The organism is Wolbachia endosymbiont (group B) of Dolichovespula media (assembly GCF_947179505.1).
Taxonomy (GTDB): domain Bacteria; phylum Pseudomonadota; class Alphaproteobacteria; order Rickettsiales; family Anaplasmataceae; genus Wolbachia.
In genome coordinates, this window is sequence record NZ_CAMXBR010000003.1 from 1 (window position 1) to 57,671 (window position 57,671).

At 34.3% G+C, this 57,671-nt stretch carries 41 protein-coding genes and 6 pseudogenes (1 of these 47 running past the window's edge); 36 read left to right on the forward strand and 11 right to left on the reverse strand.

From position 1 onward, the window contains the following. The first annotated feature begins 154 nt into the window (after positions 1-154). The gene (locus tag OM967_RS02570) at positions 155-2,230 is read left to right on the forward strand and encodes an AAA family ATPase (protein WP_264337568.1); all 2,076 of its coding nucleotides are present in this window, start codon (positions 155-157) and stop codon (positions 2,228-2,230) included. A gap of 1,023 nt (positions 2,231-3,253) precedes the next feature. On the opposite strand, the gene ltrA (OM967_RS02575) is transcribed toward OM967_RS02570, so the two are convergent. The 3 genes from ltrA (OM967_RS02575) to OM967_RS02585 all read right to left on the reverse strand — a co-directional run bounded on the left by ltrA (OM967_RS02575) (position 3,254) and on the right by OM967_RS02585 (position 6,081). Next, entirely contained in the window at positions 3,254-4,567 is a 1,314-nt protein-coding gene (gene ltrA, locus OM967_RS02575) for a group II intron reverse transcriptase/maturase (protein ID WP_264337404.1), read from the reverse strand. A gap of 627 nt (positions 4,568-5,194) precedes the next feature. Continuing rightward, positions 5,195-5,317: a hypothetical protein gene (locus OM967_RS08215; protein ID WP_264337405.1), complete on the reverse strand. Its 123-nt coding sequence runs from the start codon at positions 5,315-5,317 to the stop codon at positions 5,195-5,197. A 62-nt stretch (positions 5,318-5,379) separates the two neighbouring features. After that, entirely contained in the window at positions 5,380-6,081 is a 702-nt protein-coding gene (locus OM967_RS02585; RefSeq protein ID WP_264337569.1) for a virulence RhuM family protein, read from the reverse strand. A 922-nt stretch (positions 6,082-7,003) separates the two neighbouring features. On the opposite strand from OM967_RS02585, the gene OM967_RS02590 reads away from it, so the two are divergent. The 27 genes and pseudogenes from OM967_RS02590 (at position 7,004) to OM967_RS02720 (ending at position 29,652) form a co-directional block, all read left to right on the forward strand. Beyond that, on the forward strand, positions 7,004-7,468 hold the full coding sequence (locus OM967_RS02590) for a crossover junction endodeoxyribonuclease RuvC (protein WP_264337408.1): 465 nt from the start codon (positions 7,004-7,006) through the stop codon (positions 7,466-7,468). 103 nt (positions 7,469-7,571) lie between these two features. Beyond that, complete coding sequence (locus tag OM967_RS02595; protein WP_264337420.1) at positions 7,572-8,783, forward strand: DNA modification methylase; 1,212 nt, start codon at positions 7,572-7,574, stop codon at positions 8,781-8,783. 7 nt (positions 8,784-8,790) lie between these two features. Next, a complete protein-coding gene (locus OM967_RS02600; protein WP_264337554.1) occupies positions 8,791-9,273 on the forward strand; it encodes a hypothetical protein in 483 nt (160 codons plus the stop codon). A 19-nt stretch (positions 9,274-9,292) separates the two neighbouring features. Then, a complete protein-coding gene (locus OM967_RS02605; protein WP_264337570.1) occupies positions 9,293-10,774 on the forward strand; it encodes an ankyrin repeat domain-containing protein in 1,482 nt (493 codons plus the stop codon). Continuing rightward, entirely contained in the window at positions 10,774-12,609 is a 1,836-nt protein-coding gene (locus OM967_RS02610; protein WP_264337555.1) for a phage terminase large subunit family protein, read from the forward strand. The genes OM967_RS02605 and OM967_RS02610 overlap by 1 nt, the downstream gene beginning before the upstream one ends. Next, positions 12,599-12,823 carry a gpW family head-tail joining protein gene (locus OM967_RS02615; protein ID WP_264337556.1) on the forward strand — a complete coding sequence of 75 codons (225 nt, stop codon included), beginning with the start codon at positions 12,599-12,601 and terminating at the stop codon, positions 12,821-12,823. Before OM967_RS02610 ends, OM967_RS02615 begins: the two co-directional genes overlap by 11 nt. Before the next feature lie 26 nt (positions 12,824-12,849). Then, a pseudogene (locus tag OM967_RS02620) lies at positions 12,850-13,880 on the forward strand (PDDEXK nuclease domain-containing protein). Then, positions 13,880-15,283, forward strand: a complete 1,404-nt coding sequence (locus OM967_RS02625; RefSeq protein ID WP_264337557.1) for a phage portal protein — start codon at positions 13,880-13,882, stop codon at positions 15,281-15,283. Before OM967_RS02620 ends, OM967_RS02625 begins: the two are co-directional and overlap by 1 nt. A 14-nt stretch (positions 15,284-15,297) precedes the next feature. Beyond that, positions 15,298-16,344, forward strand: coding sequence for a S49 family peptidase (locus OM967_RS02630; RefSeq protein WP_264337558.1), 1,047 nt, complete (start codon positions 15,298-15,300; stop codon positions 16,342-16,344). 67 nt (positions 16,345-16,411) lie between these two features. Further along, positions 16,412-16,786: a head decoration protein gene (locus tag OM967_RS02635; RefSeq protein WP_264337559.1), complete on the forward strand. Its 375-nt coding sequence runs from the start codon at positions 16,412-16,414 to the stop codon at positions 16,784-16,786. A gap of 43 nt (positions 16,787-16,829) precedes the next feature. Further along, positions 16,830-17,834: a major capsid protein gene (locus tag OM967_RS02640; protein ID WP_264337560.1), complete on the forward strand. Its 1,005-nt coding sequence runs from the start codon at positions 16,830-16,832 to the stop codon at positions 17,832-17,834. Between the two features lie 85 nt (positions 17,835-17,919). Next, positions 17,920-18,225: a head-tail joining protein gene (locus OM967_RS02645; protein ID WP_143688821.1), complete on the forward strand. Its 306-nt coding sequence runs from the start codon at positions 17,920-17,922 to the stop codon at positions 18,223-18,225. Positions 18,226-18,723: 498 nt separating this feature from the next. Continuing rightward, complete coding sequence (gene ltrA, locus OM967_RS02650) at positions 18,724-20,037, forward strand: group II intron reverse transcriptase/maturase (RefSeq protein WP_264337348.1); 1,314 nt, start codon at positions 18,724-18,726, stop codon at positions 20,035-20,037. A gap of 112 nt (positions 20,038-20,149) precedes the next feature. Continuing rightward, positions 20,150-20,653: a phage tail protein gene (locus OM967_RS02655; protein WP_405197049.1), complete on the forward strand. Its 504-nt coding sequence runs from the start codon at positions 20,150-20,152 to the stop codon at positions 20,651-20,653. Then, positions 20,650-21,126 (forward strand): hypothetical protein, encoded by a 477-nt coding sequence (locus OM967_RS02660; protein WP_264337571.1) that lies wholly within the window; start codon positions 20,650-20,652, stop codon positions 21,124-21,126. The genes OM967_RS02655 and OM967_RS02660 overlap by 4 nt, the downstream gene beginning before the upstream one ends. Continuing rightward, complete coding sequence (locus tag OM967_RS02665; protein WP_264337562.1) at positions 21,113-21,577, forward strand: phage baseplate assembly protein V; 465 nt, start codon at positions 21,113-21,115, stop codon at positions 21,575-21,577. Before OM967_RS02660 ends, OM967_RS02665 begins: the two co-directional genes overlap by 14 nt. A gap of 3 nt (positions 21,578-21,580) precedes the next feature. Beyond that, positions 21,581-21,835, forward strand: a complete 255-nt coding sequence (locus OM967_RS02670) for a PAAR domain-containing protein (protein WP_264337563.1) — start codon at positions 21,581-21,583, stop codon at positions 21,833-21,835. After that, entirely contained in the window at positions 21,832-22,167 is a 336-nt protein-coding gene (locus OM967_RS02675; RefSeq protein WP_264337572.1) for a GPW/gp25 family protein, read from the forward strand. The genes OM967_RS02670 and OM967_RS02675 overlap by 4 nt, the downstream gene beginning before the upstream one ends. Positions 22,168-22,169: 2 nt before the next feature. Continuing rightward, positions 22,170-22,349, forward strand: a pseudogene (locus OM967_RS02680) (baseplate assembly protein); the annotation flags it as partial. Between the two features lie 270 nt (positions 22,350-22,619). Next, entirely contained in the window at positions 22,620-23,963 is a 1,344-nt protein-coding gene (locus tag OM967_RS02685) for an IS110 family RNA-guided transposase (protein WP_262986668.1), read from the forward strand. A 2-nt stretch (positions 23,964-23,965) separates the two neighbouring features. Then, a pseudogene (locus OM967_RS02690) lies at positions 23,966-24,577 on the forward strand (baseplate J/gp47 family protein); the annotation flags it as partial. Continuing rightward, a complete protein-coding gene (locus tag OM967_RS02695) occupies positions 24,562-25,716 on the forward strand; it encodes a phage tail protein (protein ID WP_264337573.1) in 1,155 nt (384 codons plus the stop codon). The pseudogene OM967_RS02690 and the gene OM967_RS02695, both read left to right, overlap by 16 nt. 168 nt (positions 25,717-25,884) lie before the next feature. Then, a complete protein-coding gene (locus OM967_RS02700; RefSeq protein WP_264337574.1) occupies positions 25,885-26,595 on the forward strand; it encodes an ankyrin repeat domain-containing protein in 711 nt (236 codons plus the stop codon). 38 nt (positions 26,596-26,633) lie between these two features. Beyond that, positions 26,634-27,107: an ankyrin repeat domain-containing protein gene (locus OM967_RS02705; protein WP_264337575.1), complete on the forward strand. Its 474-nt coding sequence runs from the start codon at positions 26,634-26,636 to the stop codon at positions 27,105-27,107. 4 nt (positions 27,108-27,111) lie between these two features. Continuing rightward, entirely contained in the window at positions 27,112-27,543 is a 432-nt protein-coding gene (locus OM967_RS02710) for a DUF2924 domain-containing protein (RefSeq protein ID WP_264337576.1), read from the forward strand. Positions 27,544-27,545: 2 nt separating this feature from the next. Next, complete coding sequence (locus OM967_RS02715) at positions 27,546-29,033, forward strand: recombinase family protein (RefSeq protein WP_264337577.1); 1,488 nt, start codon at positions 27,546-27,548, stop codon at positions 29,031-29,033. A 31-nt stretch (positions 29,034-29,064) separates the two neighbouring features. Beyond that, complete coding sequence (locus tag OM967_RS02720) at positions 29,065-29,652, forward strand: hypothetical protein (protein ID WP_264337578.1); 588 nt, start codon at positions 29,065-29,067, stop codon at positions 29,650-29,652. Between the two features lie 606 nt (positions 29,653-30,258). Here OM967_RS02720 and OM967_RS02725 read toward each other — a convergent pair. The 5 genes from OM967_RS02725 to OM967_RS02745 form a co-directional block, all read right to left on the reverse strand. After that, positions 30,259-30,987, reverse strand: coding sequence for an ATP-binding cassette domain-containing protein (locus tag OM967_RS02725; RefSeq protein WP_208571703.1), 729 nt, complete (start codon positions 30,985-30,987; stop codon positions 30,259-30,261). A gap of 9 nt (positions 30,988-30,996) precedes the next feature. Continuing rightward, entirely contained in the window at positions 30,997-31,836 is an 840-nt protein-coding gene (locus OM967_RS02730) for an ABC transporter permease (protein WP_208571534.1), read from the reverse strand. 6 nt (positions 31,837-31,842) lie between these two features. After that, entirely contained in the window at positions 31,843-32,769 is a 927-nt protein-coding gene (locus OM967_RS02735; RefSeq protein WP_208571533.1) for an ABC transporter substrate binding protein, read from the reverse strand. An 837-nt stretch (positions 32,770-33,606) separates the two neighbouring features. Beyond that, on the reverse strand, positions 33,607-35,283 hold the full coding sequence (locus tag OM967_RS02740; protein WP_264337579.1) for an NACHT domain-containing protein: 1,677 nt from the start codon (positions 35,281-35,283) through the stop codon (positions 33,607-33,609). Positions 35,284-35,324: 41 nt separating this feature from the next. Next, the gene (locus tag OM967_RS02745; RefSeq protein WP_264337580.1) at positions 35,325-36,341 is read right to left on the reverse strand and encodes a hypothetical protein; all 1,017 of its coding nucleotides are present in this window, start codon (positions 36,339-36,341) and stop codon (positions 35,325-35,327) included. A gap of 378 nt (positions 36,342-36,719) precedes the next feature. On the opposite strand from OM967_RS02745, the gene OM967_RS02750 reads away from it, so the two are divergent. The 3 genes from OM967_RS02750 (at position 36,720) to OM967_RS02760 (ending at position 46,084) form a co-directional block, all read left to right on the forward strand. Then, positions 36,720-44,318 (forward strand): tetratricopeptide repeat protein, encoded by a 7,599-nt coding sequence (locus tag OM967_RS02750; RefSeq protein ID WP_264337581.1) that lies wholly within the window; start codon positions 36,720-36,722, stop codon positions 44,316-44,318. 123 nt (positions 44,319-44,441) lie between these two features. Further along, positions 44,442-45,785, forward strand: coding sequence for an IS110 family RNA-guided transposase (locus OM967_RS02755; RefSeq protein WP_262986668.1), 1,344 nt, complete (start codon positions 44,442-44,444; stop codon positions 45,783-45,785). A 2-nt stretch (positions 45,786-45,787) separates the two neighbouring features. Further along, entirely contained in the window at positions 45,788-46,084 is a 297-nt protein-coding gene (locus tag OM967_RS02760; protein ID WP_234301808.1) for a hypothetical protein, read from the forward strand. Here OM967_RS02760 and OM967_RS02765 read toward each other — a convergent pair. From OM967_RS02765 to OM967_RS08220, 3 genes and pseudogenes are all read right to left on the reverse strand, one after another. Beyond that, positions 46,078-46,556, reverse strand: a pseudogene (locus OM967_RS02765) (IS982 family transposase); the annotation flags it as partial. The gene OM967_RS02760 and the pseudogene OM967_RS02765 overlap by 7 nt on opposite strands. Before the next feature lie 195 nt (positions 46,557-46,751). Continuing rightward, positions 46,752-47,021: a hypothetical protein gene (locus tag OM967_RS02770; RefSeq protein ID WP_211908070.1), complete on the reverse strand. Its 270-nt coding sequence runs from the start codon at positions 47,019-47,021 to the stop codon at positions 46,752-46,754. A 271-nt stretch (positions 47,022-47,292) separates the two neighbouring features. Next, positions 47,293-48,202 (reverse strand): annotated as a pseudogene (locus tag OM967_RS08220) (IS5 family transposase). A gap of 243 nt (positions 48,203-48,445) precedes the next feature. On the opposite strand from OM967_RS08220, the pseudogene OM967_RS02785 reads away from it, so the two are divergent. From OM967_RS02785 to OM967_RS02805, 5 genes and pseudogenes are all read left to right on the forward strand, one after another. After that, a pseudogene (locus tag OM967_RS02785) lies at positions 48,446-48,912 on the forward strand (ankyrin repeat domain-containing protein). 69 nt (positions 48,913-48,981) lie between these two features. Then, positions 48,982-51,543, forward strand: coding sequence for an ATP-dependent chaperone ClpB (clpB, locus tag OM967_RS02790; RefSeq protein ID WP_250119972.1), 2,562 nt, complete (start codon positions 48,982-48,984; stop codon positions 51,541-51,543). 27 nt (positions 51,544-51,570) lie between these two features. Beyond that, the gene (locus OM967_RS02795) at positions 51,571-56,241 is read left to right on the forward strand and encodes an NAD-glutamate dehydrogenase (RefSeq protein ID WP_264337582.1); all 4,671 of its coding nucleotides are present in this window, start codon (positions 51,571-51,573) and stop codon (positions 56,239-56,241) included. Between the two features lie 5 nt (positions 56,242-56,246). After that, positions 56,247-56,537 carry a Sec-independent protein translocase subunit TatB gene (gene tatB / locus OM967_RS02800; RefSeq protein ID WP_211908077.1) on the forward strand — a complete coding sequence of 97 codons (291 nt, stop codon included), beginning with the start codon at positions 56,247-56,249 and terminating at the stop codon, positions 56,535-56,537. Next, a protein-coding gene (locus OM967_RS02805; RefSeq protein WP_007302914.1) for a PleD family two-component system response regulator crosses the window boundary here: on the forward strand, positions 56,509-57,671 show its 5' portion. The gene runs 214 nt beyond the window's last position; only the first 1,163 of its 1,377 coding nucleotides appear in the window; it begins with the start codon at positions 56,509-56,511; its stop codon lies off the right edge, out of view. The genes tatB and OM967_RS02805 overlap by 29 nt, the downstream gene beginning before the upstream one ends.

Genomic DNA, 57,671 nt, shown 5'->3' on the forward strand with positions numbered 1-57,671 from the left:
CAGACAATCGTGAGTTTTTTACCCTCTGAAAGTCTAGAATCTTTTCTAAATCTCAGACACTCAAAACTTTGATCAGACAACGCACCTACGAACTGAACAGTTTTTGTAAATCCGGTGAATATATAGAACAAGACTCCGAATTTAAAGGTTAATTATGAGTGTTTCATACAATGTTCCAGAGATTAAAGCACAACTATTGTTGGATTTAAGATCTTGTCTTTCTTACCTTTTCCCCAATGGTACCTTCCATGGTGATGAATTTCGAATAGGTGATGTGCATGGTAACAAAGGAAAAAGTTTAAGAGTAGAACTAAGTGGCAGTAGAGCTGGGTTATGGAATGATTTTGCAGCTGGAGAAGGTGGTGACATTATCGACCTTTGGGCATCTGTACATAGAAAGAATGCAAGGACAGAGTTTCCTGAGGTAATGGCTTCTATAGCTGAGTGGCTCGGAAATAATAAAAAATACATCGAGAAACAGTATGTTGATGAAGACTTCGAGAAATTTATTACCCACAGTTGGAATTATTATGATGAAAATGGTCAGGTGATTGTAAAAGTTTACCGTTCTGACCCTCCCGGAAAGAAAAAAGTATACAAGCCTTTTGATGTTAAGCGAGGCAGATATGGTTCACCAGGAATAAGGCCAATCTACAACATTCCAGAAATCTTAAAGTCTGATAAAATTGTTCTGGTGGAAGGGGAAAAATGTGCAGAAGCGCTGATAGAGAAGGGAATAACTGCAACAACAGCGATGTCTGGAGCAAATGCACCTATTGAGAAAACTGATTGGACTCCGCTAAAAGGTAAACACATTATTATATGGCCAGATAATGATGAAGCAGGTAAGAAATATGCTAAAAATGCTGAAAAAAAGCTTTTAGAAATCGGAGTTGAATCACTTGTTGTTCTTAATATTCCACAAAATAAAACAAAAGGCTGGGATGCTGCAGATTGTGTAGAGGAAGGAATAAATGTTAAAGAATTTTTAGCTTCAACTGCACTTACTACTAATACTCTAAGTACAAAAAGTTTGATTTCATTTTCTGCAAGGCAATACTTTAACGATAAATCACCGATGCCAGAAGATATAGTTGCTCCTCGAATTTTAACTCCAAGTGGACTTTTAGTGTTTGCTGGAGCACCTAAAGTAGGAAAAAGTGACTTTTTAATTTCTTGGCTAATTTACATGGCAGCAGGAGCTCAATTTCTTGATATGGTACCTAAAAGGCCTTTAAGAATCTTTTATCTTCAAACTGAAATTGGCTACCACTATATGCGTGAACGTCTACAGCAACTAAAAATCAATGAAGAACTGCTTGAGATTGCTTTGGATAACTTAGTCATTACACCTCAAACAAAGCTACTCTTAAATGATAATAGTATAGATGAAGTTCTTGGTGAAATAAAAAAATCATTTGGTTCAAATACAGTTGATATTATAGCTATTGATCCACTACGTAACGTTTTTGATGCTGGCGAGAACAGTAGTGAAAATGATAATAATGCTATGCTATTTTTCCTGCAAGAAAGAGTTGAAAAATTGAGAGAGTTAGTTAATCCGAATGCAGGAGTCATTTTAGTACATCACACGAAGAAGATGCAAAAGAAATCATTAGAAGAAGATCCTTTTCAGAGTTTCAGTGGTGCTGGTTCATTAAGAAGCTTTTATACTACGGGAATGATAATGTTTAAGCCAGATGAACGGCAGAGTAGTCGTCAACTGATGTTTGAATTACGTAATGGTCATGCTATTCCATCAAAATGTGTTGATAAAATCGATAACTGCTGGCAAATACTTGATTATGAGTCACAGAGACTGATACATAAAGATTATGGACAAAAATTAGATGCAGAGCGTTCTCGTAGATATGATATTATACTGCAATTAATTTACGACGAGGCGAGAAATAGAGGGAAAGTATATACAATCAATACATTCTGTGAGGTATTTGAAAATAAAGCAGGTCTTGGTAGTAAAAACTCCATTCGTGAACGCATTGATGTTCTTGCTGCAAAAGGTTACATTAAGTTTAACAGGAATGATAAAAATGCTGAAAGAAGTAAATATGGGATACTTTGTGTTGAAGATATGGAAAAGAAAGTTACAAACCAACTAAATAAGGATATTACAGTATATGAGAAGATTTTACCAACCGATTATAAATCGCCAGAATATGGCAGTATTATGCCAGTTGAAGATTCAAACATTTGGCTTTACTATAATTAGATCTCTTCTATATCATCTACAGTAATAAGGTTACTTACGAAGTATATTGATTATTTCAGACTCCAGAACTCTTCAGTCTTGGCAGAATCTGGTGCAGTTTATGAGATCTGGTACTTTCTGGTAGTAAAAAAATGCCAGATTTTCAATGGTTTAATGGTTGACAGATTTCTGAGCTGTAATCTGGTTTAGGTGGCAAAAAGCTTAGGAGTATTGCGGGGTTTTGACCAGTCTCCAGTTTCCAAAATTTCCTATTATTATATAATAATAATATAGTAGTATGACTTTAAAACATACTACTCTGTTCGGTTACTAACCAGTCTACAATAATAAGCTATGGATACGTGTAAAGCTCTCTTTCAAAATTATCTGATAAAAGAAATGAAAGACAATGCTCAGAAAAAACAAATGAACCGTAATTGGGTTTTAAAGCAATTCTACAACCTCAGGGTATAATTCCACCAAGACCTAAGTTACTCACCTAGGGTAGCTTAAAACTTGATTATGAGGCATCTCTAAATTATCTCTTGCTTTAAAGTTTTACTTGTTATAAAAAAAAACCATTGTACCCTATCACGCTTTTTATTCGTTGTAAAACATTTTTTTCAAAAAAGTGAAAAGTTTTTGTAATTTAGGTGAAACAAGAGCTGGTTTTGGAGGTCTTATTGAGATATAACGACTTTTATCTAAAATTCTTAAGTTGAGTCTTTAGGTAATCTCTATAAATAATTTGTAGATGAAGCTAAAGGAAAAAAGTTGCTGCCATAAACATAAGCTACTGAGCTCGTAAACTGCTTAAAATGGAGACAAAGATCTAAATTTATTTATTTACGTCTCCAATTTTATCGCGTATAATGGAGACAAAGATTTGTGTTTTCACTATTTATTGGTAGATAGGGCTTTCTAAAGGGTGGGGGTCTGGTAGAGACTTATGACCTTGAAATCAGCGATTTGGTCTCATAACCATAGTCTCCCCAAAAGAACCGTGCTTGCGGATTTCCCGCACACGGCTCCACAATACAGCGTTCACACTAGTGCTCCTGTGTATAAAGAAACATATACCTTTGGTTTTGGTAATGGATTTACTTTTAAATAGTGTATAAATTGTTCCCAATCGATACTTTTCTTTTGACTACGTCGGTTTATCCACTTAAATGCTAACTTTGTTGCCAGTCGATTGAATTGAATCAAACACCGATAATTTCCGCTAACTCCGAAGTAGCTATAGTGTCCTGTTAGTTTGGCTTTAAGTTTCTGCCACCAATCTTTGAGACAGATACGACTTCGTACCATCTTCAACCACTCTTTGATTTCTTTAATCTTTCTAGCTAGGCTTATTTTTGAAGTTTTCTGCTTCATCATAAGTTTACCATTACGACTTTTTCCACAATAATGTGTAAATCCTAGAAAGTTGAAGCTAGCCGTCCTACGTTTCTCTCTTTCTGCTTGATACCATTCTTTCTTACCAAACTTTACTATTTTTGTTTTATTTTCAGCTATTTCCAATCCAAATTTACTTAGTCTTTGTTTCAGTAATTCTAGAAATTCTTTTGCGTCTTCTTCCCTCTCGCAGCCAACTACAAAATCGTCGCAAAACCTTATTAGCTGTATATATCCTCTGGCTTTTGGCTTAAATTTCTTTTCAAACCATAAGTCCAGCACATAGTGTAAGTATATATTAGCTAATACAGGGCTTACTATACCACCTTGTGGTGTGCCTTGATCGGTTGCTTTGTAACATCCAACTTCGACTATTCCTGCCTTTAGAAATCGTTTTATTAACCACAATAAATTTGGGTCAGCTATTCGTTCCCTTAGACGATTCATTAGCCATTTATGTTGAACATTATCAAAGAACTTCTTGATATCCACTTCTACAATATAGTTAATTGGTTTGTGCATAACTGCTTTATCTAGAGCGTTTATCGCCTGATGACAATTTCTTCCTGGTCGAAATCCATACGAGCTGTCCATAAAGTTTGCTTCATAAATATTTTCTAATATCTTCTTTAGCATTACCTGTACCAACTTTTCTTCTGTTGATGGTACTCCGAGACCGCGTTTTTCCTTGCTTCCAATTTTGGGTATGTATACCCTTTTCACTGGTTGCGGTCGGTATTGCTTTCTCTTCATACTATCCACTAGCGTTCTAAGTTTCTCTTCTAGATTTTCTCCATAAGCTTCCACTGTCACACGATCTATACCGCAAGCCTTGTTGCGTTTTAGTTCCTTGTAACACTCTGCAAGATTCTCTTCATTAATCAAATGAACTAGCGATGTAAATTTTACTCGCTTATCTTGCTTAGCCCTTACTGCTATCTGGTTTAGTTTTCCTTGCATACTCCTCCAATCTCTGTTGTATTGGTATAGCAATCCCTATACCAGTCACTATATTGCTAACCGCTTCCCCTTGTATGTGGCTTTCCCACACTCCGAGTACTATCAGTTAGTCCGACTTCCTTTGCATCTTCCTCCAGTCCTTGCCTTTATTGACTTGTTCCAGAGTACCCTTACAGGAATACAAAGGATCTCCCAAGTTCACGTAAGGTCCATCTCAACACATGACGCGGCCTTCGATCCCGATGGGGTGAGTAATATCTTTCCTTAGCGTTATTACCCATGTTGCCTTCCACCAAATGTAAAGTGTCGGCCCCCATGACGCGTGAATTACGGGACTCAATACCTTCACTTTCGTTGCACCCTATGTTGTCCATTCCATTAGCTTTACTACGCTCGTTACCTTACGCAGCATAATGGTTTGTTCCAGGTTGCTGGCTAAGCTTTACCCGTGTTGGATTTTCACCAACTGTTCCTTACGCACTTCTTGGCGCACACAATTTTTCACCCCCCTTGAAATTAAAATAAAAGCAAGATGTCAAACACAGATAGCTCAACTACAAGCTGGTTTTTGTTGTAGTTATTTTCTCACTTTCTTTACTTGCTTTAATTAATTCATCAAAATCAGATTCATGTCTGTACAACTCTGTACTTTTCGTATTCTCCTTCAGCTAGAGCTTTTGCAACTTCAGCACTAACTTTACCAGCATCTTTAAGCACTTCATAATCATTGAACAATAAAAATGCATCCAACTTTTCAACCCAATTCTACATTTTCATTAGCCGATGCTTTCTTGCTTGAAGTTCCGCATAATCTAGGAAACAATATGATTTAGTTCACTCAACTCTTTTTCAGTCAAGTAGTTTTTTGCAGTACTCACATCACTCTTATGAATTTTGTTGCCAGGACCATCTTTCCATGTAGTTAGCCCCATATTTGGTTTTTTGTGGTCAACTCGAGAATATATTAGCTCTGCTGCAGTCAGGCCATAAATCGCCCAATATAATTTATTCTGTACTTTTGCATAAAATTGTTTTGTTATTTCTGAATTTGGATCATAGTCTGCAGAGCATTCAGCATAAATGTCGGTAATCTTCTGGTAAAACCTACGTTCCGATGCTCGTATTTCCCTGATTTTTTCAAGTAATTCATTGAAGTAGTCTTTGCCAAACTTTGGGCCGTTTTTTAGCCGTTCGCTATCTAATGCAAATCCTTTGATGATGAAATCTCTCAAAATTTTTGTAGCCCATACTCTGAAAGATGTAGCCTTTTTAGAATTAACTCGATAACCAATAGCTATAATTGCATCCAAATTATAAAATTGTGTAGGGTACTGTTTACCATCTTCAGCAGTATTCCGGAAAATCCGGATAACTGAATCTTTATCTAACTCTTGACTAGCAAATATGTTCTGTAAATGCTCACTAATTGTTCTAATATTAACATCAAACAACTCCGCCATTCTTTTTTGTGTAAGCCAAACGTTTTCATCTCGATACAAAACATCAATTCTCACGTCTCCATCTGGAGCTTACTATTACCCACAAATATAAATGTTTGTTGCATAGCTCTTAATGGCATAACTTTTGCTTGAAATAACTGTTTATATGGTGCAATTTACAGCTTTTAGTTGCTAAAATTATAACTCTTAGTTTAATAATTTCAATCTAATAAGCTTTCAAGTTAATAAAATTAAATTATTTGAGTAAATACAATACTATGTTTTTATTTGTGGGTAATAGTAAGCATCTGGAGTTGTATATAATAAAATTTCGTTTTCATTTATTATCATATCTACTCTACCTTACTTCAAGTAGCATATAGGTTATTTGTAAAAAAGACAAGCAACTGTAAAACTCTAAAAATAGGGAACTATCTACTTTATTCTTTAGCTGGTAAGCAGTTTTGAAATTATTTTAACTTTTTTTTTAGAAAATCCCGGAAAAAGTAGAAGAAATCCGGTATATATTAGTATAGGGGCATTGAGTGTAGATGTGCTTCAAACAGAAAAGTTGAAAACAGAAAGCAAAAGAAATTTAGGCTTTTGGTAAGTTACGTAATTGAGAATTTATATTTTTTTAAATAAGGCAAAAACTGTGTTTTAAAGCTAGATGTGACTTTAGGGAAAAAACTATCACTGCTCACCAAAGAACGTCTATAATAGCCTTTAAACTCAAATAAAAGCTATCCTTAGTAATTCTACTGTTACAAAACAAACCTGCAGACAAGTTTAACAAGGTTTTTATCCTTTGCAAAAAAAAGTGAACAGTTTTCGTAATTTTGGTGAATATATATAACAAGAAAACAACTTTCTGCAGTAGCACATAATTCTCGAATTTCCGTTGTTGGACTACAAAAACCTATGAATTTCTAGTGTATTTTGCAGAAACCAGACGATATTTTGGAGTAAGTGCTACTTGTAATTTTAATAATAGCAAATGTCAACCCTAACACTCGATCTCGGCAAGCAAACCGGCTGGGCAATTTTAACAGATGGAGTAATTGAAAGTGGAAGCAAAAGCTTTCATGGTAGCCGTTTTAGCGGAGGTGGCATGTGCTTCTTGAATTTTCGTAATTGGCTTAATTCTTTGAAGGACATTTCTGCAGTGTATTTTGAGGAAGTAAGAAGACATCTAGGAACTGATGCAGCGCATTGCTATGGCGGTTTTCTCGCAGTTCTGTCTGCTTGGTGTGAAGAACATCATGTGCCGTACAAAGGTGTTAATGTTAAAACTATAAAACGCTTTATAACAGGCAAAGGCAATGCAAGTAAGAGTGAAGTTATTGAAGCTGTAAAGGGAAAAGGGTTTTCACCTAAAGATGATAATGAATCTGATGCTTTGGCATTAATGTTCTACGTTATGAATTTCAGTAAAGATATTAATAAGACGAAAAATCCATAAAAAGTGGGTCCTTTCGGCCATATTGGTGGGTTTGGTGGGTCAGACCCCAGGCCTTCTTTAGCGTCAGAGATATTTTGAATATTAACTTTTTAATTATTAAGATATGAATTTAGCAATCCACTACTATCCTGTTGAAAATCTAGTCGAATATGAGCGTAATCCACGTAAGAATGATGACGTAGTAAATAGAATGTGTGCTTCAATCAGGGAATTCGGTTTTCGTATTCCAATAGTTGCAAAAAGCGATGGAACTGTGGTTGATGGTCATTTAAGACTTAAAGCAGCAAGAAAACTTGGTATGGAGAGTATTCCAGTTGTTTTAAGTGATAATTTAAATGAACCACAAACCAAAGCTTTTCGATTACTGGCAAATCAATCAGCTAATTGGGCAAAGTGGGATGATGATCTTTTAAAGGTAGAAATTCAAGAGTTAGAAGATTTGCAGTTTGATCTTAAAATGACTGGATTTGAATTAGAAAAAGTTCAAAACTTTCTTGATGATTTAGATGGTGAAAAAGAAGATCTTTCTGACTTAGTTGTTGATGACAAAAAGGTAGAAATAACAAAGCCAGGTGATCTTTGGATTTTAGGTGATCATCGAATCTATTGTGGTGATAGCTCTGTAGTTGAATCATATAAAGCGCTGTTAGATGATAAAATGGCAGACATTACTGTTTGTGATCCTCCATATAACGTTGATTATGGTAATAGCCAAGACAAAAAGATATTAAATGATAATCAAGGTGAAAAGTATGAGCTTTTTCTCTATGACATCTGTTCCCATATTTTAGCATATACGAAAGGAGCAATTTACATCTGTGCATCATCATCAGAGTTTTCAACGTTGCAAAAAGCATTTGAGGAAGCGGGAGGAAAATGGTCAACATTTATCATTTGGGCAAAGAATCATTTTACGCTAGGCAGGTCTGATTATCAAAGACAATACGAAGCAATGCTCTATGGATGGAAAAGCGGCAATAAACGTGAGTGGCATGGAGGTAGAAATCAAAGTGATCTGTGGTTTTATGATAAGCCAACACACAATACACTACATCCAACGATGAAGCCAGTAGAGCTAATGGAAAGAGCAATAGTTAATAGCAGTAGATCAGGAGATATCGTACTTGATCCATTTAGCGGCTCTGGAAGTACACTGATTGCATGCGAGAGAACAGGAAGAATTTGTAGGACAATAGAGCTAGATTCAAAATTTGTAGATGTAACTATAAAACGTTGGCAAATATATACCGGAAGAGATGCCATTTTAGCCGGTACTGGTAAAACTTTTGCAGAAATTCAAGGAGAAAAACAGTAGGAAAAAAGTGAAAATTACACAAACAGAATGGGCAAGAGAGATAGGAGTATCAAAGCAATATGTCTGTTATTTAGTAAAAAAAGGAATAGTTGAGTTGGAGGATGGTTTGATCAATAGAGAACAAGCAAATGAAGCAGTAGCGGCAATAAGAGATCCAAGTCAGCCACTTAGGAGGAAAAATCCAGAAAACGAAAATACAAGTAACCTTTCCACGATGTTGCTAAAAACTCGAATAAAAAATGAAATGGAACGAGGTAAACTTCTTGAGGCAAAAGCTAGGGCTGAGATAGGAGAACTTGTAGCAGTAGAAGAAGTAAAGCGCGATGCATTTAATGTAGCAAGAGTTGTCCGTAATAATTTACTTAATATTCCAAATAGAGTTTCAGCATTGCTTGCATCACTGAGTGACACTGAAAAGATTCATATGGCGCTAACTGAAGAGATTACAAACTCATTACAAGAATTATCTAATACTAAATTTCAAATATAAGAAAGATTTTGAATATAAAATGGCTGATAACTTAAGTTTAGAGTTAATAAAGTGTCTCATTAATCAACCTGGATTAGATGTAAATATTAGAGGATTAAACGGAAAAACCCCACTACATTGCGCTATAGAGTTTGATGAATTAAGTATGGTAGATCTGTTACTCACGAAAAAGAACATTAATCCTTTTATAGAAGATAATGATGGTAAAACATCTCTTGATTACGCCAAAGAAGGGAAAAAAGCAGAAATATTACAAGCGCTAATCAACAATAAATATGGATCAGAGCAAGATAGTTTACTTCATTTAGCTGCAATGATAGGTGAAGTTAATGCAGTTAGATATTTGATAGGAAAAGGTGTTGACGTTAATGTACGAAATGCTCTGCATCATACGCCATTACATCTAGCAGCAGGCATAGGACATGCAGAAGTTGTAAAGATTTTGATAAGAGAAGGAAACGCTGAAATAGATGTCTTTGATGTACGAAATCAGACACCAATGCACTATGCAGTTAATAATAAAAAGTTGGAGATAGTAAAGTTACTGCTAAAGCTAGGAGCGGATGTAAATAGTGCACGCATGGGACAAAACTCAATGAAATTGTCACCTGTGCATATAGCTGTAAGTAATACTAATTATGATGAAAGAGATTTATGTTTGGATATCCTCAAATGCTTAATAAAGGAGCCTAATGCTCAAGTTAATTTACAAGACTACGAAAATAAAACACCACTACATTACGCTGAAAGACTTAAAACAATAGAAGTTTTACTAACGCGAGAAGATATAGATCCATTGGTAAAAGACGATAGCGGTAAGACACCATTTGATTACGCTAAACCTGAGATAAAGAAGGCTTTGATGAGTAATAAATACGGTTCTGAAAAGAATAGTCTACTCCATTTAGCTGCACAAAGAGGAGAAATTGAGCTTGTAGATGCAATCTTAAAGGAAGAAATTGATATTGATATTTCAAATAATAAAAATCTACCGCCGGTTTACCTTGCTGCAGAAAAAGGGCATTTACATGTAGTAAAGTTATTGCTGAAAAAAGGAGCAAATTATAAACCTGTTTTGCATTTAGCAATCAAGTCAAATAATTTAGAATTACTTAAAGTTTTATTTAATGAAAAAAATGGAGCGTTACTCTGCAGAGATACCGTTGTTAATTTTCCAACCCTTCATAATAAATATATAGCACAGAGAGAAATAGCAGATAAAAGGATGAAAAAACATAATAATATTATCTGCATCTGTATTACAGTTAGCGCAGTAGCAATGGCAGCATATATAGGTTTAACAGCAGCAACAATAAGCAGTGCAATCATTTTTGCAACAATAACAGGGATATTTGCGCTTGTTATAGCAATAATGATAAGTGAGATGAACAAAAGATATATAGAAAACGAATTTCAGAAAAAGATGTTTATGGAATTGGAAGAGTGTAGTTCTACTGTTAATGATGTTGAGATAGAACCAGTTATGAGTAGATGCAGATAATGATATACGCCACATCTTTTTCTGAAGGTTTAAAACCAGATCCAGAGCTTAAAGTATCAGAGTGGGCGAATGAGTATCGAGTTTTAGCGCCAACTGCAGCATCAGAGCCAGGTAAATGGAGAACAGAAAGAACTCCTTATTTAAAAGAAATTATGGATTCACTTTCTCCGTCCTCACCAGCAGAAAAAGTAGTATTCATGAAAGGAGCGCAGATTGGAGGAACAGAAGCTGGCAACAATTGGATTGGCTATATCATAGACCAGATACCAGGTCCAATGCTGGTAGTACAGCCAACAGTTGAAATGCGAAAGCGTTGGTCGAAGGGAAGATTTGCACCATTAATAGAGAGTACACCATGTTTAAAGAGTAAAGTAAAAGACCCAAGATCAAGAGACTCAGGCAATACTGTACAAAGTAAGGAATTTCCAGGTGGAATAGTAGTAATAACTGGAGCAAACAGCAGTGTAGGCCTCCGATCTATGCCAGTAAAGTATCTCTTTCTTGATGAGATTGATGCGTATCCAGGAGATTCAGGAGGAGAAGGAGATCCAGTACTGCTTAGTATTGCTCGAACTAACACTTTTGCACGGCGAAAGATTTTTTTAGTATCAACACCAACGATTCATGGAATAAGTAGAATTGAGAAGGAATTTGAAGCAACAGATAAGAGATATTTTTTTGTTCCATGTCCTTATTGTAATTATTACCAAATATTAAAATGGTCACAAATAAAATGGGAAGATAAAAATCCAAATACAGCACACTATATATGTATAGAATGTGGTAAAAAGATAGAAAATCATCAAAAGACAGAGATGCTTGAACGTGGAGAATGGAGGCCTACTAATAGAGTAAAAGGTGAGAAAAAAGGATTTCATCTTTCAAGTCTTTATAGTCCAGTAGGCTGGTATAGTTGGCAACAAGCAGTAGAAGATTTTCTGCATGCAAAAGAAAGTGAACAATTACTGAAAGTTTGGATAAATACCACACTTGGAGAAACTTGGGTAGATAAAGGAGAAGTACCAGACTGGAAGCAATTATTTAACCGAAGAGAATTTTTTCAGATTGGCACAGTACCAAGGAGAGAAGTGGTACTTACTGCAGGAGTAGATGTCCAAAAAGATCGTTTAGAAGTAGAAGTTGTAGCATGGGGAAAAAGTCGTGAAAATTGGTCAATAGACTACCGAGTATTTGAAGGAGATACAGGAGGTGGAGAAGTATGGAAAAAGCTTTCGGAGCTCCTCAATCATCATTTTATCGGTGAAAATGGGCTTGAATATATGATAAGTATGATGGCAGTTGATGCAGGATATGCAACACAGGAAGTATACAATTGGGTAAGAGGTCATCAGTGCTTTGGGAAAGTAATGGCAGTGAAAGGTGTAAATAAAGCCTTAGTACCACTTAGCAGCCCAAGTAGAGTAGATATAACAGTTGGTGGTCAAAAGCTGAAAAGAGGAATAAAGCTCTGGCCAGTAGGAGTATCGATATTAAAGTCAGAGCTTTTTCAATTACTTAATGTTTTAAAAGAAGGTGAAGAAGCTCCAGCAGGATATTGTCATTTTCCCGAATATGCACCTGAATATTTTAAGCAGCTAACGGCAGAGCAATTAGTCAGCAAGGTAGTAAAAGGATACACTAAACAAGAGTGGCAAAAGGTAAGAGAAAGAAATGAAGTATTAGATTGCCGAATTTACGCAAGAGCAGCATCTATTGCGCTTGGAATCGATCGTTGGCCAGAGAGTAAATGGAATGGTTTGAGTGGAAAAATGGAAAGCAAAAAGCCTAAAAAAGTAAGACAGAGTAAGTGGCTTGGTAATCAAAATGTACAGTGAAGAATATTTAACTCAAGTTGAGAAAGCAATTCAAAAACTGCAAAGCGGAGAAAGAGTTGTCTCAATTGCATATGGTGAACATGTTGTGCGGTACGGGGAAGTTCAAATAAAGGATTTATTGGAGCTCAGGCAACGAATAAAAGCGGGGTTAAAAGTTGCAGGCATGAGGCCAAAGAGGAAAATTGTTTTTTCAACGAGCAAGGGGATCATATAATGATGAAAATCGTTGAAAGGAATCGTATGACAAAAATTATAGCAAAAGAATATACAGAATTTTTAGAGCAGTTGAAAGAACAGATTGCTACTAGTCGTTATAAAGCAGCACTAGCAGTAAATAGCAAGCTTATTATGCTTTACCACTATATTGGTGCAGAGATCTTAAAGCGTCAAAAAGAATATGGCTGGGGAGCCAAAGTAATTGAGCAGTTAAGTAGAGACTTAAAGGCTGAGTTTCCAGAAATGAAAGGTTTTAGTCCTAGAAATTTGAAGTATATGCGTAAGTTTGCTGAGGAGTATTCTGATATTGAATTTGTGCAGGAGCCTCTTGCACAATTAACTTGGTACCATAATGTTACTCTTTTAGAAAAGATAGAGAGTCGAGAAACAAGGTTGTTTTATATAAAAGAAGCAATTGAACATGGCTGGTCAAGAAACATTATGGTAATGCAGATTGAACTTGGGTTGCATAAGCGTCAGGGAAAGGCTATCACTAATTTTAAAGAGAAGCTGCCTTCGCCTCAATCAGATTTAGCGCATTACACATTAAAGGATCCATATATTTTTGATTTTTTAAGTATAGGAAAGGATGCTCATGAAAGAGAAGTAGAAAAAGGGCTTGTAGGGCACATGGAGAAGTTTTTGCTAGAGCTTGGTGAAGGATTTGCATTTGTTGGTAGGCAGTTTCACTTAGATGTTGGAAATAAAGACTTCTATATTGATTTATTGTTTTACCATTTAAAGTTACGTTGCTTTGTAGTAATTGAGCTAAAAGACAAAGATTTCAAGCCAGAATATGCAGGTAAAATGAATTTTTATCTTTCAGCCGTTGATGATTTACTAAAGCATGAGACAGATCAACCATCTATAGGATTAATTTATGCAAGTCAAAGGATAATGTACTAGCTAAGTATACACTTAAAGACATAAATAAACCGATAGGGTTGGCAGAATATAAAATTACTGAAAATCTACCAGAGAATATAAAAACAGCTTTGCCAACAATAGAGGAATTAGAAGCTGAGTTATCTAAAGTTTCAGATCAGGAAAAGTAATGCTATTAAAATCGTTCAAGCAATTATTTAACAAACCAAAGATAAAAAGCTCAGCGTGGGATGCAGCAGGTTCAGGAAGAAGATTTTTTCACTTTCAACCAGAGTCAGGAAGTATAAACAATTTGCTGTCTCAAAGCCTTGAAACTTTACGTAGTAGATCACGTGATATGGTGAGAAAAAATCCATATGCAGCAAATATCATTGATACAATAGTAAGTAACTCTATTGGAACAGGAATAAAACCGCAATCAAAAGCAAGAGATGGAGAATTTCGAAAGAAGGTGCAAGAATTATGGCTAAAATGGACAGATGAAGCAGACAGTAACGGAGTAAGTGATTTTTATGGATTACAAGCTCTAGTATGCAGAAGTATGATAGAGGGAGGAGAATGTTTTATACGTTTAAGAACGAGAAAGCTGGAAGATAGATTTTCTGTACCACTACAACTGCAAGTACTTGAGTCTGAACATTTAGACAATAAAACAAATCAAACTTTAGCAAATGGTAATGTAATAAGAAACGGGATTGAGTTTAACAAGCTTGGGCAAAGAGAGGCATATTACTTATTTAGAGAGCATCCAGGTGAAGGTTCATTTGGAGAATCATTTAGAGTACCGGCAAATGATGTTTTACATATCTACAAACCTTTAAGACCTGGACAAATTAGAGGGGAACCTTGGCTTTCTAATATACTGCTGAAGCTTTATGAACTTGATCAATACGATGATGCAGAATTAGTGAGAAAAAAGACAGCAGCGATGTTTGCAGGGTTTATTACGAGACTTGATCCTGAAGCAAATATCATGGGGGAAGGTGAAAGTAATGAGCAAGGAGTAGCATTATCCGGTTTAGAGCCAGGAACAATGCAGCTTTTAGACCCAGGAGAAGACATAAAATTTTCAGAGCCATCTGATGTTGGAGGAAGTTATGAAGCATTCATGAGACAGCAACTCAGGGCAATAGCGATTGGTACAGGGATAACATATGAACAGCTAACAGGAGATTTAACAGGTGTTAATTACTCATCAATCAGAGCAGGATTAATAGAGTTTCGTCGTCGATGCGCTATGCTGCAACATAACATTATAGTATTCCAATTTTGCAGACCAGTATGGAGTAGATGGCTAGAACTTGCCACTTTATCTGGAGAGCTTTCTACAACAGATAATCAAATATTTAAAGATGTAAAATGGATACCACAGGGATTTGATTGGGTAGATCCACTGAAAGACCAGCAAGCACAGCAAATGGCAGTAAGGAATGGATTTAAGAGTCGATCGGAAGTAGTATCAGAAATGGGTTACGATGTAGAAGAAATTGATCAAGAAATAGCAGAAGATCAAAAGCGTGCTGATTCTCTCAACCTTTTCTTTGATTCTGATGTCAGGACACAAACAAAATAAATCTCGTTTACTTTATGGAAATTTTACAAACCAACTGGCTATGTAGGCCGATGATGATAGAGCAAAAAAGCTTTGACCTGTTGTCACTATATAACGGAAAACAACCTATCTTTAAAAATATAAAACATGCAGTAAATCAGAATATAGAAAAAACAGCAGTAATAGCAATACATGGAATTTTGACCAAAAAACCAGGAGCTTTTGACGATTTTCTGGGAATGACATCATATGAGAAAATTCAAGAAGAAATAGAAGAAGCATTATCAAACAAAGATATAGAAACTATTCTGCTTGATATAGATAGTCCAGGAGGAGAGGTAAATGGAGTATTTGACTTAGCTGATTTTATTTATGAATCAAGAACAAAAAAGAGAATTATTGCAATAGCAAATGATGATGCATATTCTGCTGCGTACGCTATAGCCTCTAGCACTGAGAAGGTATTTGTGAGCAGAACTTCTGGTGTGGGCAGTATTGGAGTAATAGCAAGTCATATAGATCAAAGTAGGTTTGATGAAAAATGTGGAATAAAATATACCACAGTATTTGCAGGAAGTAGAAAAAATGATTTAAACCCACATGAGCCAATAACGTCTGAAAGTCTGGAAAGCTTACAAAAAGAAGTAGACCGACTATATGAAATGTTTGTGCAGCTAATAGCGAGGAACAGAGGTCTTTCAATTGAAAAGATTCGATCAACGGAGGCAGGGCTATATTTTGGCGAGAGAGCAGTAGAAATAGGTGTTGCAGATGGAGTTACAACATTTTTTGAATTTATCAATAATCATAGGAGTGTTAGTATGACAACTAATGAGTTAACTGATGAAGGCTACGAAAACTGTCGTAGAGAAATTTTAGAGATAATAAGATTATGTAATATGTCAAAGATGCCAGAAAAGATAGGAGAATTTATTGAGCAAAGCGTAAGTGTTGAACAAGCCAGGGAAGTTTTAATGGAACTGCTAGCAGAGCGAACGAAGAAGACAGAAATACTGAGTGCAATACCACAGAATTCAGGAGAAGATTTAATGATACAGGTAGCAAGAAGTCGTAGGAGTTAAAGTATTTTTATAACCACCGTATATAGCATTGATAAAAGCGGCGGTAAGAAGTTAAGGAGAGAAATTTATGAGTTGTATAAGCGAACAAAATAATCTAGGTGACTTATTAAAGTATGAAGCATCAAGTCTATATTCAAGAGACCAAATAACTGTAGCGAAAGATCAAAATATTAAACTTGGTACAGTAGTTGCCAAGAAGACAGATGATGGTTTTATTAGAGTGCTGAACCCCACTGGAACAGACGGCACACAAACAGCAGTAGGAGTAATTACAACCGATATACATAGCAAAGATTCTGATATGAAAGGAGTAATTATTACTCGTGGTGCAATACTAGCAGATCATGCAGTGGTGTGGCCAGCAAATATCACTGAAGAGCAAAAAAATGCAGCAATAAAGCAACTTGAAGGACGAGGGATCATTATCCGTAAAGCAGTCTAAGGCTATATTAAACAATAAAAAACACAAAGGGGGAAAATAAAAAATGCAAAATCCATTTACAAACACAGCATTTAGCATGACGGCACTAACAAATGCGATAAATATATTGCCGATAAATTATGGACGAATTGAAAATTTAAATTTGTTTCCAAGTAGATCAGTAAGATTTAGACATATTACCATAGAAGAACACAACGGAGTATTAAGTTTATTACCAACACAAATACCAGGAGCACCAGCAACAGTAGGAAAAAGAGGAAAAAGAAAAGTAAGAACATTTACGATTCCACATATTCCTCACGATGATGTAGTGTTACCAGAGGAAGTACAGGGAATAAGAGCATTTGGGTCAGAAAGTGAACTGAAAGCGCTGGCAGATGTAATAACTGACCATTTGCAGCTAATGAGAAATAAACATGCAATAACGTTGGAGCATTTGCGTATGGGAGCGCTGAAGGGAATAATTTTAGATGCTGATGGGTCGGAATTATTAAATCTGTACAACGAATTTGAAATAACACCAAAAGTAGTAAATTTTGCCCTTGGAACAGCAACAACTGATGTAAAGCGTAAGTGCTTGGAGGTATTGCGACATATTGAGGATAACTTAAGTGGTGAATATATGACGGGAATTCATGCACTGGTAAGCCCTGAGTTTTTTGATGCATTAACTTCCCATAGTAAGGTGAAAGAGGCATATGAGAGATGGCAAGAAGGAGCAGCGCTAAGGAATGATATGAGGTCAGGATTTACATTCTGCGGAATCACATTTGAGGAATATAGAGGGCAAGCAACTGATCCTGAGGGAAATGTAAGAAGGTTTATTGAGAAAGATACAGGGCACTGTTTTCCAGTAGGAACAGCAAGCACATTTACAACATATTTTGCACCAGCAGATTTTAATGAAACAGTGAATACTCTTGGACAGCCACTCTATGCAAAACAAGAGCCAAGAAGATTTGATAGAGGGACTGATTTGCATACACAGTCGAACCCTCTGCCAATGTGCCACCGCCCGGCCGTTTTGGTCAAGGTCGTTGCAACATAAAAATACTGATAGAGCAACAAAAAGGCAGTTAGTATTCTATCAGCATATAGCGTACTGATGAAAACTTAATGAATAAAATAGAAGAATGCAAGAGAGTATTAAGCGATTATTTAAAGATTGTCTTATCCATTTAGGGGAGTTAGCTTTATATGAGTCAAAGAATAAGTCATATATGGTACAGGTATTAAAGCAACAGCCAGATAAATTATACGAGATTGGTGAAGGACAATTTGTGGGAGAGATGCTTTTTCTTGAGGTAAGCATTTTTGATATACTGAGGCCAATTGTAGGAGATATTTTTGTTATAGGTGATTGCAAATACAAAATACACACACCACCACTTAGAGATAAATCTGGAATGGTCTGGCGAATCGAAGCGTATGGGGTGTAAAATGTGTGCGCCAAGAAGTGCGTAAGGAACAGTTGGTGAAAATCCAACACGGGTAAAGCTTAGCCAGCAACCTGGAACAAACCATTATGCTGCGTAAGGTAACGAGCGTAGTAAAGCTAATGGAATGGACAACATAGGGTGCAACGAAAGTGAAGGTATTGAGTCCCGTAATTCACGCGTCATGGGGGCCGACACTTTACATTTGGTGGAAGGCAACATGGGTAATAACGCTAAGGAAAGATATTACTCACCCCATCGGGATCGAAGGCCGCGTCATGTGTTGAGATGGACCTTACGTGAACTTGGGAGATCCTTTGTATTCCTGTAAGGGTACTCTGGAACAAGTCAATAAAGGCAAGGACTGGAGGAAGATGCAAAGGAAGTCGGACTAACTGATAGTACTCGGAGTGTGGGAAAGCCACATACAAGGGGAAGCGGTTAGCAATATAGTGACTGGTATAGGGATTGCTATACCAATACAACAGAGATTGGAGGAGTATGCAAGGAAAACTAAACCAGATAGCAGTAAGGGCTAAGCAAGATAAGCGAGTAAAATTTACATCGCTAGTTCATTTGATTAATGAAGAGAATCTTGCAGAGTGTTACAAGGAACTAAAACGCAACAAGGCTTGCGGTATAGATCGTGTGACAGTGGAAGCTTATGGAGAAAATCTAGAAGAGAAACTTAGAACGCTAGTGGATAGTATGAAGAGAAAGCAATACCGACCGCAACCAGTGAAAAGGGTATACATACCCAAAATTGGAAGCAAGGAAAAACGCGGTCTCGGAATACCATCAACAGAAGAAAAGTTGGTACAGGTAATGCTAAAGAAGATATTAGAAAATATTTATGAAGCAAACTTTATGGACAGCTCGTATGGATTTCGACCAGGAAGAAATTGTCATCAGGCGATAAACGCTCTAGATAAAGCAGTTATGCACAAACCAATTAACTATATTGTAGAAGTGGATATCAAGAAGTTCTTTGATAATGTTCAACATAAATGGCTAATGAATTGTCTAAGGGAACGAATAGCTGACCCAAATTTATTGTGGTTAATAAAACGATTTCTAAAGGCAGGAATAGTCGAAGTTGGATGTTACAAAGCAACCGATCAAGGCACACCACAAGGTGGTATAGTAAGCCCTGTATTAGCTAATATATACTTACACTATGTGCTGGACTTATGGTTTGAAAAGAAATTTAAGCCAAAAGCCAGAGGATATATACAGCTAATAAGGTTTTGCGACGATTTTGTAGTTGGCTGCGAGAGGGAAGAAGACGCAAAAGAATTTCTAGAATTACTGAAACAAAGACTAAGTAAATTTGGATTGGAAATAGCTGAAAATAAAACAAAAATAGTAAAGTTTGGTAAGAAAGAATGGTATCAAGCAGAAAGAGAGAAACGTAGGACGGCTAGCTTCAACTTTCTAGGATTTACACATTATTGTGGAAAAAGTCGTAATGGTAAACTTATGATGAAGCAGAAAACTTCAAAAATAAGCCTAGCTAGAAAGATTAAAGAAATCAAAGAGTGGTTGAAGATGGTACGAAGTCGTATCTGTCTCAAAGATTGGTGGCAGAAACTTAAAGCCAAACTAACAGGACACTATAGCTACTTCGGAGTTAGCGGAAATTATCGGTGTTTGATTCAATTCAATCGACTGGCAACAAAGTTAGCATTTAAGTGGATAAACCGACGTAGTCAAAAGAAAAGTATCGATTGGGAACAATTTATACACTATTTAAAAGTAAATCCATTACCAAAACCAAAGGTATATGTTTCTTTATACACAGGAGCACTAGTGTGAACGCTGTATTGTGGAGCCGTGTGCGGGAAATCCGCAAGCACGGTTCTTTTGGGGAGACTATGGTTATGAGACCAAATCGCTGATTTCAAGGTCATAAGTCTCTACCAGACCTGTGCATATAGAAGTTAATAGTAATGAGGTAATAGAAAGTGTAAATGCTAAAAGAAAAAAAATAGAATTAGCAATAGTGAGAGCGTTAAACAGAACAGCACTATGGCTAAAATTGAAGACAGCAAAAGAAATTAGTGAGGAAAAGAAGATAAAATTAAGTTTGATAAGAAAGAGATTAAGAATTTTTAAAGCAAAAACAAGCAGATTAGAAGTGTTAATTAGAGCAAATCTCTACGACATTAGAGCATCGATAATTGGTAAAATACAAAAAACAAGAAGAGGATCGAAAGTAGGAAAGCATGAGTTTATAGGAGGATTTGCAGCAGTTATGCCAAAAGGAAATAGCGGTATTTTTAAGCGTGAAGGAAGAACAGCCCTGCCAATAAAGGAAATTAAGTTGCCACTAGAACCTGAGGCTTCAAGGATAATAGGAAATCTTGTTAATTATGAGGTTGAGGAAGTATTTACAAAATTTTTTGAACGTGAATTGAGCTATAAAGGATGAATTTGAAAGATTTACATCAAGCAATTTGTACTAAGTTAAAGGAAGAAATACCGGCTATACAGACATGTGAAATTTATCCAGCAATAAGAAAAGAATTAGTAGCGCCAGCGGTGTTTGTGGAACTAGCAAGTTTAAAACCAGGTAAAGATCCAGGTACTGAAGAATTAGCTCTGAAAGCAAGATTTGAAGCACGAATTGTGATTGATAGCACAATAGAAAATGCCCCTATTATTGTCAGAACATTAGCTGCTGAGGTTGCAAGAGTAGTAAATAAAAATACTTGGAACGTGAAGAATGTTTCGCCAGGAGAATTTATCTCTGCGGAAATTGACGGATTTAGGCCGGAGTTAGATGCGTATTTAGTGTGGATGGTGGATTGGGTGCATAGAATACACGTAGGGCGATCTATTTGGAAAGAAGGAAAATTTATCCCACACAAAATAGAAATCGGTGAAATAAATGTTAGAAAGTAATTTTGCAATTTCGGAATTACAGAGAAAACTGGCCAACATTGTTCGTATAGGAGTTGTAAAAGAAATAGATTATGAAAAAGCAAAAGTAAGAGTGAAAATAGGAGAACTTTTAACAGATTATTTACCGTGGATAACGAGCAAAGCAGGAAAAGATAGAGATTGGTCTCCGCCAGATATCAATGAACAAGTTGTGGTATTTTCTCCTCTTGGCGAATTATCGTTAGGAGTGGTGTTAGGAGGGATATACCAGGAAAAATACCCTGCATCAGAGAATAAAAAAGAGGTGAGTAGCTTAACATTTCAAGATGGAACAAAGTTGTCATACGATAAAGATAAACATCATTTAGAGATTGAAGTAGTAGATAAAATAACACTGAAAGCTGGAGAATCGAGTATAGAAATGACAAAAGAAAGAATAAAACTTAAGGGAAGGAGAATAGATCTAAACTAGCATATGGGTAAAGCAATCGTTTGTGTAGGGGATAATTGTACAGGAATACCGGTTCATGTTTGTATGAGTGGAAGTGAAGACGTATTTGTAAATAGTAGATCTGTGTGTCGTAGGGGTGATATCTTGACTATAGGGGAGACACTAACGCAAGGGTCAAACAGCGTATTTGTGAACGGTATGGAAGTAACAAGAACAGGAGACTTGGTATCGTGTAGTTTTAAAGTGATAGGTGTTAGCAAAAATGTATTTGCAGAATGAGAGGCATGAATGCTAGCACGGGAAAGGAATTGGAAGGAATAGAACATTTAAAACAATCAATTACTGATATTTTAACCACTCCTATTGGATCACGTATTATGAGAAGAGAGTATGGTTCTCGATTATTTGAATTAGTAGATAAGCCAATAAATAGAGATTCAACTTTGGAAATCTATGCAGCAACAGCAGAAGCACTGGGGAAATTTGAGAAGAGATTTAAGTTAGAAAAAGTAAAGATTGCTGAAGCTAAAGAAGGAAAAATGACTCTTGTACTTGAAGGTATGTATCTTTCAGAAGGCAAATTCATAGGTATTAGTGGAGTAGTTGTTTAGAAATGCAGACATCTAATATTATTGAAAAACTAAGCTATGAGGAAATCTTTTCCAGAATGAAGGAGGAGTTAGTGTGTAGAGATGAAACCTTTTCAGCGTTAGTAGAAAGTGACCCAGCGATGAAGGTATTAGAAGTAGCAGCATGGAGGGAATTGTTACTAAGACAAAGAATAAATGAATCAGCACCGGAACAGACAAAATCTGTTAAACCAGAAAGAAACGTCCTAATGCACATTGCAGTAATTTTTGGATATAATTTTATGAAGAAGTGCTTCTGCAGTTATAATCGAGTTCGCAATGGTGCAATAAATGCCCGTGGATCAGTATGATTTTGGAAGGGACGGTCAAACCATTGATGGAGCTTCTTAGCTACCTCGTTTAGAAGATTGTGTAATATAACCGCCCCAAGCTAAAGCACTTCTTCATTATAAGGTATATATAAGGGATTTTATATGGCAAAAGCAAAAAGTAAATTAGAAGTAGTGAATCCTAATGCAGCAGGAATTGATATTGGTTCATCTGTACATTATGCATGCGTACCAGAAGGGAGAGATAAACAACGCGTTCAAAAATTTGGGTGCTTTACAGTAGATCTTCATAACCTAGCAAAGTGGTTGAAAAAGTGTGAAGTTAGAACGATAGCCATGGAATCAACAGGAGTATATTGGATTCCTTTGTTTCAAATACTTGAATCATATGGATTCGAAGTTAAACTGGTAAATGCACGACATGTAAAAAATGTACCTGGAAGAAAATCAGACGTTCAAGATTGCCAGTGGTTACAGCAATTACATAGCTATGGGTTACTTCAAGGATCATTTAGGCCTGATAACCAAATTTGTGTACTACGTGGTTATAATAGACAACATGACAACCTGATAAAAAGTGCAGCTGTACACACTCAACGTATGCAAAAAGCATTAATTCAAATGAACATTCAATTACACAAGGTTATTAGTGATATTACAGGTGTAACTGGTATGCGAATCATTAAAGCAATAATTGCGGGTGAAAGAAACTCTAATAGATTGGCTGAATTGAGTGATAGACGAATAAAAAATGACAGATCAACCATAGCAAAAGCACTAACAGGTGACTATAGAGAAGAGCATTTGTTTACATTAAAGCAAGAATACGAAGCATATACTTTTTTTCAAGAGCAAATAAAAGAATGTGATAAAAGTATGGAAAACTATTATAAAACACTTGAAACAAGATCAAATGAAAATAAGCAATGCAGTAAAGTAAAGAGGTCTGCAGGAAACAAACCAAACTTTGCTGCACACGAAGAATTGTATCGAATAACTGGCATGGATTTCACCAAAGTTCCAGGGCTTAATACATCAAATATACAGACCATCCTCTCAGAAGTTGGTCTTAATGCTAATAAATGGCCATCAGAAAAACATTTTACTTCTTGGTTGGGATTATGTCCATTTAATAGGATTACAGGAGAAAGAGTGATTAGAAGTGGAACTCGTAAAGTAATTAACCGTGCTGCAAATGCTTTTCGACTTGCTGGTTATTCTATGTTGCACAGTAAAAGTGCATTAGGTGCGTACTGTAGAAGATTGAAAAATCGATTGGGAGCACCAAAAGCAATAACTGCTACAGCAAGAAAATTAGCATGTATTTTTTATCAAATGCTGAAATGTGGACAAGAATATGTAGAAAAAGGAATGGATTATTATGAAAAGTTATATAAGGAAAGAGTAGTAAAGAATCTGGGTAAAAAAGCCAATGAATTTGGTTATATCCTGATAAAAAAAGATGAGCTGATAGGGGAAGTTTCTTAGAAGTAAAGAGCAATTTACTAAAATTTGCGAAAGGAGAAGATCTTGATAATTTAGCTGAATTTTATGGAGTAGAGAGAGAAAAAGAAGAAGAGGACGAACGATTTAGAAAGAGGGTAAAAGCAAAAATAGCAGGTTGGTCAACAGGAGGAAGTAAGGAATATTATAAATATCATGCACTGTCAGCAGATAGTAGAGTAAAAGATGCACTAGTAGAATCACCTATACCAGGGAAAGTACAAATTTCAATCTTATCAACACAAACTGGCATAGTGTCAGAAGAGCTACTAGAAATTGTAAAAAAGCAGGTTACTAGAGATGATATAAGGGTTTTAACTGATACAGTAACAGTAATAGGTTGCAATATTATGGAAATAGATATCCACAGTAGAATGAGCATAAGTCCTATAATATCAGAGGAAGAAATCAAGAAGCAGTTCATCAAGAAGTTTGAAGCAAGTAGAAGGCTAGGATGGAATGTTACAAGATCATGGATAATAGCAAATCTATTTGTAGAGGGTGTAGAAAATGTGGAATTAATCGAGCCAAGAGAGGATGTTGTGGTTCTGGGGAATGAGTGTGCAAATTTGCGAAATTTAAAATGCTATTGCCACTAAACGCAACAAAACAAGAAAAAGTATTGGTAGATGCGATAGATTATAAAGTAGATCCAAACTGTATCAGAGGATTTAAGTTTAGTCTTAAAGAAGAAACATTGCCGTGGATAATAGAAGAATATGGTTTAGAAGAGATACTGCGTTGGGTAAAAGATAGAAGAAAAGCCGTAGTAGAAGGAGTAAAATTTCAAAGACTACGTGGAACCCCAGCATCACTCAAAATAGCACTAAAGTGGGCAAATATAGAAGATATTACAATTATTGAAGAGCCACCCGGTAAACACTTTTTTGAGTTGCAAGTAGGGATAAAAGAGGTACCAAATGACTTCTTCGTAGATGCAGTAGTAGAGCTGGCAAAACTATCACTGCCTGTAAGATCCAGATTAATGAGGATTTTTAACGATTATTATAATGTGCAGAGATTTATATTGGATGAGAGTTTATTTGGAGATCTTCTTTCTGATTATTCAGGGGTAAAAATAGAAAAAGATGGACCAGTGTTATCGTTTGGAAGAGTAAATTTTTTCAGGTCTAGTGGTCCAGTTATTAGGATTATAGAAAACTATCTACGCGATCATTATGAACGAGCTTTAAGCAATGATATATATCGCCTAGATGTAGCAATCCTTGGAGAAACCGAGCCTCACACAAGGGATTATAAAGGCATCTATGAAAGAGATCATTTGTGGTACAACTTAAAAGCACTATATCCATTACCACAGAGTTTATTACCATCGATTAAATTTGCAAAAGCGCAGATTGTACTGTCAGATAGCTGGAAATTAGGAGAAATAAATAGCTGTTTTCCGGTTGGTAGAATAGAAGAAGAAGGAAATAAATTTGTATTGGGAAACGATAAACTTTCAGGGCAACATTGGAGTTTAAAACACAAGCCAATTTTAGAAAGGTTTAGCGTTACTCACCACTACAAAATAGAAAACTATACAGATCAGAAGATTACAAAATATGGTTTAGCAGAACACAACGTTTACTATAAAAATGATTTAGAGCAAAAAGACTCAATACACGAGTTAGAAAAGCACATTTTAGTATTTTACCCAGGAGTACTGAAGTGGCACGAACATCGACATTTGCACAGAAATTGGAAAAATAGTCAAGTAATATGTGTAATAAGTTAAATACTTATATTTAGATTCTCATATATTATATTAATAATAGGTAAAAGTGTATGAAATAAAAAGAAAAGGACTTGCTTTCTCATGCTAAAAAGGACATGACTTGAATAGCAGCAGGTAAATATAAGAAATTTGTCTGGCGCTAGAAAAGCTAATTTTGTGAGGTATGAAATGAGTTTTAGCAAGAGTAAGTTTTTTAAAGAAGTATCAAGTAACGATATTAATAAAAGAAATGAAGAAGGAGAGACGATCTTGCATCAAGCAGTAGAAATCTCTGATTATAAAACAGTGAGGTTATTAATAAAAAAAGGAGCAGATGTTAATGCAAGAGATAAAAATGGTTATACACCTCTGCACTGTGCAGTATTTGCAAAAAGTTTAGAAAATGTAAAAGTGCTGCTAAGAGAAGGAGCAGAAGTAAATGCCACTCAATATGTCACTGGATGTACGCCACTGCACTCTGCGTGCAAAATAGGAGGAGCAGGAGTTGAAATAATAAAAGAGCTGGTAAAGGCCGGAGCTGAAGTTAATCAACTGAATAAGTACGGTGCAACACCAATGTACTATATCTGGGAAAGTGAAAAGTATCGTCTATGTGATAGCAAAGAGAGTGAAAAGGCGAGTAAATTTTTGAGAGAAAAAGGAGGAATAACAAAAAGTAGAGAACTGACGTGCTATGGAATAGAGGGGCTAGTGGGAGAAATAGCAGACATGTTGAATGGAAGCTACATGCCGGAGCTAAAAATAATAGAGATAGGAGAAATAAGGAAGAGAGACAAATCGCTAATAAAGAAAGAATGTCAAAATTTAGCAAGCAAGATAATCAGCCAAGTGAATGCAATGATAGATGAGGTAGAAAATGTAGTAGGAAGAAAGGCTTAAAAAGGGGACTTGATTTTAAAGAAAAGGTGAGGTGGATTATGTTAAAGCTTGGTAACAAAGAATCATTTAATAAATCGCTATTAGAGAACTCATATAAAAATATTTATGCAAGAGACAAGAATGGAAGAACAGCTCTACATTATGCAGTAGAGGTAAAAACAGTGGAGTTATTAGTCGAAAAAGGAGCGAATGTGAATGCTAAAGATATAGAAGGATATACAGCACTGCACCTAGCGGTAACGGAGAAACGTCTAGAAACCGTGAGAGAATTGATAAAATCAGGAGGGAATGTAAATGCTGAAGAGTATGGCAATAAATGCACTCCATTGCACCTTGCATGTATGGTGGGGAAAGTAGAAATAGTAAAAGAGTTAGTGGAAGCAGGAGCAGAAATAGAGCAAGAAGATAAGTTCGGAATGACAGCAATCGATTATGCGAAAAATAGTAAAGAGATAACCGAGGTATTAAAGAAAGAAACAGACAGAATTGAAAAGCTATTTATGAAGGGCTAAAAATATGGAGAAAGAAATAGAAAAGAAAGTAATGAATTTAGAAAGAAAACCTTTGGATGAGCTGAGAAAAATATGGAAGAAGGTATATGGGGAAGAGGCGCCTAGATACTCAAAGAAATATCTGATACCAAGATTAGCTTATAGAATGCAGGCAAAAGCGTATGGAGAAATGTCAAGAAAGGGGACAAAAAGACTAGAGTATCTGGCAGATCGGATAGAGAAGGGAAAAAGAATAAGTAGCGATAAATTACCAGTAGAAGGTACAGAATTAATACTAGAGAGAGGTGAGGAAACGCATGCGGTAATGGTAACAGATAAGGGTTTAATCTACAGAGAAGAATTTTACACATCATTATCAGCAGTAGCCGGAAAAATAATGGGAATGAGCTACAACGGACCTTTATTATTTGGGATGCGTGATAAAAATGGAAGTTGAAAATGCTAAAAGAAGTAAGATGTGCGATATATACGAGAAAATCAAATGAAGACGGACTAGAACAAAAGTTTAACAGTCTTGATGCCCAGCGAGTAGCATGTGAAAAGTACATAAAGAGCAGAGAAGGCTGGGTAGCATTGGCGAAAAGGTACGATGATGGAGGCTATTCAGGAAAGAACTTAGAAAGACCAGCGATAAAGGAGTTGTTTGAAGATGTAAAGACAGGAGAAGTTGACTGTGTAGTAGTATATACATTAGATAGGCTATCAAGAGAAACAAAAGACAGCATTGAAGTAACGTCATTTTTTAGAAGACATCGAGTAAATTTTGTAGCAGTAACGCAGATATTTGATAATAATACGCCAATGGGAAAGTTTGTACAAACAGTGTTATCAGGAGGAGCACAGCTAGAAAGAGAAATGATAGTGGAGAGAGTAAAAAACAAAATAGCAACATCAAAGGAGCAGGGATTGTGGATGGGTGGAACTTTGCCGCTAGGGTATGATGTGAAAGATAAAGAATTAATAATAAATGAAAAAGAAGCAAAAATAGTAAGGCACATATTTGAAAGATATTTGGAGCTAAAATCAATGGCAGAACTGGCAAGGGAGCTAAATAGTCAAGGTTACAGAACGAAAGCAGATACCTTTAAAAAAGCGACGGTGAGAAGAATAATAACAAATCCAATATATGTAGGAAAGATAAGACATTATGATAAACAATATGACGGAAAGCATGAAGCAATAATAGAGGAAGAAAAATGGCAAAAAGCACAGGAATTGATAAAGAATCAACCATATAGAAAAGCAAAATATGAGGAAGCGCTACTTAGGGGAATAATTAAGTGCAAGAGCTGTGGTATAAATATGACGCTGACGTATGCAAAAAAAGAGAATAAGAGATATCGATATTACGTGTGCAATAACCATTTAAGGGGAAAAGGTTGTGAATCAATAAACAGAACTATAGTAGCAGGAGAGGTGGAAAAAGAAGTAATGAGGAAAACAGAGCAGCTATATGAAAATTGGAAAGACAAGACCGAAGAAAAATGGGAAAATTTAAGTTTTAGAAAGCAGAAAGAAGTAGTGAAAAAGTTAATAAAAGGAGTAATGGTGAGAGAGAATGGAATAGAGGTGAGTTCTGAATCAGAGGAAAAATTTATACCAATAAAGAAGAAAGGAAATAAATGCACGGTAGTAGAACCAGAAGGTAAAACAAACAATGCATTACTGAAAGCAGTGGTAAGAGCCCATCTGTGGAAACGGCAACTAGAAGAGGGAAAATACGAAAGTGTGAAGGAACTGAGTGCCAAAATTAATATAGGTACAAGACGTATACAGCAAGTTTTAAGGTTGAATTATTTAGCACCAAAGATTAAAGAAGATATAGTAAATGGGAGACAGCGAAGGGGTTTAAAGTTAGCTGACTTGAGGGAAATACCGATGCTGTGGAGTGAGCAGGTAGAAAAATTTTATGGATTAGCGATGTAACGTTTATAAAAGTAACAAGGAGAAAAACATCATGAGAACACCGAAGAAAATATGGAGAGGTATTACCAGAAAGTCAAAAAATAGAAAAGATACCACTACTGCAAAAGAAGCTGTCATAGAGGAATCAAGGAACTCTAATATTCCAGAAGAAGTTGAGGTAAAAGAGATCGCTAATGCTGATAAAGCTGCAGAAATTGACACTCAGCTATGTAAAAATATCAATAAAAATAGTGATAATATTAATATATCTCAGCCTACATGTGAAACCAGCGAAAAGACTCAAGATGCTCCAATAGAGACGTCCAATGTACCCAATGACTTTCCTTCAAATGAAATAAAGCCATGTGATGCTGTGGAAGAGAAATCATCAACAAAAACAACGCAGCAAAGACAAGCAATCCTGGCTGGTGTTGTTGGTGCGGTATTATTGGTAAGTTGTGTTGCATCTTATCTACTGATTGAATATTCCAAAGTACACGTTATAGCGGTAATTGGCGGGATTATTGGGTTGGTTTGTATGGGTTTTGCCCTGTATAATGCTATAAAGCCCAATACCCAGCTCGAGAAAGTGGAAGATATTCAGTCTTCTTTAAATCCAGCGTATACTCAAAAACCATAAGTGCCAAGATAACTTCTCTAAAAAATCTCTTAAATTATTAACCTAATATCACTTACCTTAGCCCCACTGTCATTTTTTCTTAATTTGAGCTTATGGAGCCTTTAACATTCTACTCCATTTATTAAGAGTCTAACAAATTAGAGAAGATAACAATAAAAAGTACACCAAATATTATATAGACAAACACCATAACAAAGCCCCATTCTTAGCCCACCGCATTAAAACTATTACTCTTCTCTGGCTTTTTTGATTGTTTACTTCTGCCTTACCATAACCATGCTCAAGTTTTAAAATACCTTCACTTAATACGCTTTCCCCAGCTTATAGAAATATTATGTATAGTAGATAGAAAACCAATGCAAGCATAATTTTTCTAACTTTTGTATTTTTTAAACTTCACTGACATTGATGCTTCTACTTTTAATTAGCTACACCTGCCAGTAACAACATTGTGCCTATTTACCGCCATCAAATGCAAAGAGATGATACTCTACTTAAAAGCATTTGCCCCTTTTTATCAGCTACTTTTCCTTAACTTGACGCGTATGCTTTTTTGAATATTCCAAAAGTAAAGCTACAACCATACTTACTAATAAATCAATTTTGTTATAGAGAGTTCAAAATTTCTTTTAACTCTTTTAAGTAAAAATTAAAAGATTTTACTTTATCTATTACTATTCGCCCATTATCCAATACTATAATCCTTTTGCCATAATTTACAGCATCCTCTAAATTATGAGTTATCATTACTGAAGTGATGTTATGTTCTTCTATTACTTTAGCTGTTATCGCAATAATTTCTTTAGAAGCTTTCGGATCTAAACTTGCTGTATGTTCATCCAGAAATAAAATTTGAGGTGGATGACTAATTGCAAGGGCTAATAAAATAGCTTGTTTCTCTCCTCCAGAAAAATTATTTATCGGTTGATTTAAAAGAGATAAAAATTTTTTAGGGGCATAGGTTTTAGAAATTACTTCTTTACTTGTAAAACGCTCATTCTTTGGGAACCTACTTTCCCATAGAAGAATATTTTCTTCCAGAGTTAATTCAGTAAATAATCTATCTTCAGCTTTTTGGGTTAAAGTAACAACCATAAAAGCCTTTTGGATAGGTAAGATTTTATCAATAGGTAATTGATTTAAAAATACTTCTCCTTTCGTTGGTGCAAGATAGCCGGCTAGTATTTTAGCTAAGGTAGATTTACCGCTTCCATTGGCCCCAAGTAACACTACAAATTCACCTTTGTCAATATTAAGGGTAGTATCATAAATTATTGGTTTATCACGGTTCGTTACTTTAAACTCAATTTCTTTAGCATATAAATAAGATTCCATATTTTTTCTTTATCCATAATTCCTATTGCGTTGCAAGGATATAAATAATATTACCCCTAAAACAAGCTTCAAATTTACAGGATCAATTCCTATATGCAATATGCTGCTAAGGCTTACAAAGTAAAAAAATATTCCGACAAAACATGCAATTACTTGCATAAAAATATGAAAATACTGAGGATTACCTCTAAAAATATGTAATCCGATGACAATAGCTCCAACACTAGTAAGCGCAAGTCCTATTCCCATATTAATATCCGCAAATCCATTTACTTGAGCAGCAAGCGCACCTGTTAGAGCCGCGAATCCATTACTTAATGCAAGACCTATAGTTCGATAAACTTCCGGTCTTTTCCCTAAAATACCCAATAAATTTTTATTATAGCCAAATGCTCGAAGTAATAATCCTAACCTTCCATTTAGTAAAAATACTAGTGATATAATGATAATACAATTGATTATAGTTAGTGGAATCAACCAATTTTCTAAATTAAATAATGATAAGATCGTTGGCGTTCCTAATATTGATATATTATGGCGTCTAAGTATTCGCAGATTAACCGAATATAGCATAAAGCTTGCAAGTATTCCGGCTATTAAACTATCAATACGGTCATTTTTTTGCATAAAACTAACTATGCTTCCAACTATCATACCTGCAAGCATACTAAATATTAATGCTGGAAATAGCCCAAAATCAATGGTACGGGCAAATATACCGGCCCCTAAAACATAAGTACCATCAACAGTTAAATCTGTAATTTTCATAATTTCATAACTTATATACATCCCCAAAATAAGAGGTAGTATTAAAAAGGACTGTTCTAACGCTATAAATAGTATGTCCATTATTTGTTACTCAATTTCTATACGCTGAAATGGTAAAGAAGATATTTCAAGTTTAGTTAGAATCTTTTGTCTAGAAAATGATTTAGAATTAATAAAGAGCATTAAACTATCCATAAGCTTAAAAGGAATATTTTTAGGGAGAATGCCGTTTAAAACATCTTTGGCAATTAATCCACTATTAACTCCAATTTCCTTTTCTCGTACCCCTATTGCTATAGTTGCACCGTCAATTACTGACCCTTCATCTGAAGCAATTATAGGAATTGATCTATTATCCGCTTCTTGTTTTAAGATATTTATGCCACTTGCTAGTAAATGATCCTTTAAGATTAGAAAAGCTTGCGTATTTTTAGGGCTATTTTTTACCGCTAGCGGGAGATCAGTCAAGTTATTTATCATCATTTTATGGAGAACAATATTATTTTTTTCTGCATATAATTTTAATTCTTTTACTGCAGGTGCTACTTTTTCACTACTACTATATAATAATGTTATATCATACAACGATGGTAGTTTATCAACTAACTTTATTATCGATATTTCATCATTAACCCCGGTCACCAAGGGATGATTTTTGTTATTTATTGCTGCAGCTACACAAACGATAGGTTTATTTTTTATATGAGAAATAGTCATTAGAGAGGTAGAAGAACCAATAGGCATGAGTATGTCTTGCTGCTGCATTTGCTTAATTATTGTGAGTAAAACATTAGGATCCCCATGAGCATTTTTAACTGTAATTTTAACACTCTGGTCTTGCAACGATTCTTTAATTCCATTAACAATCTGAGTCATTGCTTCATGTTCAAGAGGTACAATAATACCAATATTTTTATGATTAGCATAAACTGCAACAGTAAAAAACAGGACAGATAGAAACGCTAAAAGATACTTCTTATAATAGAAAGCTTTAAAAATGACGGAAAACAACATCGTGATACCCTATAAAAACTACAATTCAAACAAAGCCTAAAATTGATGTAAAATTATTTACGCCAACGCCATCCTTGATTTAAATTATTAATTTCTACAGATATCATATATATAAATTCTATTATTATATAACTAAGTCTAATATGTTTTAAATATAATGTCAATTATATTTGAAGCAGTGAAAATAGCATTAGAAACATACTGCGAATTAGCGTCGTAAAGGATTTAATTATTTACTTTCCCCAAAAACACAAAAATAGTACGTATATTTACGAGAACGCGTTGCGTAAAAATAGGGTTGTAAAAATAAAAGCTTGAAATTGTTACAACAAAATTAGGCAAACCAGTTCGTCGTAGATTTAGCGAAAGTGATCCAATATAGCTGGTTTTAGCTTACAGTGAAATTACCATATAAAAAAGTTCGTATGGTACACATGGTAGACCAATTGATTCCAAGAAAAACACTTCTCACCGCTCTTAATTTTAAACACTAGAAATGTGTAATTATTTAAGTTATTAATAGTATATATTATTAAATTAGTAAAGATTTATCTAAAATATATAGGAAAGTATGGTAGCTTTATATCTTGAATAGAATAAAAGATTTTTATTGGTATCATTCTTCTTATGAAAAATATTCCTGTCTTCTGCACCTTCTTCTCGGATAAGGTTAGCTCTCAAAATGCTACTTGATTAACAAATTTACTGATATTAGTGTATCTCTTTTTGAATTTGCTTCATAAATTCTTCTCATGAGTAGCTATGTGACAAGATCCCTTAACTTATTTTTTGTCGTTATTACAAAAACAACTGTGCAAGATTAGGTTACAACTGTCTTTATAGTTCTTCCTGCTCTAGCTTATATTTTTTGTGCTTGTTGGATATATAAATAAGTCCTCTTCTAACAAGATATTCAGTAAAAGTATTATGAGTAAACTTCTGTTTATCATCTATAATATCATCCACTACTCCAACATACCCATTTCCTTTCTTCATATCTTCTATCAAAGAATTTATTTCTTGTATTTTACTAGGATATAAACACTTTAAAACCTCTTTTCCAAAAACTAAGTATAAAGCCAAAAATTGACGCTGCTTAAAAAAACTATTAAATGATAATCTATCACTTGGTCTTATATTTCTTTCGTGTATACTGGAATATATGTCAAATCTAGTCTTAATAAACTCTTTATATATATTATTTAGGTCAAAGCAGTCTTGCAGTAGGAATTCACCTTGACTGTTATCATTATAAAATCTTTGGAAATCATCTTGAAAAATTTTAGCTGCTATTTTTAGCTGCAGTGGAGAAGATGTAAATTCCTCTTTCATATTCATTCTACTACTAAAAGCATTAAACAATTTTTGAATGCAGAAATCTAAACGGCTTTCATCTATGTTATTAACTTTTAGATTGACTTGAAAAAACTTTTTTAGAAATTCCTTCTGCTGATTTGCTGTCAAAGAATTCAGCTTATACGAAAATACATCTAGCTCCTTTTCTAGTTTTTTGTATATATTCATTCTAATAGTTATCCATAACTTTTTTACTTGAGTATTCTTTAGAGATTTAAGAAGTGTGATAGCTCCCTTGCAAGCAAAACTAACTCCATCAAAAAACAAAGCAACCTTGTTTGGCTGATCAAAACTCTTCCTGAATAATTCTTTTTCTAAATAAGTATTCAAGTTTATTATCTCTGACAAAAAATCAATTGCCTTTTCTTTGCTACAGCCTTTAAAGTTTTCTGCATTTAATAACTGCCCATATTCGCTTAAATCAATTTTAACTACCCACGTAGAAGCACTGTTAATTTTTTCCTGTTCTGCCAAATGAGTTAATACAGTAGATTTACCCATACCAGAATCAGCAGCTATAATTGCTACCTTATCAGTAATTTCTTCCGCATTAGAAATGCCTTTTTCTACGTTACTAAATGTACGTTCTATATAGCATTTTCTGTCTATCCAGTTTAATTTCGGAACTGTACTACCTATTTCAATTTGACCACTAATTAATCTAGAAAATGTTTCCCCATTAATTATGTCTTTTTTATTAGACAATAAATCACCGAGGAATATTTCCTCACCTTGAAAAATCACTTTTCTTTCTAAAATTTTATTTTGTGAATCTACAGTAAGATCACATAAGCCTTTAATATTATCATTGCTTTCTTGATATCTACTTCCTATGTTGCAATCATTTTTGAATGCATCGGCTAAATGGTTGTTACTCCCAGTAATAAGGATAATCTTTTTATTGATATTATCTCTTATAGTATTCTTTAACTTCATATATAAATCTTGTACATCGTATACTTCCTTATTTTTGCACTTGATTACCAACAAATTCCCAGTATTTTCTGCTTGAAAAGCACTTAATACCTTGTCTTGTAGTCTTAGTATGTTGGCTAGAGATATGAGAATAAAGCTATCTTCACTATCATATAGGCTATACAAAATTTGATTGACTTTAATAGCACTCAATCTGGTTCCCTGTTGAGCTACGAGGTTCAAAACCTGTTTTTTACCCCTACTTAAGAAATTTTTAATTTTTGCTAAGTTACCACTCTTAAAAAAATATTAAATTGTCTTAATTTTCTACTATATCTTAACGTTGGTCCTACCATTTCTATCTTGTGTATTTTTTCTTCTATGAAATCAAAGAATTTCCTACCATTGTCAGTCGAAAGAAATCTTCCTTCTTTTCCCTTTAATCCTTTCTCTTTCATCCAGTCTAGCATCTGTTTCTGAAAATCATGTGAAATGAGATCAGAGTCAATTAACTTAAACTTTTTTCCTATTTCTCTACCAATAATGCTATCCAGTACAATCTCATTAGGTTGATTTACTGCAAATACTAGATGTGCAAGAAACTCTTCTACTTTTTGATCTATACCTTGTCCATTAATTTCTTCTTGTGCTGTGCTACTTTGTGTGAAATATGAAATCAGATCATTATTACTTTCTAATCTATACCTTATGCCACCATCTTGAAAAAAACAATCATAGGTGCTGATTGTTTTTACTAAGATTTCTATTGAATTGCTCTTGAGTTTTCTTGTTTGATCTTGTACTGCATTGCCAAAATCAATGTTAGTACAGATAATAAAATCCTCTAAGATGCCTTCTTTAAAACTTTTGTTCTTTTTAATTTTTAAATAGGAAATAAAATACTTTTCCAAGTTAAATTCACCATTTTTATTTTGCGTCAGTAAATCTCCCACAGTAATTTTTTTATTCTCATCTAATTTATGTTTAGCCTGTAGAAAACGATACCTGATATGGCCTTGATTATCGATATACCGGAATACTAAGTCATCAAATTTTTCTGCATCATCCCATTCTGTTGCTAGACGGAAGTCATAACCTTTGTTTAAACCGCGGTTTAAAAAGAGCATTAATAGTTTTAATTGGTAGACATTACCATGTAGGCTATATTTCAGTCCAGAAGCTGAATAAGTTTCATATATTCCCTCATGCTTATCAACTAGAGTTTCTAGTTTACTATCCTTTACGACATCAATGCTATTGTACTGGTATTTTAATTTTTTATTCTTCTTACAATCAATCATGATAGATTAAGTATCAAAATAACCATCTTTATAATAAGTAGTTAATATTTGTTATTTATAAAATTAAGTAACTACTTAACTTATATAAAGAATAGATATAAAACATGAAACTTTCGTTAAAAATACCAGATCAATACATCCCAAAACAAACTCTTCTCTCACTAGCCGGTTTTGAGTTCTGGAAATGGTTATTTTATTTAAATTTTTAGTAAAATGTATTGCTAGGCCAAAGAGATATATAACTCTTTAGTCAAAAACTTAAATAAAATAGCCTGAAGATAAAATATCAAAATACACATAAGAACTACTTGCATTGCCAATTCTATTTATTAGCATATAACAAAATTTAGGTTTTTATATGAAATAGAGAGGGATTTTATGCAAGATATAAAGACTAACCCACAAGCAACTAGTTCAGATAGGGAAGAAAAATCTTTTCAATTTAAAAATAGAATAAGACGTCAATATAACCCTAATGATATTAATGTTGCCAAGTTGTTTCTTGCGATACGTGAGCATAGAACGGATAATCCTCAGCTAAATAAGATTAGTGAAATTGAAGGGTTACTTACTCAAGTAGAAAATATTAATGATATTGATCTCAATGATGGTGGTAATACACCACTACATGTTGCTGTAAGCAAAAATCATCAAGACATTGTTGAACTTCTTTTGAATGTGTCTGGTATAGACCCAAATATTAAAAATAATCAAGGTAAAACTCCACTAGATATTGCTAAGCAACAAAATAAGGGAGAGATTATTAGGACTCTAGAAGAACATTTAAAAAAATTTTCTGATCAAGTAAAAGGACTTTCTGCACAGGAGGAGGAAGTACATGAAAAGCTAAGAAAGTTTGTTGAAGATTTTGTTTTTATTTATGAACGCTCTTTATCAGAGTACTATAAGAGACTAGAAAATCAAAGAGGAAAGCAAGGTAAATGGGCTGATTTTGTTAATATGATAATATATATAGGAAAAGGTGGAACAGAACAAGGAGAAGCGGAATCAAAAGTAATTCCTCTTATTGGAATTAACATTCTTCGAGCAACAATATCCAGCATTGGTAGTAGTTATAATAGAGCAGAGCTTAAAAAGCTGATAGATCAATTGTATATATTTAAAAAGGATCCAATCAAAGTCAGGGAAGAGTTAGTAAAATCTGGTATTGAAATCTTTCAAAGTTTTGAGAGCCAATTTATACAAGTAACAGCAGAAGGAAGTTGGCGGAGAGCAATGACAAAATTAGCAGAAGATGCTGTGAATAGAGTGGTTGATTACTATAGAAAAAATACTGAAAAAGAGCTTTGTGCTTCCTCAATTACTGAGGGTATTATTTTTGGAGAATCAAAAAGATATAAACAAACCTACACTGGTGTTCCTCATATTAAGCTAGGACATACTTTAGAAAGTAAAAATTCATGGAATACTGCAGAAATATTTGATAAAGCGGGATTAGTAACGATAAAGAGCGATGGTCGTGCTGATAAATACTATAGGAGAATAGATGGAAAGAGTGATACTAGCAAATATGGCTATCGTCTTCTTTTGAAGTGGGAGTTGGAAAATAAAATAAAAAAATTCATGAAAGAATACAGTGAAGAAAATCCTCCCAGAGAAGAGTATAGGTATGTTTTAAAGTCAGATGGGAAAACAAATGAAGAATGGGAAGATGAATTATTGAATGAGATTAATAAGCAAGATCCGAAGTTAGTCGAAGAGAGGTTACTAAGCAAATTCAAAGGAGAAATGGAACAGGAAGCTGAAAAAAACTTCAATGAATTAGAGGATTATATAGGTAAGAATTTTAATGAGTTATCAGGTTACATAGAAAGTAATCAAAATGAGATTAAGGGAGTCTTTGATGAATTAATGAGTCAATATCAGGAAGCCAGTAGGCAACGTCACAAGATAGCAGATTCTATTGTAGAAGGAAGGAAAGAAAGTGAAAAAAGTTTCGAGAAAATAGATAAAAAGCTTGATAAGATATATGATGCAATTGTAGCAAGAGAGCCTATTTGGTTTAATGTGAAAAAGCCAGTAATTTTGTTTGCTGGAAGAAGGGAAGAGTTAATTGACCTACATAATAAGATACAACGTAGTTCAGAAAAAGTAACAGTAATATCACAAATAACCTCAATTAGCGGTTTAGGAGGAATAGGAAAAACTGAGTTAGCTAGACAATATGTTCAAGAATATAGTAAAGATTGTTATGACAACGTTATATGGATCAATGCTGAAAGTGAGATAGCTCTTGTTGAATCATTTACTCGATTAGCGAAGAATAAACTAAGAATTGATATAAAAGATGAGAATGGAAAAGAAAAGGATATAAAAGCTCTCATAGAAGAGGTTTATGAATTTTTCAGTAATAGTAAAAGCTTGTTTATTTTTGATGATGCCGAGAAAAGTAATTATTTGAATAAGTTTTTACCAATTCATGATTCATTACCGGGTGGTAATGGACCTTATATTTTAATTACTTCTCGTAATCGAGAGTGGGAAAGGGGGATAGAAGTTATTAATCTAAACGAATTAAAGTCAGAAGAAGCGATAGAATTTGTAAAAAAGGGCTTTAGTATAGAAGATGAATCTCAAAATGAAAAGATAAAAGCTTTGGTAGAGAAATTACAACACTTTCCTTTAGCTATACAGCAAGCAATATCATATATTGAAGATCAAAGAGTTACTAGAAAATTTGATATAGATGATTACCTAAAGGAATATGAGAAAAAAGCGAAAGATTTGCTTAATTATGAAGGATTTAGAGGAATTGATAATAACTATGCAAAAACAACTTTCACAACTTGGAAGATTACAACCGATAAGATAGCAAGCAATGAAAAGCATGGAAATTTAGCTTTAAGGATTCTTGATGTTATCTCTTATCTTGCACCTGACAATATTAGTAGAGAATTCTTTTTAGATTTGACAGGAAATAATGAAGAGGAATTAAGGTCTGCTGTTCGTTTACTTATAAAATATTCTATGGTTAATGGTGAACAAGAGCAAGGTGTGTTGAGTATTCATAAATTAGTTCAAGAAGTGACAAAAATAGCGTTAGAAGAAGAGGGTAAAAGCGAAGAAGTTATGAAAGAGACTTTCGAGCTACTCAGAGCAAGTTTTCCTTATGGTAGTGATAAATTAGAAGACTATTTAAAAAAACGAGAATTATTACCGCACTTAGAGGCATTTTTATCACGTATAGATAGTTGGTTAAAAAAGAATCCTCAAGATAAAGAAAAAATAGAAAAGGATTATCTTGAGAATTTGTTGATATTGATGAGTAACGGATATCTTAACTTGGGTAATCCTAAGAGGCAAAAGGAGTTGCTAGAAAGGACATTGCCTATTTTAAAGAATCATTACGGAGAAGATCATTTTGAAGTGGCTATAACACTAGTAAATCTAAGCATCAGTTATATAGCTTTAGGTGATTATGAGAGAGCAAAAGAGTTACTAGAAAGGGCACTACCTATTTTAGAAAATTATTATGGAGAAGATCATTTTCAGGTAGCTATAGCTAAAACAAATCAAGGTATCACTTATATAGCTTTAGATGATTATGGAAGAGCAGAAGAGTTGCTAGAAAGAGCTTTGCCTATTTTAGAGAATCATTATGGAGAAAATCATGTTGAAGTAGCTAAAATATTAGTAAATTTAAGTAACATCTATAGATACTTTGATGATTATCAAGGAGCAAAAGAGTTGCTAGAGAGAGCTTTACCTATTTTAGAGAAGCACTATGGGGAAGAGCATTTTGAAATAGGTATGATTCTGGAAAGTTTAGGCACTGATTATATAGCCTTAGGTGATAATCAGGAAGCAAAAGAGGTGCTAGAAAGAGCTTTATCTATTTTAGAGAAATATCATGAAAGAGATCATGTTGAAGTAAGTAAAATATTAGTAAATTTGAGTATCGCCTATAGAGGTTTAGGTGATACTCAGGGAGTAAAAAAGTTGCTAGAAAGGGCTTTACCTATTTTAGAGAAGCATTATGGAGAAAATCATTTCGAAATAGCTATAGCTCTAGCAAATCTTAGTAATGCTTACGAAACTTTAGGTGATTATGAGGAAGCAAAAGATTTGCTAGAAAAGGCTTTACCTGTTTTAGAGAATTACTATGGAGCAGAGCATTTTAAAGTAGGGATAATGCTAGAAGATTTAGGTATGTATTATCTAATGTTAGGTGATTCTGAAGAAGCAAAAGAGGTGCTAGAAAGAGCTTTATCTATTTTAGAGAAATGTTATGGAGCAGAACATTTTGAAGTAGCTAAAACATTAGTAAACCTGAGTATCAGTTATGAAGTTTTAGGTTATTATCAGAAACAAAAGGGGTTGCTAGAAAGAGCTTTACCTATTTTAGAGAAGCATTATGGAGAAAATCATTTTGAAGTAGCTATAGCCTTAGAAGATTTAGCTATTGCCGATGGAGCTTTAGGTAATGTTCAGAGAGCAAAAGAGTTGTTAGAAAGGGTGTCTGTAATATATCAAAGAGGTAAAGTTGAAGAATGTTTGCCAAGTACGAGTTCAGGAAAGAGCAAAAGAGAAGCGAAGATTGGGGAGTGTAAACTGTCTTGGGAAGACGTAGATGAATTCAATACAGAAAAAGATGAGAAAAGAGATTTTAGTAAAATTAAAATAGATAGTAAAAAGTTTATTGACTATATAAAAGATATACCAGAAGAAAAACGTTCTCAGCTAATTGAGCTAGCAGATAAAGTGCAAGTTAAGGGTAGGTTTAGCAATTTGGTCAATAAGCTTACCAGTAATCAGAAGGTCATGAATCATTTAAATAGAGTAAAGAAAATCTCTAGCATAACTATGCATGGAATGATAGCTAAAAATATTTTAGCTGACTTTTTAACCGGAGATTATCAGGGTGTAGCAATTAATGTTGGCTTTATTGCCGGTGGTCAAGGATTTGCTAAAGTTGCTGAAGTTGCATCTCGTAAAGGATTAAATTTGCTCTCAGAAGAAAAGGTATTACTTGGTAGGTCTTTAAGAGTTGCATCACCTTTTCTTGCTCGAGGTACTTCTGCCTTTATTATTTATGATTTAGTAAATCAGGTAAAAGCATTTAAAAATGGTACAGAAGGAGCATTGGTTGGCGTAGTAGGAGATAGCATTTACCTGGGAGTTGACGCTGCAGAGATTGGGATTGAAGTTGCTGAAGGTTTTGAAGTATTAGAAGGAGTTTCATCTATTACTGGACCTATTGGAGCAGGAGTTGGCACTGCAGTATTTATTTACACTGATATTTATATGGCAGTAAAGAGAGTTGATAAAATTGATGAAATTATTCACTTAACTAGAGGAGAAAAATTTATTGAAGGATTGCGTGCATTTATAGGTATGCGACCTGAACAATATGTAGAAAAGTTAATGGAAGAAAAACAACTTTATAACCAATTAGTTAAGCAAGGATTTGAGTATTTAAAGGAGTATAGTGATATTCAAAGCTATGTATTCCCTACTGGTAAATCAGTTGTGAATTCTTGTCGTAAAGTGCTGCACACAACATCACTTGGGATTAGACATTATTATACTGAAGAATGCACAACTAAATTTGAGATAGATTTAGACAGTACAGTACTGCTTGACAGAAAAAGAAATGATATAAAATGGAGCAGAGCAAGGCCGAATAATCCAAGTGGTGGAAAATTGTTTTGTTTACCAAAAGGAGATGATGAGCCTGCTCCAAGTTATGGCTCATATTTATGTAAAAATGCAATTGGTTTATCTGATAACAAGATAGAAGGATATACTCTGATTAATTTAGGAGAAGGTGAAGATTATGCAAAAGGATTTAAGGATAGTTCGAACATATTTGTAGTGAATGATGGGTCTAAAGAATATTATGGAGGAAATAAGAATGATATCTTTGTTTTGCAGGGAGATCTGATAGAAGGGTCTTTGTACGGAGAGGATGGAATTGATACCTTAGATCTGACTGAATTTGCTCAAGAAGCTGTAAGTGTGAATGTGTATTTAAATACAAATATTGGCACTATTATGTACAACAGATATGGTTATTCTGGATTTCAAATTAATTCAGTAGAAAGAGTGCTTGGTAGAAAAGCTAAGGCAGATCATATATTTAGTGCATGTGAAACTAAATTCTTGGATGGTAATGGTGGTAAGGAAGATCAACTTGATTATTTGGAAATAAAAGATAATAACTGTGTCTATGATATACAAGTAATAGTTAGAAATTACACTGAAGTAAATAATCTAGCACTCAAAGGTAACTTTAACTATATTGTACCATTTCAAAAAGGTAGTGCATCTGTTAAATTACTTGCTAATTTCGAAAATAACCATAGGTTTATATTTGACTACTTGCTTGCTGATATTCAGAATATTGATATTAAAGATCACAATAGTATAAAGTTCGATTTTTCCTCAAAAGTTGCAAATAGTAACTTTAGTATATCTATCTCATATAACATAATGAACAATATAATCTATCAATTAAAAGACAGTGCTGAAATAAAAGTAGGTAAGGAAAGAAACTTGTATGCAATACAGAATACTAATAAAACTATTGATGAAATTATAGAAAGTTACCCAGCTATAGCAAATAAACTCAATATGACTATCGCTGTTCAAGATGGTGATGAATCTATACTTGTTGGCTATGGGAAGTGTGAGGTAATTTACAATAATCCAATCTATAACAGTCACTTAATTGGAAATGGTGGTAAAAACATATACGTAATTACTATAGCCTCAGGTGAGCAAAGATATGAACATAATATTTTTTCTATGCCACAAATAAACATCTACAATCCTGATCAAGCAAGTTCTATAGATACGTTAGATTTACGTAACGTGATAAAAATAATACAAGATGATTTGAAAATACATATTAATCTGCCAAGAATTTTTCAAGATGGGAATGATTTGCTAGTTAAGTTAGAAACAGAAGTAAAGCAAAGCTTTTTATTAGAAGTGCCAACAGTAGAAGTGCTGACAATAAGATTAAGAAACGGTTTGGACTGGTATGGAAAGCTTTGTATTATCTCAGATAGTGCGCCTATGAAAATAAGTTCTGAATTAGAATTAAAGCCACTACCTTTGATCTTTGAAAAGGATAAAGAAATTATTGTGGTAACGGGTCAAGATGTGGAGAAAGATGCTGAGCTTATCACGCCTAGAAAAGGAGGAAACAATACGTTTGTTCGTAGTAATGGTCATGATCTAATAATAACTAATGCTTTTGATTCGACTATTACTAAAGATGATTTTTGCAGTATTACACTTAGTAAATTCTATAAAACACCTAAGATGAAAACGTTATCAATAAAATTTACTGATAAAGAGATAGTGTTAAAAGATTATGAGAAAGAAATAAGTACAGCAAGAGACGTTAATGTTGTGAAAAAAGAATATAAGGATCAAGTGTACGATGATGTGTTTACAGAAGTCATGTTATCTGATCAACCTCATAGACATAGGCAGCACATTAGAAACCGTAGAAGTGAGTACACAATGAGTAGTGGTACAAGACGACCATCTTCATGGATAAATGATTTATTTGGTTGGGTAAAAAGCTCTGTGAGTGGGTTATTAGATTCGAGAGCTGCTCTGCCTGAAACTTCAGCAAATTATTCTAATACATCTGGTACTAGCCAATTTAGTAGTGAAGTTTGTATCAGTAACAATTTTGGTTTAGGATTCTTCTTATTACAAAGTTTCCTAGATAAAAAATATCCTCTTCCTAAGTTTTGTTCTGCTACTCATGAAGAAGTGCTGGCTGATACACTTAATATAATGGAAGAATTTAAAAAGACACTTAAAAAAACAGCTAAACAATCTGGTGTATCAGCACCGGAACAGACAAAATCTGTTAAACCAGAAAGAAACGTCCTAATGCACATTGCAGTAATTTTTGGATATAATTTTATGAAGAAGTGCTTCTGCAGTTATAATCGAGTTCGCAATGGTGCAATAAATGCCCGTGGATCAGTATGATTTTGGAAGGGACGGTCAAACCATTGATGGAGCTTCTTAGCTACCTCGTTTAGAAGATTGTATAATATAACCGCCCCAAGCTAAAGCACTTCTTCATTATAAGGTATATATAAGGGATTTTATATGGCAAAAGCAAAAAGTAAATTAGAAGTAGTGAATCCTAATGCAGCAGGGATTGATATTGGTTCATCTGTACATTATGCATGCGTACCAGAAGGGAGAGATAAACAACGCGTTCAAAAATTTGGGTGCTTTACAGTAGATCTTCATAACCTAGCAAAGTGGTTGAAAAAGTGTGAAGTTAGAACGATAGCCATGGAATCAACAGGAGTATATTGGATTCCTTTGTTTCAAATACTTGAATCATATGGATTCGAAGTTAAACTGGTAAATGCACGACATGTAAAAAATGTACCTGGAAGAAAATCAGACGTTCAAGATTGCCAGTGGTTACAGCAATTACATAGCTATGGGTTACTTCAAGGATCATTTAGGCCTGATAACCAAATTTGTGTACTACGTGGTTATAATAGACAACATGACAACCTGATAAAAAGTGCAGCTGTACACACTCAACGTATGCAAAAAGCATTAATTCAAATGAACATTCAATTACACAAGGTTATTAGTGATATTACAGGTGTAACTGGTATGCGAATCATTAAAGCAATAATTGCGGGTGAAAGAAACTCTAATAGATTGGCTGAATTGAGTGATAGACGAATAAAAAATGACAGATCAACCATAGCAAAAGCACTAACAGGTGACTATAGAGAAGAGCATTTGTTTACATTAAAGCAAGAATACGAAGCATATACTTTTTTTCAAGAGCAAATAAAAGAATGTGATAAAAGTATGGAAAACTATTATAAAACACTTGAAACAAGATCAAATGAAAATAAGCAATGCAGTAAAGTAAAGAGGTCTGCAGGAAACAAACCAAACTTTGCTGCACACGAAGAATTGTATCGAATAACTGGCATGGATTTCACCAAAGTTCCAGGGCTTAATACATCAAATATACAGACCATCCTCTCAGAAGTTGGTCTTAATGCTAATAAATGGCCATCAGAAAAACATTTTACTTCTTGGTTGGGATTATGTCCATTTAATAGGATTACAGGAGAAAGAGTGATTAGAAGTGGAACTCGTAAAGTAATTAACCGTGCTGCAAATGCTTTTCGACTTGCTGGTTATTCTATGTTGCACAGTAAAAGTGCATTAGGTGCGTACTGTAGAAGATTGAAAAATCGATTGGGAGCACCAAAAGCAATAACTGCTACAGCAAGAAAATTAGCATGTATTTTTTATCAAATGCTGAAATGTGGACAAGAATATGTAGAAAAAGGAATGGATTATTATGAAAAGTTATATAAGGAAAGAGTAGTAAAGAATCTGGGTAAAAAAGCCAATGAATTTGGTTATATCCTGATAAAAAAAGATGAGCTGATAGGGGAAGTTTCTTAGAAGTGAAAGGTTTTGACTTTTTTAAAGTGTATTCAGATATAGCAGGTCATGTAAGGAACGAAAGATATTCTAAAATACCAAGTACATTATATTCAGCCGCAGAAGAAGCCTATCCGGAAAATGAGAAGTTTTTGAGTATTTTAAAAGGCAATATTGAAAAGATGTTTGATAAGCAGCAGATAGTTAATGGTGGATATCAACCTAATGACATTGCTGATAATAAACCTAGAAGCTATTTTAATAACACAACAGTGGACAAACAGCTACAAACCCCAGTTATGGATTATCCGAGTCAATAAAGCTTAGAAATAGAGGGCTTTTTCGACTGCATGGAATACGAAACTAATGTTGAAAAAATATGTACCAAAAAATTTATGGGGGATCTGTGCCGAAGCTCAAATTTATTTTTCAAACAACCAAAAACTGTCTCAATAATCAACCTTTTTCTCAATAGAATCTTCTCTTTTAAAGAAATTAGTGCGTTTTTCATGCCTTTTTTCACTTTAGTGACGAGTTTTAGACCTCTATCGAAGAGTTTCTCAAAGAGGTACTTCTTCTTTATCTCCGAACAAAAGTCCTGTCAATTTTTTAGTCAAATTTGGTGCAGGTTTTCTGTCGTCAACGCTGCCTTTAGTTAGCGTAATAACTTGAACTTCGCCTATTTCATTGATTACCAGATGCAATTTAAAACCGAACATAGGTAGTCTTTCCTATATTTGCCAACTCTTTGAAAACTTTATTTTTTGCGATCCTTTTTGCGTGGCAAACAGCGGGGAGGATATCAACACACGAAGACACCTCCCCTTCCTTTTTAATAAAAAATATCTATATACCTATTATAATATACGTAAATGTATATTATGCAAAATATAAGCAAGGTTATGCGCTGCTTAAACTTCTCTAATTAGTGACACTCAACTATAAGAGTAGCTTGCATAGTAAAGAAGATACTTAGTATCTTCTTTACTATAGTTGCATTAGATTTAGATCTGATGACAACTCAGATAAATCGTTCAGCCCTTCCTGGAGCTGAGACGTAATAGAATTTAATTGATCACTAAATTTTACATCCTGTTCAAAGCTCCAATCACTTTCCCTACATTTACTCATGCATGCACTACGTAGTTCGTTATTATCCTGATGACTTTTAGGACATGCGCGTATGCAATGGTAATATTGTTTATAAGCTTCTTCTCTAGTATTATATGCAGCAGCACTTTTTGTATTACTTTTCATAATATTCTCCTTAATTAAAAAACTAGTATAATATTAACATGTAACTATAAACTTTATATTAAATATAGTATATCTTCTTTTCAGAATAACATAAAAAATCAAACTACCCATACCCTCTCCTAGCATTTGGTTAACCAGCAATCATTTATCGCTCTGCCGTAAGAAGTGTAGCCACTGCCAAGTATAGCCCTTCCCAGGCTTTGTTGAATAGCGAGTAGAGATGGGAGGCTTTGTTGAATGGCAAGGAATGAGGAGGAGTAATGAAAGGAATTTACGAGGCAAATTTAAAAATAGGCATACCTATATCAGTAAAGCTATTAATCAAATAGCATTTTAAAAGCACCTCTTGAGAGCGATTTACCTCAGATTGATTCTTAAAACTAAATCCAAATGTTTTTTTTGAGCCTCAGGAAAAAACTCTCGATACGTGAACGTATTTCATACCTTGTCTTCTTTTTCCAGTGGGTAAGTTTTCCTTATACTAATGTTGTTGTTTCTTTCTGATAGAGAATCTATATTGCTGCAGATTTTTGCATTTTTTCTTGGCTTTATGATGGGTTTCAAATTGTATTGATTGTACAACTTATATAAATCATCTGTATCATAAGCTCCATCTGCACGCAGAGACTTAATCTTATAGATATCACCCATTTCCTTTAGTATTTTAGATGCTATCATGTGAAAGAAAATTAGTATATCGAATTGCTATTGCCTTTTTGCTGTTTACGTCCAAAGCAACATGTAGCTTTCTTATTTGATCTGTACCATTATATTTCCTTATCTTGGCGTTATCTTTGTTATGTTGAGTACTGTTACTATAAATATGCATTACAGTACTATCTATAGCAATTTCAATATTCTCTATGTCATTTTTATCTGTTCTGTGGTCACATAATTTCAAATTAAGTTTGACGAGAAGCTTGTGAATACTTGGAGATTCTTCACTATACTTTGTAAATATCCTTTTATAAATCCAACTGCTTGCCTTAAGCCTATTCTAAATAGATTAACGACTATATGTACTGCAATAACAACCTTATCGCTATAAATCTCCAGGAATTTTTTCTGAACTTTCGTACCAGTTTTCTATAGCTTCATCGATAAAATGAAAGACATTTCCTCTTTTTTCTAAAAATTGATTATACTCTTTAATGATTACTGACTTTCATCTTCTTTGGCATATACTCTACAAAATGTTCATTTCTTAATAAAGTAACCACTTTCTTTAGGTTTTCTCCCTTTTTTCTCCCATCTCTACTCGCTATGCAACAAAGCCAACTCGGGTTACCTTACTATGTTGTCAGCATCTTTGAGTAAGTAATGTTAATAAAAAATGAGTAAATGATCTATTTAATATTAAAAAGATGTTGAATATGGATAAATTGAGTCAAGATACAAAAAACAAGCTGCATTTTTAGTGGCTTATAACAGTAATAGTATGTATTATTGCTACCTATTACTACATGAAGGCAAAAGCTGCAGATAATTATAAAACGATATTACGCATTGCTTCTCAAAATTGTAACTTAGAAACTATAAAATTCTCAGTAAAAAATTTATTAGATACTGATACACACATGCCTAAGTTAACTGCGTTACATTACGCTGCAGAAGGGGATGTTTAGAGATAGTTAGGTTTTTAATAGATGAGGGAGTTAACGTAAACATTATTAACAAGTATGTAAGCACAGCACTACATAATGCTGCATATTATGGTGATTTAAGGATTATCAAATTTTTGCTAGAAAAAGGCGCTAATCCTAACATTATAAACGATGATGGAAAAAAACCTAGAAATGTAGCTGTGTTAAGGTCAAGGCATAACAAAGATAAGCCCTATGATCAAATATTCAACCACTATGGATTGAAATCCATAGTGGTTGAATGCTGAATGACTTTAAGTTTAAAATTGAGAAAGTAGTTGTTATATATATCAACAAGTATGAGTTAAATTTGTATTATGGACTTGAATAAATTTACCGAAAAAGCAAAAAGCCTAATCCAGAGCGCTCAAATGAAAGCATTGGGAGCTGGGCATCAGATTTTTATGCCTGAACATTTACTTAAAGTAATGCTTGAAGATGAGTCAGGTTTAGTTCAGGATTTGATAGGCACTTGTGGTGGAAATATTCAGAATATTTCTGATGCTGTGAGTAGTACAATTAAAAAGTTTCCAGTGGTTGGAGGACCAGGTAGTGGTGGACTTCAGCTTTCAAGAGAGGTAGCAAAAGTTTTTGATGATTCAATTGGTATTGCGAGGAGAAATAAAGACACATTTGTTACTGTTGAGCGGTTGTTGCAGGGCCTTGCTGCACAAAAAGATGAAATTGTAGGTAAAATTTTAGCAGAAGGTGGTGTAACACCGCAAAAATTAAATTCAGTTATTGCAGAAATGAGAAAAGGTGGCAGTGCAGACTCTCCAAATAGCGAGGAAAAATTAAATGCGGCAAAGAGGTATACAAAAGATATTACAGAGCTTGCTATGCAAGGTAAGCTTGATCCTGTAATTGGTCGTGATGAGGAAATCAGAAGAACTATGCAGGTATCGTTGAGGCGAACAAAAAATAATCCAGTACTGATAGGTGAACCTGGTGTTGGAAAAACTGCAATAGTTGAAGGTTTAGCAAACAGAATTGTTGCAAATGATGTACCACTTGGTTTGCGTGATGCAAAAGTTTTAGCTTTGGATCTTGGTGCATTAATTGCTGGAACAAAATTTAGAGGGGAGTTTGAAGAGAGACTAAAAGCAGTGATTAATGAGATTTCAAAAGCAGAGGGAAAAGTTATTTTGTTTATAGATGAGCTTCATACTTTAGTGGGAGCAGGAGCGACAAGTGGTGCGATGGATGCTTCAAATTTGCTCAAGCCTGCTCTTGCGCGTGGAGAAATTCGCTGTATAGGGGCTACAACTTTGGATGAGTATCGTCAACATATAGAGAAAGATCCTGCGCTTGCAAGGCGTTTTCAGCCTGTGTTTATTTCTCAACCGACTGAGACTGATACTATTTCAATACTGAGGGGTTTGAAGGAGAGGTATGAGGTGCACCATGGTATTAGAATCACAGATGGTGCAATAATCGCTGCTGCAACGCTTTCTAATAGATATATAACAGATAGGTTTTTACCTGATAAAGCGATCGATTTAATTGATGAAGCAGCAAGTAGGGTTAGAATTGAAATGGACAGCAAGCCTGAGGTTGTTGATGAGCTTGAAAGAAAGATTATACAGCTGAAAATTGAGTCAGAGGCTTTGAAAAAAGAAAGTGATGAGAACTCTAAGCAACGTTTAAAAAAGATAAATGAGGAAATTGAGAGTCTAAACAGTAAATTTGCTGACTTAAGCAGTAAATGGCAGATGGAAAAGAATAAAATAGCTAAAATACAAGAAACTGCTGAAAAATTGGATAACGCGAGGAAAGAGCTAGAATTGGCTCAGCGCAATGGAAATTTAGGAAGGGCAGGGGAGTTGATGTATGGTGTGATTCCTCAACTTGAAAATGAGTTAAAAAATCAGGAAAAAGTTACTGATAGTTTCCTAAAGAAAGAAGTTACTGAGAGTGATATTGCAAATATTGTTTCAAAATGGACAGGCATTCCAGTTGATAACATGATGCATAGTGAAAAGGAAAAGCTCCTTAACATGGAAAATGAAATAGGAAAAAGAGTAATAGGGCAGAGAGATGCAATTGAAGCGATAAGTAATGCAGTAAGGCGCTCCCGTTCTGGTGTTCAGGATACTAATCGACCTTTTGGTTCATTTTTATTCTTAGGTCCAACCGGAGTTGGAAAAACAGAGTTAGCAAAATCTCTTGCCGAATTTTTGTTTGATGATCAATCAGCACTTCTACGCTTTGATATGTCAGAGTATATGGAAAAACACTCCGTTTCAAAGTTAATTGGTGCGCCTCCAGGATATGTTGGTTATGAACAAGGTGGCAGATTAACCGAAGCAGTAAGAAGAAGACCATATCAGGTAATTTTGTTTGATGAGATAGAAAAGGCAAATCCAGATATATTTAATATATTACTGCAGATTTTGGATGAAGGTAGACTCACCGATAGCCATGGCAAATTAATTGATTTTCGCAATACCATACTGATTTTAACTTCTAACCTTGGCGCTGAGATAATGCTAAGAGGAACTACCGAATCTGTGAAAGATGAGGTGATGAAAATAGTTAAGTCAGCGTTTCGTCCAGAATTTTTAAATAGACTGGATGAAATTATTATATTCCACAGCTTAACCAAAGATGACATTGATAAAATTATAGATGTTCAATTCTCTTATTTACAAAAGATGCTTGCTAAGCGTAAACTGAGTATTAGTTTATCGCAAGAAGCTAAAGAACTAATAGCACAAACTGGATATGACCCTGAATATGGAGCGCGGCCTCTGAAAAGGGTAATACAAGAATGCATTCAAAATAATCTAGCTAAGTTAGTTTTATCGGGGGAAATAGTAGAAGGAGATGAACTAATGGTGTATACTTCTGGTAACGAAATCTTAGTTAAAAAGATCTAGATTCGCTGTGTATTTTTGTTTTGAAAAATGTGTATAAATCATAATGTTAATGTTGAGTCTTTATTTAAGCTAGTTGATCAAGGGAATAAAAAAGAGAAAGAAAAAATTAAAGAGTTTATACAGTACTTTTATAATTTTGTTTATAATAGTGACCTAAAAGTCAACGATAAATTTCTTTTATACATTGCAGAAGATGCATACAACTTCATTCTTAAAAAAGAAAAAGAAGAAAGTAAATTGGCAGTAAGTAATGTAAATGATATTTCAGGAATAGAAGGCAATTTCACTATAATTAAAATCACAAATTATGACATGCCCTTTTTAGTGGATTCTGTCATTTCCACTATTAAGTCACACGGTTTAACTATATGCTATTATAGTAACAGCATAATTAATGTTCAAAGAAAAAATAGCCTAATAGATAAAATTCATCTTTTGGAAGAAAGTAATGGAATCAAAGAGTCAGTAATATATGTAATTATTAAAGGCATAAGTGGTAGCTTTGTTGATACACTAGAAGAATCTCTACGAAAGACGCTAAAAGCAGTTAACTGCGTTGTAAAGGACTGGCAATTGATGCTCAAGAAGCTTCTTGAGCTTCCGGCATTGGATGCTGGAGGCAGAGATTTTCTAGCTTGGTTGAAAAATAACAATTTTGTATTTTTAGGTTATCAAGAATACATTACTAATAAAGAAGGAAAGCTTGCTCTAAGTGGTAAGGAGAGCCTCGGGTTAATGAGAGCAAGTGAAGAGTACCAAAATTCATCAATTTCTTCTGAAAGCTTGAATTCTTTATACATACTAAGATCAGACCTAATCTCAATAGTTCATCGGCGTACCTATATGAATTGTATAGGAGTGAAAGAATTTAATGATCAGGGTGATGTAATAAGGGAACAGCATTTTTTTGGGCTATTTACTTCTATAGCAGAAGTGCAAGATATTCGAACTATTCCGTTAATAAAGGATAAGGTTACAACAATAGAAAAAAAGGCAGGATTTGTTCCTGGTGGCCATAACAATAAAGCTTTAATTTCCATTTTACAGGCATTTTCTTGTGACGAATTATTCCAATCAAATGAAGACGAGTTATTTGAAACTTGCACCTCGATCATGTCTCTTGCGATTAGACCAAGAGTCAAGTTATTTTTGAGAAAGCTAGGGAACTTTATTAGTTGCATAGTACTGATACCGATGCGTTATGCTAGCGCTAGGCTAATGTTCAAGATACGTGATATATTGAAGGATGAAACAAGTGCAGGAAGTTCAGATATTTATAACAATCACATTATCAATGAATATGATCTGATGAAATTACATGTAGTACTAAAGGCCAAAAATGCTAGCGTTCTTGATTATGAAGTTTTGCGTATCGAAAACAAATTAAGAAACATTACGGAAAAGTGGGAAGATCGTTTTATAGACAATTTATATAATACTTTTAGCACTGTTGAGGATGTATTCATCCGCTATTCCAATGCATTTCCGGTAAGCTATCAAGAGAATTTTGAACCTCATGATGCATATTACGACATGAAAAAATTGGAGATAGTAAGGAAGAAAGGAGTAAGTGAGGTTGATTTGAGACTTACTTGTGACAATCTTAACTATCAGTTAAAAGTTTATACTCCAAGCAATGGTGGTCTTGAATTATCAAAGATATTAAAAATTACTAAGAATTTGGGAGCAAAAATTCTATCTCATAATGGTTATTATATAGAAATCAATGGTGGAATATGGATACACCACTTTGTGTTGTCAAGAGTCGATGAGTTAATAAGTGACATTACTCTGAAAGAGCAATTTGAAATAACGCTTGCAAAAGTGTTCAACAAGGAAATTAAAAATGACTATTTCAACAGTTTGATCATTATTGCTGGGCTCAAATGGAAGGAAGTACTTCTTATTAGGGTGCTAAGTGCCTATCTAAAGCAGACGTTATTTAACTATAACCCAGAATATATCCAAAAAGTGGTCTCAGAGTACCCAAAAATAGTGAAATATCTGATACAGCTATTTCGTGCAAGATTCAATCCTAATATAGATATTGATAGAGCAGAAACTACTAACATTTTCCAGGAAAAAATTGAAGAACTACTAAAAGAGATCAGCAACGTTTCACATGATTACGTTTTGCGTTCGATATTTAACTTGATAATGGCAATTTTGAGAACCAGTTATTATCAAGATGATAAGCCATACTTATCTATCAAATTTGATTCAAGTAAAATAAATGGTTTACCTGATCCGCGCCCATACCGTGAATTGTATGTTTATTCAAACCTTTTTGAGGGAATACATCTAAGAGGAGGGAAGTTGGCTCGTGGTGGTTTGAGATGGTCGGATAGAACGGAAGATTTTCGCACTGAAGTTTTGGGACTCATGAAAGCCCAGATGACAAAAAATGCGGTCATTGTACCTGTTGGCGCAAAGGGTGGGTTTGTAATAAAGCAAGTTTATAAAGACAAAAACATTTTAAGGGAGAAAGGTGTTGAATGCTATAAGAATTTCATCAGAGGAATGCTTGATATTACTGATAATGTAGTTGATGGCAAAATAACTCCACCAGAAAATGTGATTAGGTATGACGAAGATGATCCATATTTGGTAGTTGCAGCAGATAAAGGCACTGCTTCATTTTCTGATTATGCAAACGAAATATCCTCTGAATATAACTTTTGGCTCGAAGATGCATTTGCATCTGGTGGATCAGCAGGTTATGACCACAAAAAGATGGGTATTACAGCAAGAGGTGCATGGATTGCAGCACAACGCCATTTTTGGAGAATGAATAAGGATATTTACCAGGATACAACTGTTATTGGAATTGGAGATATGGCTGGCGATCTATTTGGGAACGGCATGCTGCTTTCAAGAAATATGAGTTTAATTGGAGCATTTAATCATATGCATATTTTTGTTGATCCAAATCCTGATGCGGAAAAGAGTTTCGTGGAGCGTAAACGGCTCTTTGAATTACCGTTTTCCACTTGGATGGATTACAATAGAGATTTGATTTCTCATGGTGGCGGGATATTTGAACGTAGTAGCAAACAAGTAGAAATTTCTCAAGAAATGAAAAAGTGCTTTGATATAATGGAAGATACATTATCTCCAAATGATTTGATTCGATATTTGCTCAAGGCAAAAGTGGATTTCATATGGAATGGAGGAATTGGCACCTTTGTTAAGGCAAAAAGTGAAAGCCATGGCATGGTTGGCGATAAAGCAAATGATGAATTAAGAGTAAACGGTCATGATATTAGAGCTTCTATGTTTATAGAGGGTGGCAACCTTGGTTGCACGCAGCTTGGAAGGGTAGAATACGCTAAAATAGGTGGGTATATCAATGCAGATTTTATTGATAATTCAGCAGGAGTAATATGTTCTGATCTTGAAGTTAACATCAAGATTGCTTTTGTTGCAATTATGAAAGAAGGGGGAATTTCCTTGGAAAAAAGGAATGAAATACTGGCTAGCATGATAGATGAAGTTGCATCTAAGGTACTTGAAAATCATAACAGGATTGAAACAAAAGCATTGCTTCTTGAGTGCTTGCAAGCTAAAGAAAAGTTGGAGCAGCACCATAAATTATTACTCAGTTTAGAAAAATCTGGGCTGTTAAACCGAAGCGTAGAATTTCTTCCAACTGAAGAAGAGATAGCAAGGATGTTAACTGGTGCAGAAGGTTTCAGTTCTCCTCAGCTCTCTGTTCTAATGTCTTATGCTAGAACAGGAATAAAAAATGAAATTATACATTCCGATCTGTCTGAAAAAGATCTTATATCTCATAACTACTTGCTAGGTTATTTTCCTAAAAAGATGGTAATAAAATTTAAGGATTCCATATTGAAACACCAACTTCGCAGGGAAATTATTTCTACTTGCATTGCAAATGATGTAATAAATAAGATGGGCTGTATATTTATTAATAACTTGGTTGAGAGTACTGGAATTAGAGTACATGAAGCAGTTAACATATATATTGTTGTGAATCACCTATATAATTTAAATAGCCTTTGGCATGAAATTGATGAATTGGATGGCAAAATTGATGCCGATTTGTATTTACAAATAGTGAGAAATGTACAAAAATTTATTGGTAGAGTGTCATTTTGGTTAGTAAAAAATCTTGGTGAACTTAATCTTACAGAACTAGATGATGTTACAAAATTTAGGGGTACAATTGAAACTTTAGGCCATGATGTTTTAGATGATCGCCTGTTAAAGATCTATAATCATGGATTAACCTCTTTGGTAGAGCTTAACATAAATAAAGATCTAGCAAAAAAGGTTGCTGATTTACGTATTCTTATTTATGCGCTGGACGTTATATCTATTGCTGAACAGACATCTTTATCAATCTTTGAAGCTGGTAGAATATACTTTAAATTAAAGTCGCTGCTAAGGTTTGATATGATTAGAACAATTGCTGTCAAGATTAAAAGCCATTCTTCTTATTGGGATCGCAGCTTAATTAATGATTTATTAGATGATTTAAGCAATTATCATCATAAGCTAGCTGTTAAAGTTATAAAAGCTACTGATAATCATGTAGATAAGGTTCAAACTTGGGCTCTTAATGATAAGGATTATATAGAGCGTTACAATAGCTTTTTAGATGAGATGGTTGCTTCTAAACTTGATTTAAGTAAATTAATACTCATAATCAGGAGAGTTAAAGTACTTGCTTCATAGGAAAAATGTTTAATATAGGTCTTTCAGAAATTTTAGTTGTAGCTTTAGTGAGTATAATTGTTTTTGATAAAAGTAAAGTACCTGTATTTCTTAATCTTATTAAAAATATATATAGGTATTTCTGGGTTGTAAAATCAAGAGTTAGGAAATTGTTGAAGGATACCGGAATTAAAGAATTATATGAAGGGCATAACGTTGAAAAAGTCAATTACATAATTGGTGAAGATGGCAAGCTTTATCCTACTTACAATTTAGATAGTACAAAAAATGACAGCAAAAATCCTAGTAGTAGATGATATACCATCTAATGTTAAGCTTTTGGAGGCTCAGCTAAAAGCAGAGTACTATACAGTTATTGTAGCTTATGATGGCGAGGAGGCGATAGATTTAGTAGCGGAACAGCAGCCAGATATTATCTTACTTGATGTCATGATGCCAAAAATGAGTGGTTTTGAGGTTTGTAAGAAGCTAAAGAATGATCCCTTAACGACTTATATTCCAATAATTATGGTAACTGCGCTGCATGACACTCATGATAGAGTGGAAGGAATTAATGCTGGTGCGGATGACTTTCTAACTAAGCCGATAGATGAAACTGCTTTATCTGCAAGAATTAAGTCTCTTGTGCGCTTAAAGATGATAATAGATGAGTTGTGCTTGAGAGGAGAAACTAATGCTGAGATTGGTGGAGTAGCAGAAAGCAGTATTATGGATTATTCTAATCAGATTTTTGATGCTAACATACTTGTTGTAGATGAGGACACCTTTCAAGCAGAGCAGATACACAATGTTCTAAAGCAACGCTTCAGATCAATTAAAATACTGCACGATCCAAAAGAAGCATTAAAGGTTGGTATTAAGGATAATTACGACCTGATTATTTCTGACATGCAGTTTTCAAAAACTGACGGCCTACGGTTGTGTTCTAAGTTTCGTAGTAAAGTAGAAACACGTTATACACCAATTCTGATCCTTTCTGAAGATTATGATAAAAGCAATTTAGTAAAGGCACTTGATGTAGGTGCTAATGATTATTTAACAGTACCTTTAGATGAGAGTGAATTAATAGCTAGGGTTAATTTGCAAGTGAAACGCAAAAGGTATCAAGATGCCTTGAGAATGAATTTATTTAATAATGTAGAAATGTCTATAAAGGATCCATTAACTAACTGTTATAATAGAAGATATTTTGATGCACACTTAAGAAATATTGTTAAGGATTCTGTGGAAAAAGATAGAAGTTTATCTCTTATGATACTTGATATAGATTATTTTAAGATGGTGAATGATAACTTTGGGCATAATGCTGGAGATGAACTTTTAAAGGAAATACAGAAAAGAATTTCTGAAAATATCAGAGTGACAGATTTATTAGCTAGGTTTGGTGGTGAGGAATTTGTTGTTGTAATGCCAGATACCAATGTATCAGA

Coding starts and splice junctions, on each gene's coding strand:
- OM967_RS02570 (WP_264337568.1), top strand. CDS start 155: ATGAGTGTTTCATACAATGTTCCAGAGATTAAAGCACAACTATTGTTG.
- ltrA (WP_264337404.1), bottom strand. CDS start 4,567: ATGCAAGGAAAACTAAACCAGATAGCAGTAAGGGCTAAGCAAGATAAG.
- OM967_RS02590 (WP_264337408.1), top strand. CDS start 7,004: ATGTCAACCCTAACACTCGATCTCGGCAAGCAAACCGGCTGGGCAATT.
- OM967_RS02595 (WP_264337420.1), top strand. CDS start 7,572: ATGAATTTAGCAATCCACTACTATCCTGTTGAAAATCTAGTCGAATAT.
- OM967_RS02605 (WP_264337570.1), top strand. CDS start 9,293: ATGGCTGATAACTTAAGTTTAGAGTTAATAAAGTGTCTCATTAATCAA.
- OM967_RS02610 (WP_264337555.1), top strand. CDS start 10,774: ATGATATACGCCACATCTTTTTCTGAAGGTTTAAAACCAGATCCAGAG.
- OM967_RS02615 (WP_264337556.1), top strand. CDS start 12,599: ATGTACAGTGAAGAATATTTAACTCAAGTTGAGAAAGCAATTCAAAAA.
- OM967_RS02625 (WP_264337557.1), top strand. CDS start 13,880: ATGCTATTAAAATCGTTCAAGCAATTATTTAACAAACCAAAGATAAAA.
- OM967_RS02630 (WP_264337558.1), top strand. CDS start 15,298: ATGGAAATTTTACAAACCAACTGGCTATGTAGGCCGATGATGATAGAG.
- OM967_RS02635 (WP_264337559.1), top strand. CDS start 16,412: ATGAGTTGTATAAGCGAACAAAATAATCTAGGTGACTTATTAAAGTAT.
- OM967_RS02640 (WP_264337560.1), top strand. CDS start 16,830: ATGCAAAATCCATTTACAAACACAGCATTTAGCATGACGGCACTAACA.
- OM967_RS02645 (WP_143688821.1), top strand. CDS start 17,920: ATGCAAGAGAGTATTAAGCGATTATTTAAAGATTGTCTTATCCATTTA.
- ltrA (WP_264337348.1), top strand. CDS start 18,724: ATGCAAGGAAAACTAAACCAGATAGCAGTAAGGGCTAAGCAAGATAAG.
- OM967_RS02660 (WP_264337571.1), top strand. CDS start 20,650: ATGAATTTGAAAGATTTACATCAAGCAATTTGTACTAAGTTAAAGGAA.
- OM967_RS02665 (WP_264337562.1), top strand. CDS start 21,113: ATGTTAGAAAGTAATTTTGCAATTTCGGAATTACAGAGAAAACTGGCC.
- OM967_RS02670 (WP_264337563.1), top strand. CDS start 21,581: ATGGGTAAAGCAATCGTTTGTGTAGGGGATAATTGTACAGGAATACCG.
- OM967_RS02675 (WP_264337572.1), top strand. CDS start 21,832: ATGAGAGGCATGAATGCTAGCACGGGAAAGGAATTGGAAGGAATAGAA.
- OM967_RS02685 (WP_262986668.1), top strand. CDS start 22,620: ATGGCAAAAGCAAAAAGTAAATTAGAAGTAGTGAATCCTAATGCAGCA.
- OM967_RS02695 (WP_264337573.1), top strand. CDS start 24,562: ATGCTATTGCCACTAAACGCAACAAAACAAGAAAAAGTATTGGTAGAT.
- OM967_RS02700 (WP_264337574.1), top strand. CDS start 25,885: ATGAGTTTTAGCAAGAGTAAGTTTTTTAAAGAAGTATCAAGTAACGAT.
- OM967_RS02705 (WP_264337575.1), top strand. CDS start 26,634: ATGTTAAAGCTTGGTAACAAAGAATCATTTAATAAATCGCTATTAGAG.
- OM967_RS02710 (WP_264337576.1), top strand. CDS start 27,112: ATGGAGAAAGAAATAGAAAAGAAAGTAATGAATTTAGAAAGAAAACCT.
- OM967_RS02715 (WP_264337577.1), top strand. CDS start 27,546: ATGCTAAAAGAAGTAAGATGTGCGATATATACGAGAAAATCAAATGAA.
- OM967_RS02720 (WP_264337578.1), top strand. CDS start 29,065: ATGAGAACACCGAAGAAAATATGGAGAGGTATTACCAGAAAGTCAAAA.
- OM967_RS02725 (WP_208571703.1), bottom strand. CDS start 30,987: ATGGAATCTTATTTATATGCTAAAGAAATTGAGTTTAAAGTAACGAAC.
- OM967_RS02730 (WP_208571534.1), bottom strand. CDS start 31,836: ATGGACATACTATTTATAGCGTTAGAACAGTCCTTTTTAATACTACCT.
- OM967_RS02735 (WP_208571533.1), bottom strand. CDS start 32,769: ATGTTGTTTTCCGTCATTTTTAAAGCTTTCTATTATAAGAAGTATCTT.
- OM967_RS02745 (WP_264337580.1), bottom strand. CDS start 36,341: ATGATTGATTGTAAGAAGAATAAAAAATTAAAATACCAGTACAATAGC.
- OM967_RS02750 (WP_264337581.1), top strand. CDS start 36,720: ATGCAAGATATAAAGACTAACCCACAAGCAACTAGTTCAGATAGGGAA.
- OM967_RS02755 (WP_262986668.1), top strand. CDS start 44,442: ATGGCAAAAGCAAAAAGTAAATTAGAAGTAGTGAATCCTAATGCAGCA.
- OM967_RS02770 (WP_211908070.1), bottom strand. CDS start 47,021: ATGAAAAGTAATACAAAAAGTGCTGCTGCATATAATACTAGAGAAGAA.
- clpB (WP_250119972.1), top strand. CDS start 48,982: ATGGACTTGAATAAATTTACCGAAAAAGCAAAAAGCCTAATCCAGAGC.
- OM967_RS02795 (WP_264337582.1), top strand. CDS start 51,571: ATGTGTATAAATCATAATGTTAATGTTGAGTCTTTATTTAAGCTAGTT.
- tatB (WP_211908077.1), top strand. CDS start 56,247: ATGTTTAATATAGGTCTTTCAGAAATTTTAGTTGTAGCTTTAGTGAGT.